The sequence below is a fragment of the Kribbella sp. NPDC055071 genome (assembly GCF_053608045.1).
The window spans coordinates 57,672-115,342 of record NZ_JBSGUS010000013.1; the positions used below are offsets into that span (position 1 = coordinate 57,672).

General features: G+C 67.8%; 43 protein-coding genes (2 of these 43 cut by a window edge). 22 read left to right on the top strand and 21 right to left on the bottom strand.

The annotated features are described in order from the left end of the window. From ACWF4Z_RS21960 to ACWF4Z_RS21975, 4 genes are all read right to left on the bottom strand, one after another. Positions 1-193, bottom strand: partial view of a HelD family protein gene (locus ACWF4Z_RS21960; RefSeq protein WP_452244967.1) — the start only. Its footprint begins 2,093 nt before the window's first position; the window shows 193 of its 2,286 coding nt (coding positions 1-193); the start codon lies at positions 191-193; its stop codon lies beyond the left edge, outside the window. Positions 194-363: 170 nt separating this feature from the next. After that, positions 364-1,260: a carbohydrate ABC transporter permease gene (locus ACWF4Z_RS21965; RefSeq protein ID WP_452244968.1), complete on the bottom strand. Its 897-nt coding sequence runs from the start codon at positions 1,258-1,260 to the stop codon at positions 364-366. A gap of 1 nt (position 1,261) precedes the next feature. Continuing rightward, a complete protein-coding gene (locus tag ACWF4Z_RS21970) occupies positions 1,262-2,200 on the bottom strand; it encodes a carbohydrate ABC transporter permease (protein WP_452244969.1) in 939 nt (312 codons plus the stop codon). A 34-nt stretch (positions 2,201-2,234) separates the two neighbouring features. Further along, positions 2,235-3,593: an extracellular solute-binding protein gene (locus ACWF4Z_RS21975; RefSeq protein ID WP_452244970.1), complete on the bottom strand. Its 1,359-nt coding sequence runs from the start codon at positions 3,591-3,593 to the stop codon at positions 2,235-2,237. 258 nt (positions 3,594-3,851) lie between these two features. Here ACWF4Z_RS21975 and ACWF4Z_RS21980 point away from each other — a divergent pair, with 258 nt between their 5' ends. Together ACWF4Z_RS21980 and ACWF4Z_RS21985 are read left to right on the top strand one after the other, a co-directional pair. After that, positions 3,852-6,206 carry a glycoside hydrolase family 3 N-terminal domain-containing protein gene (locus ACWF4Z_RS21980; RefSeq protein WP_452244971.1) on the top strand — a complete coding sequence of 785 codons (2,355 nt, stop codon included), beginning with the start codon at positions 3,852-3,854 and terminating at the stop codon, positions 6,204-6,206. A gap of 4 nt (positions 6,207-6,210) precedes the next feature. Then, positions 6,211-7,254 (top strand): LacI family DNA-binding transcriptional regulator, encoded by a 1,044-nt coding sequence (locus ACWF4Z_RS21985; protein WP_452244972.1) that lies wholly within the window; start codon positions 6,211-6,213, stop codon positions 7,252-7,254. Positions 7,255-7,667: 413 nt separating this feature from the next. Here ACWF4Z_RS21985 and ACWF4Z_RS21990 read toward each other — a convergent pair whose 3' ends face one another. The 3 genes from ACWF4Z_RS21990 to ACWF4Z_RS22000 all read right to left on the bottom strand — a co-directional run bounded on the left by ACWF4Z_RS21990 (position 7,668) and on the right by ACWF4Z_RS22000 (position 11,681). Next, complete coding sequence (locus ACWF4Z_RS21990) at positions 7,668-8,324, bottom strand: hypothetical protein (protein WP_452244973.1); 657 nt, start codon at positions 8,322-8,324, stop codon at positions 7,668-7,670. Then, positions 8,321-9,139 carry an ATP-binding cassette domain-containing protein gene (locus tag ACWF4Z_RS21995; protein WP_452244974.1) on the bottom strand — a complete coding sequence of 273 codons (819 nt, stop codon included), beginning with the start codon at positions 9,137-9,139 and terminating at the stop codon, positions 8,321-8,323. The genes ACWF4Z_RS21990 and ACWF4Z_RS21995 overlap by 4 nt, the downstream gene beginning before the upstream one ends. Before the next feature lie 133 nt (positions 9,140-9,272). Further along, positions 9,273-11,681: a beta-glucosidase gene (locus tag ACWF4Z_RS22000; RefSeq protein WP_452244975.1), complete on the bottom strand. Its 2,409-nt coding sequence runs from the start codon at positions 11,679-11,681 to the stop codon at positions 9,273-9,275. A 38-nt stretch (positions 11,682-11,719) separates the two neighbouring features. Between ACWF4Z_RS22000 and ACWF4Z_RS22005 the strand changes: the two genes are divergently transcribed. The 4 genes from ACWF4Z_RS22005 to ACWF4Z_RS22020 all read left to right on the top strand — a co-directional run bounded on the left by ACWF4Z_RS22005 (position 11,720) and on the right by ACWF4Z_RS22020 (position 14,255). Beyond that, positions 11,720-12,331 carry a TetR/AcrR family transcriptional regulator gene (locus ACWF4Z_RS22005; RefSeq protein ID WP_452244976.1) on the top strand — a complete coding sequence of 204 codons (612 nt, stop codon included), beginning with the start codon at positions 11,720-11,722 and terminating at the stop codon, positions 12,329-12,331. A gap of 37 nt (positions 12,332-12,368) precedes the next feature. Then, positions 12,369-13,172, top strand: coding sequence for a CPBP family intramembrane glutamic endopeptidase (locus ACWF4Z_RS22010; protein ID WP_452244977.1), 804 nt, complete (start codon positions 12,369-12,371; stop codon positions 13,170-13,172). 67 nt (positions 13,173-13,239) lie between these two features. Further along, complete coding sequence (locus ACWF4Z_RS22015; protein WP_452244978.1) at positions 13,240-13,683, top strand: hypothetical protein; 444 nt, start codon at positions 13,240-13,242, stop codon at positions 13,681-13,683. 41 nt (positions 13,684-13,724) lie between these two features. Next, on the top strand, positions 13,725-14,255 hold the full coding sequence (locus tag ACWF4Z_RS22020) for a GNAT family N-acetyltransferase (protein WP_452244979.1): 531 nt from the start codon (positions 13,725-13,727) through the stop codon (positions 14,253-14,255). Here the strand turns inward: ACWF4Z_RS22020 and ACWF4Z_RS22025 are convergent, their stop codons facing one another. Genes ACWF4Z_RS22025 through ACWF4Z_RS22040 form a run of 4 tightly spaced genes read right to left on the bottom strand, consistent with a single transcriptional unit; the run spans position 14,256 to position 18,194 of the window. Next, entirely contained in the window at positions 14,256-14,993 is a 738-nt protein-coding gene (locus ACWF4Z_RS22025) for an amidohydrolase family protein (RefSeq protein ID WP_452244980.1), read from the bottom strand. Continuing rightward, a complete protein-coding gene (locus ACWF4Z_RS22030; RefSeq protein WP_452244981.1) occupies positions 14,987-15,718 on the bottom strand; it encodes a hypothetical protein in 732 nt (243 codons plus the stop codon). Before ACWF4Z_RS22030 ends, ACWF4Z_RS22025 begins: the two co-directional genes overlap by 7 nt. Continuing rightward, positions 15,715-16,941, bottom strand: coding sequence for a DegT/DnrJ/EryC1/StrS family aminotransferase (locus tag ACWF4Z_RS22035; RefSeq protein ID WP_452244982.1), 1,227 nt, complete (start codon positions 16,939-16,941; stop codon positions 15,715-15,717). Before ACWF4Z_RS22035 ends, ACWF4Z_RS22030 begins: the two co-directional genes overlap by 4 nt. 38 nt (positions 16,942-16,979) lie before the next feature. Beyond that, positions 16,980-18,194 carry a helix-turn-helix domain-containing protein gene (locus ACWF4Z_RS22040; RefSeq protein ID WP_452244983.1) on the bottom strand — a complete coding sequence of 405 codons (1,215 nt, stop codon included), beginning with the start codon at positions 18,192-18,194 and terminating at the stop codon, positions 16,980-16,982. A 95-nt stretch (positions 18,195-18,289) separates the two neighbouring features. Between ACWF4Z_RS22040 and ACWF4Z_RS22045 the strand changes: the two genes are divergently transcribed. Further along, positions 18,290-18,922 (top strand): maleylpyruvate isomerase family mycothiol-dependent enzyme, encoded by a 633-nt coding sequence (locus ACWF4Z_RS22045; RefSeq protein ID WP_452244984.1) that lies wholly within the window; start codon positions 18,290-18,292, stop codon positions 18,920-18,922. Here the strand turns inward: ACWF4Z_RS22045 and ACWF4Z_RS22050 are convergent. After that, on the bottom strand, positions 18,919-20,931 hold the full coding sequence (locus tag ACWF4Z_RS22050; RefSeq protein ID WP_452244985.1) for a potassium transporter Kup: 2,013 nt from the start codon (positions 20,929-20,931) through the stop codon (positions 18,919-18,921). The genes ACWF4Z_RS22045 and ACWF4Z_RS22050 overlap by 4 nt on opposite strands. Before the next feature lie 96 nt (positions 20,932-21,027). Here ACWF4Z_RS22050 and ACWF4Z_RS22055 point away from each other — a divergent pair, with 96 nt between their 5' ends. From ACWF4Z_RS22055 to ACWF4Z_RS22075, 5 genes are read left to right on the top strand one after another with little or no spacing between them, the layout of a single operon-like run. Further along, positions 21,028-22,275: an MFS transporter gene (locus tag ACWF4Z_RS22055; protein ID WP_452244986.1), complete on the top strand. Its 1,248-nt coding sequence runs from the start codon at positions 21,028-21,030 to the stop codon at positions 22,273-22,275. After that, complete coding sequence (locus ACWF4Z_RS22060; protein WP_452244987.1) at positions 22,272-22,415, top strand: hypothetical protein; 144 nt, start codon at positions 22,272-22,274, stop codon at positions 22,413-22,415. The genes ACWF4Z_RS22055 and ACWF4Z_RS22060 overlap by 4 nt, the downstream gene beginning before the upstream one ends. Positions 22,416-22,441: 26 nt before the next feature. Beyond that, positions 22,442-23,452 (top strand): hypothetical protein, encoded by a 1,011-nt coding sequence (locus tag ACWF4Z_RS22065; protein ID WP_452244988.1) that lies wholly within the window; start codon positions 22,442-22,444, stop codon positions 23,450-23,452. Next, positions 23,452-24,363: an MBL fold metallo-hydrolase gene (locus tag ACWF4Z_RS22070; protein ID WP_452244989.1), complete on the top strand. Its 912-nt coding sequence runs from the start codon at positions 23,452-23,454 to the stop codon at positions 24,361-24,363. Before ACWF4Z_RS22065 ends, ACWF4Z_RS22070 begins: the two co-directional genes overlap by 1 nt. Positions 24,364-24,378: 15 nt before the next feature. Beyond that, positions 24,379-26,361 carry a GMC oxidoreductase gene (locus ACWF4Z_RS22075; protein WP_452244990.1) on the top strand — a complete coding sequence of 661 codons (1,983 nt, stop codon included), beginning with the start codon at positions 24,379-24,381 and terminating at the stop codon, positions 26,359-26,361. 4 nt (positions 26,362-26,365) lie between these two features. Here the strand turns inward: ACWF4Z_RS22075 and ACWF4Z_RS22080 are convergent, their stop codons facing one another. Together ACWF4Z_RS22080 and ACWF4Z_RS22085 are read right to left on the bottom strand one after the other, a co-directional pair. After that, positions 26,366-26,917, bottom strand: coding sequence for a VOC family protein (locus ACWF4Z_RS22080; protein WP_452244991.1), 552 nt, complete (start codon positions 26,915-26,917; stop codon positions 26,366-26,368). Between the two features lie 24 nt (positions 26,918-26,941). Next, positions 26,942-27,670, bottom strand: coding sequence for a LysR family substrate-binding domain-containing protein (locus ACWF4Z_RS22085; protein WP_452244992.1), 729 nt, complete (start codon positions 27,668-27,670; stop codon positions 26,942-26,944). Between the two features lie 48 nt (positions 27,671-27,718). Here ACWF4Z_RS22085 and ACWF4Z_RS22090 point away from each other — a divergent pair, with 48 nt between their 5' ends. From ACWF4Z_RS22090 to ACWF4Z_RS22105, 4 genes are all read left to right on the top strand, one after another. Then, the gene (locus ACWF4Z_RS22090; protein ID WP_452244993.1) at positions 27,719-28,090 is read left to right on the top strand and encodes a DUF5997 family protein; all 372 of its coding nucleotides are present in this window, start codon (positions 27,719-27,721) and stop codon (positions 28,088-28,090) included. Between the two features lie 1,727 nt (positions 28,091-29,817). Then, positions 29,818-30,855, top strand: a complete 1,038-nt coding sequence (locus ACWF4Z_RS22095) for a Gfo/Idh/MocA family protein (protein WP_452244994.1) — start codon at positions 29,818-29,820, stop codon at positions 30,853-30,855. Continuing rightward, positions 30,852-31,982: a Gfo/Idh/MocA family protein gene (locus ACWF4Z_RS22100; protein WP_452244995.1), complete on the top strand. Its 1,131-nt coding sequence runs from the start codon at positions 30,852-30,854 to the stop codon at positions 31,980-31,982. The genes ACWF4Z_RS22095 and ACWF4Z_RS22100 overlap by 4 nt, the downstream gene beginning before the upstream one ends. Further along, on the top strand, positions 31,979-32,749 hold the full coding sequence (locus ACWF4Z_RS22105) for a sugar phosphate isomerase/epimerase family protein (RefSeq protein WP_452244996.1): 771 nt from the start codon (positions 31,979-31,981) through the stop codon (positions 32,747-32,749). Before ACWF4Z_RS22100 ends, ACWF4Z_RS22105 begins: the two co-directional genes overlap by 4 nt. On the opposite strand, the gene ACWF4Z_RS22110 is transcribed toward ACWF4Z_RS22105, so the two are convergent. Continuing rightward, complete coding sequence (locus ACWF4Z_RS22110) at positions 32,739-33,899, bottom strand: pyridoxal phosphate-dependent aminotransferase (RefSeq protein ID WP_452244997.1); 1,161 nt, start codon at positions 33,897-33,899, stop codon at positions 32,739-32,741. The two genes, ACWF4Z_RS22105 and ACWF4Z_RS22110, sit on opposite strands and share 11 nt — an antisense overlap. 9 nt (positions 33,900-33,908) lie before the next feature. After that, positions 33,909-35,267, bottom strand: a complete 1,359-nt coding sequence (locus ACWF4Z_RS22115) for an FAD-binding oxidoreductase (RefSeq protein ID WP_452244998.1) — start codon at positions 35,265-35,267, stop codon at positions 33,909-33,911. A gap of 186 nt (positions 35,268-35,453) precedes the next feature. Between ACWF4Z_RS22115 and ACWF4Z_RS22120 the strand changes: the two genes are divergently transcribed. The 4 genes from ACWF4Z_RS22120 to ACWF4Z_RS22135 all read left to right on the top strand — a co-directional run bounded on the left by ACWF4Z_RS22120 (position 35,454) and on the right by ACWF4Z_RS22135 (position 52,755). Beyond that, complete coding sequence (locus ACWF4Z_RS22120) at positions 35,454-41,681, top strand: RHS repeat-associated core domain-containing protein (RefSeq protein WP_452244999.1); 6,228 nt, start codon at positions 35,454-35,456, stop codon at positions 41,679-41,681. 8 nt (positions 41,682-41,689) lie between these two features. Beyond that, entirely contained in the window at positions 41,690-44,959 is a 3,270-nt protein-coding gene (locus ACWF4Z_RS22125; protein ID WP_452245000.1) for an RICIN domain-containing protein, read from the top strand. A gap of 125 nt (positions 44,960-45,084) precedes the next feature. Next, complete coding sequence (locus ACWF4Z_RS22130; RefSeq protein WP_452245001.1) at positions 45,085-50,601, top strand: ATP-binding protein; 5,517 nt, start codon at positions 45,085-45,087, stop codon at positions 50,599-50,601. 9 nt (positions 50,602-50,610) lie between these two features. After that, positions 50,611-52,755: a transglycosylase domain-containing protein gene (locus ACWF4Z_RS22135; protein WP_452245002.1), complete on the top strand. Its 2,145-nt coding sequence runs from the start codon at positions 50,611-50,613 to the stop codon at positions 52,753-52,755. Between the two features lie 111 nt (positions 52,756-52,866). On the opposite strand, the gene ACWF4Z_RS22140 is transcribed toward ACWF4Z_RS22135, so the two are convergent. The 3 genes from ACWF4Z_RS22140 to ACWF4Z_RS22150 form a co-directional block, all read right to left on the bottom strand. Beyond that, a complete protein-coding gene (locus ACWF4Z_RS22140; protein WP_452245003.1) occupies positions 52,867-53,202 on the bottom strand; it encodes a hypothetical protein in 336 nt (111 codons plus the stop codon). A 178-nt stretch (positions 53,203-53,380) separates the two neighbouring features. Further along, positions 53,381-53,605: a translation initiation factor IF-1 gene (gene infA / locus ACWF4Z_RS22145; protein ID WP_452245004.1), complete on the bottom strand. Its 225-nt coding sequence runs from the start codon at positions 53,603-53,605 to the stop codon at positions 53,381-53,383. A 2-nt stretch (positions 53,606-53,607) separates the two neighbouring features. Continuing rightward, a complete protein-coding gene (locus ACWF4Z_RS22150; protein ID WP_452245005.1) occupies positions 53,608-54,393 on the bottom strand; it encodes a GNAT family N-acetyltransferase in 786 nt (261 codons plus the stop codon). Positions 54,394-54,694: 301 nt separating this feature from the next. Between ACWF4Z_RS22150 and ACWF4Z_RS22155 the strand changes: the two genes are divergently transcribed. Further along, on the top strand, positions 54,695-55,636 hold the full coding sequence (locus ACWF4Z_RS22155; RefSeq protein ID WP_452245006.1) for an SDR family oxidoreductase: 942 nt from the start codon (positions 54,695-54,697) through the stop codon (positions 55,634-55,636). Positions 55,637-55,661: 25 nt separating this feature from the next. After that, positions 55,662-56,132: a hemerythrin domain-containing protein gene (locus ACWF4Z_RS22160; protein WP_452245007.1), complete on the top strand. Its 471-nt coding sequence runs from the start codon at positions 55,662-55,664 to the stop codon at positions 56,130-56,132. A 1-nt stretch (position 56,133) separates the two neighbouring features. Here the strand turns inward: ACWF4Z_RS22160 and ACWF4Z_RS22165 are convergent, their stop codons facing one another. Together ACWF4Z_RS22165 and ACWF4Z_RS22170 are read right to left on the bottom strand one after the other, a co-directional pair. Continuing rightward, entirely contained in the window at positions 56,134-57,348 is a 1,215-nt protein-coding gene (locus tag ACWF4Z_RS22165; RefSeq protein ID WP_452245008.1) for a cytochrome P450, read from the bottom strand. Continuing rightward, on the bottom strand, positions 57,345-57,671 hold the 3' portion of the coding sequence (locus tag ACWF4Z_RS22170; protein WP_452245009.1) for a TetR/AcrR family transcriptional regulator. Its footprint extends 216 nt past the window's final position; 327 of the gene's 543 nt are visible here — the last part of the coding sequence; its start codon lies beyond the right edge, outside the window; it ends in the stop codon at positions 57,345-57,347. The genes ACWF4Z_RS22165 and ACWF4Z_RS22170 overlap by 4 nt, the downstream gene beginning before the upstream one ends.

Consider the following 57,671-nt stretch of genomic DNA (forward strand, 5'->3'; position numbering starts at 1 on the left):
AGAATCGCCCGGAGAACAGATCGGTGAACGACTCACGCTCGGTATAACTCTGATTGTTGTCGACGGTCTCCTCGACCTGCACCCGGTCCAACTCGGCGCGTGCCCTTTCGCGCAACACGTCCAGCCGGTCGTACATCCGCGTCACTTCGCCTTGCTCCGCTGCGATCTCGCGTACTACTACCTGATCCGTCACATTGCCCCCGAGTCTCTTGCCAAAGCCCGTTGGGCTCTGATAATCTGTACTTAGATGCCCCAACAGGGCGTCTTTTTTTATGCCCGCACAAACACCCAACGGTAGCAACGAAAAGCGCTCGCCGCAATCTTTTGTGATCGCGGCGAGCGGGTCTTTCGGGGTAAAGGGAGCTACCGGCTGAAGCCGGCGGTGAGCCCACTGAGGAGCTGGCGCCGGCTGACGGCGTACAGGATGACGATCGGCAAGGTCGTGAGCACGACCGAGGCCAAGACCGCAGGGACGTTGACGCTGTACTGGCCTTGGAAGGTCCAGAGCGCCAGGGGGAGTGTGCGCTTGTCGGGGGACTGAGTCAGGATCAGCGGCAGTAGGAAGCCGTTCCACACGCCCAGGCCGTTGTAGATGCTCACGGTGACCAGCGCGGGACGGGTGAGGGGGAGGGCGAGCGTCCGCATCATGCCCCACTCGCTGGCGCCGTCCACGCGCATCGACTCGAAGAGCTCTTTGGGTACGTCGCGGATGAAGTTCGACAGCACCAGCACCGACAGCGGGATCGAGAACGCGATCGACGGCAGGATCAGGGCCAGCAGACTGTCGTACAGGTGCATCTTGATGATCAGCAGGTAGACCGGGATGATCGTTGCCTGCAAGGGGATCGCGAGCCCCATCAGGAACAGACCGTTGACGCCGGCAAGGAACCGGCTGCCCGCGCCACGGATGATCGCGTACGACGCCATGAACGAGATCGCGACCGCGGGAATGATCGTGCCCACGGTGACGATCACGCTGTTGAGGAAGTACCGCGGGAAGTCGGACTCGATCACCAGCTTGTAGTTGTTCGTGGTCGGGGCCGACGGGAGGGCGAACGGGTTCTGGGTGAAGTACGCGCTCTGGTCCTTGAAGCTGGTGACGACGATCCAGTACAGCGGGATCAGGACGATCGCCAGCCAGATCCAGCCGGCCAGGCCGCCGAACCAGTTGAGCTGGAGCAGCTTGCGGGCGCGACCGGGGCGCTTGCTGCTCGACTGCCGGGTCGTTGCCTCGGCGCGGCTGCTGGTCGCAACTGCCATCTCAGGCACCTTCCTGCTGGCTGGCCGTCGTACTCCCGCCGAGCCGGCGCAGCAGCAGGGCGAGCGCGAGGCCGAGCAGCACGATGAGTGCGGCGATCACGCTGGCCGGTCCCATCTGGTTGGACATGAAGCCACGCTTGTACATGTCGAGGGCGAGGACCCGGGTGGCGTCGCCCGGACCGCCCGCGGTCAGGACGAAGATCAGGTCGAAGAAGGTCAGCGAGCCGACGACCATCAGCGTCGACGACGTGATGATCGTGTACTTGAGCTGCGGGACCGTGATGCTGAAGAACTGCCGGACCCGGCCGGCGCCGTCGATCGAGGCCGCCTCGTACATCGTGGTCGGGATCTGCCGGACGCCGCCTTGGTAGATCAGTGAGTGGAACGGGATGAACTGCCAGGACACGATGAAGATCACCACGCCGACGGCCAGATCACTCCGGCCGAGCCAGTCCTGGGTCAGGAAGCCGAGGTGCAGCCCCGGCCCGAGCCCGAAGTTCGGATCGAGGAGTGCCTTGTAGGTGATCGCGATCGCCGCCGAACTGAGCAGCAGCGGGATGAAGTAGAGGACGGCGAGGAACGCGCGGTACCGCTGGCGGCCGGCGAGGAACGTGCCGAGCAGCAGGCTCATCGGCGTCTGCACCGCCCAGGACAGGATCATGATCTCGAAGGTCACCAGGATGCTGTGCGGCAGCTGAGGATCGGAGAGCACGGTCTTCCAGTTGGAGAAACCGGCCGCGCTGATGGCGCCGAGGCCGTCCCACCGGGTGAAGCTCAGGAACAGTACGCCGAGCAACGGCACGACCCCGAAGACGATGAACATCACCAGGGCCGGCAGAACCATCCAGGCGACCGAATCGCTCTTCCCGACGCCGGACGACCCCGCTTGACGCGAGGTCGCCGACGCGACGGGTGTCGTTGGCGGGGCGGCCGCGGTCATGACCGACCACGCCGGAGGCGTGGCATCAGTAGAGTCACTGGCCGATCACCGCGTTCATGTTGTCGGCGAACTGCTGTGGTGAGATCGAGAGCTGGAAGAGCTTGGCGATGTTGTCGAGCAGGGTCTCGGCCTGCGTCGGGCTGAGCGCCTGGTCCCAGGACTGGGCGAAGTTCTTCGCGTTCGCCGCGGTGTCGTAGACGAAGTTCAGCCACGCGGAGTCGTTCGTGTCGGTGATCGAGGAGAGCTTGTCCTTCGCGCTCTTCACCACCGGGATGTTGCCGGACTTCACCCAGGCATCCACGGTGGCGTCGTCGAGCGTGTTGTTCGCGATGAACTTCTTCGCGGTGTCCTTGTCGGCCTGGCTCGCCTTGGAGGAGATCGACATGTACTGCCCCGGGTTGCCGACGGTGTCGGTCGGGTCGCCCTTGCCGCCCTCGTACGGCGGGAAGTTCATGTAGCCCATGTGCCCGCCGGTCACGAAGTCTCCACCAGAAGTCTTCATGTTTCCGTAGGTCCAGGCGCCGTGCAGCATCATCGCGGCCTTGCCGGTGTAGAGCAGGGCCTGGTCGGCGTTGGAGTCGGCGGTGATCGAGGAGAAGCCCTTGATGAAGCCGTTCGCCTTGATCAGGTTCTGCATCTCCTCGAGCGCCTTCAGCGCGGACGGGTCGGACCAGCCGTCCTTCTTGCCGTCGAAGATGTTCTGGAAGACCTCGGCGCCGCCGATCCGGTCGAACAGGAACTCCAGCCACATCATGTTGGTCCAGCGCGACTGGCCGCCGAGCGAGAACGGCGCGATGCCCTTCTCGTTGAACTTGGGCACCAGCGTCATGATGTCCTGCCACGACTTCGGCGGCTCGGCACCGATCTTCTCGAACGACCGCTTGTCGTAGAACAGCACGATCGGCGTCACGGTCTCGCCCGGCACCGCGTAGATCTTGCCGTTGACGGTCGCCGCCGTGAACGCGGACGGGAAGATCGAGTCCTTCAGTTTCGCCTCGTCCGTGCTGAGCCAGTCGGTCAGGTCCTCGACCTGGCCCGCTTCGACGTACGCCTTCAGACCGCCGCCGCCCCAGCCCCAGATCAGCGTCGGGCCCTGGCCGGCGCCGATGGCGGTCTTGATCTTGGCCTTGAACGCGTCGTTCTGGAACTCGGTGGTCTTGATCTGCGTGCCCGAGTTCGCGTCGTTGAACCGCTTGACCTGCGCCTCGCGGATGGCCTGCTGCGGCTGACCGGTGAGGAACCAGTACGTCGTGCCGCTGCCGGCGGCCGCCCCGGCGGTCGAACCGGGCGTGCTCTTCGGGCCGGAGCTGCCGCACGCGGCGAGCCCGGCCGCCAGCGCGCCGCCACCGACCAGCCCGAGGAACGTACGCCGAGATGTGCTGATGGGATCCACTGTGATCTCCGTACTCCATGCTGCCCCGCAGGTCGCGGAAGCACCTGCCGATAAAGACTTGTTTCGAAACATAGATTTCGCAGGTATCGCTGTCAAGACTTGAACTACCGGCACTTCGGAGTCACAGTGAGGTCACGCATTCGCCTGTCTGCACAGGCGATTCACAGGATTCCGGCGACCGTCCCAGACTTCGCAGGATCGTCGAAACTTTTTCGATACTTTGCCACCGAAACATTTGTCTTGTTGAGGGAGAATTTCTTGTCCACGTCGATCGATCAACCGTGGCGTGATCCCACGCTGCCCGCGGAGAAGCGGGTCGACCTGCTGCTGCGGGCGATGACGCTCGAGGAGAAGATCGCGCAGCTGGGCAGTCGCTGGGTCGGCAACGACATGGACGACGCAGAGTTGCCGGCGGACGAGACGATCAACGTTGCGCCGATGGAGGACGTCTTTGCCACGGGCGCTTCGTTGACCCTCGAGGAGGCGAGCCGACACGGTCTGGGTCACTTGACCCGGGTCTGGGGCAGCTACCCACAGACGGTCGAGGAGGGTGTGGCGGAGGTGATCCGCCAGCACGACGTCGTACTGAAGGACTCGCGGCTCGGGATCCCGGCCCTGGTCCACGAGGAGTGCCTGACCGGGTTCACGACGTACGGCGCGACGGTCTATCCCGCGTCGATCGCGTGGGGTGCGACGTTCGATCCTGGGTTGGTCGAGCGGATGGCGGCGGCGATCGGGCGGGACATGGCCGCGGTCGGTGTGCACCAAGGGTTGTCGCCGGTGCTGGATGTCGTGCGTGACTATCGCTGGGGCCGGGTCGAGGAGACGATCGGCGAGGATCCTTATCTGGTGGCGTTGCTGGGTTCGGCGTACGTCCGTGGGCTGCAGAGCGCGGGCGTGCTGGCGACGCTGAAGCACTTCGCCGGCTACTCCGCATCCCGTGCCGGGCGGAACCACGGTCCGGTGTCGATGGGCCGGCGCGAGCTGCTCGACATCATCCTGCCGACGTTCGAGACCGCGATCGCGACGGCGGGCGCCGCGTCGGTGATGAGTTCGTACGCCGACATCGACGGGATGCCCGCGGGTGCGGATCCCTGGTTGTTCACCGATGTGCTCCGCGACGACTGGGATTTCGACGGGACGGTGGTGTCGGACTACTGGGCGATCCCGTTCCTGGCGTCGATGCATCGCGTTGCCGAGGGCAACCATGAAGCGGGCGTACTGGCGTTGACCGCGGGGACCGATGTGGAATTGCCGGACACGATCGGCTTCGCCGGCCTGGCCGAGAAGGTGACGGCCGGGGAAGTGGCCGAGGAGCTGATCGATCGCGCGGCTCGGCGGTTGCTGCTGCAGAAGGTCGAGCTCGGCCTGATCGATCCGGACTGGACCCCTGTGGGCTCCGTCCGGGCTGATGTCGATCTCAATTCGGCCGAGAACCGGTCGCTGGCGAGGGAGATCGCGGCGAAGTCCGTCGTACTGCTCGATGCGGGGTCGGCGCTCCCGCTGTCCGCGGGCAGGATCGCGGTGGTCGGGCCATGCTCCGACGATCCGCGCACGCTGATGGGCTGCTACGCCTTCCCGAATCACGTGCTGCCGCGGTACCCCGACCGTGGCCTGGGTATCGAGGTGACCACACCGATCGATGCACTGCGCAACGAACTGCCCGGCGTGGATCTCGTGCAGGTCAAGGGATGTGAGGTCATCGGTGACGATCGGTCCGGATTTGCTGCCGCGGCCGAAGCGGCAGCAGCGGCGGACCTCTGCATCGCGTACGTCGGTGACCTGTCCGGGCTCTTCGGTCACGGCACGTCGGGCGAAGGATGCGATGCCGAGGATCTCCGGCTGCCTGGTGTGCAGGCCGACCTGTTGGATGAGCTGCTCGCCACCGGTACGCCGGTTGTCGTCGTGGTCGTCTCCGGTCGTCCGTATGCGCTCGGCGGGATCGCGGACCGTGTCGCCGGGCTGGTGCAAGCCTTCATCCCGGGACAAGAGGGCGCGGCCGCGATCGCCGGCGTACTGAGCGGGCGGATCGTGCCGAGCGGCAAGCTGCCCGTGCAGATTCCGCGGCATGGTGGTGGGCAGCCCGGTACGTACCTGCAGCCGGCTCTCGGGAGTGTGGAGAGTGCGGGGATCAGCGGTCTCGAGGTTCGTCCGCTGTTCCCGTTCGGGTACGGAGCGTCGTACACGAGCTTTGTGGTCGACGACTTGCGGCTGAGCGCGGAGGCGATTGGCAACGACGGCGAATTCACCGCGACCGTGCGGGTGCGGAACACGGGTGAGCGGGCCGGCGACGAGGTGGTGCAGCTGTATCTGCGGGATGTGGTGGCCCGGGTCGCGCGGCCGTTGAAGCTGCTGACCGGGTTCGCGCGGGTGTCGCTGGAGCCGGGTGCCGCGGTCGAGGTGACGTTCCGCGTGCATGCCGATCGCACGGCGTACACGGGTCCGGATCTGCGGCGGATCGTCGAGCCCGGGGACTTCGAGGTGATGGTCGGCACGTCATCGCTGGACCTGCCGTGTCGTGCTGTAATCCGGGTGACTGGGGATGTGAGGGTGGTCGGACATCGGCGCGTCCTGACGACGCCGGTGACGATCCAGGATCCCGGAGGAGGGTGACGAGATGTCGCGATTGAAGGGCCGGGTCACCCTGGCGACGGTGGCCGGTACCGCCGGCGTCTCGATCGCCACGGTCTCCAAGGTGCTGAACGGTCGCAGCGACGTTTCGCCGGTGACGCGCGCGCGGGTGCAGGAGATCCTCGAGAAGCACGGGTACGTCGGACGCCGGCCGGATCCGGTCGCGCGGGACACGGTCGAGCTGTTCTACCAAGGTGTCCTGAACAGCTACTCGGTCGAGGTGATCCAAGGGGTGCTCGATGCCGGCGAGGCGGCTGGGGTCGAGATCGTCCTCAGCTCCCGGCCGCCGCATCCGGGTCGGCATTCGGCCGGTCGCGCGGCGCCGTGGATCCGGGAGCTGATCACGTCCGGTCGACGGGCGGCCGTCGGTATCACCAGCGAACTCTCCGACGCCGATCTCGCCGCGCTGTCACGGGCTCGGCTGCCGCTGGTGATCATCGATCCGGCCGATGTCCCGCAGCCCGATGTGACGAGTGTCGGCGCGACGAACTTCGCGGGTGGGATGGCGGCGACGCAGCACCTGCTCTCGCTCGGGCATCGGCGTATCGCGTACATCGGCGGGCCACCGACCTCGGCCTGCAACCAGGCGCGGATGAGCGGCTTCCGCAGCGCGATGGACGCGGCCGGGGCGCCGGTGCCGAAGGACTACATCTGGCTGAGCAACTTCCTGTACGACGACGGTCTGGTCGGCGGGTCGAAGATGCTCGACCTGCCGGAGGCGCCAACCGCGATCTTCGCGGGCTGCGACGAGGTGGCGGTCGGGGTCATGGAGGCCGCGCGCTCGAGAGGCCTACGGATCCCCGACGACCTCAGCGTGGTCGGCTTCGACGACACGCAAGTCGCCCGCCACGCCTCACCCCAACTCACCACGGTCAAACAACCCCTCCGCGAGATCGGCGCCGTGGCCGTCCGCACAGCCCTCCAGCTAGCCGACGGCACCAAGGTCGACTCCCACCACGTAGAACTGGCCACCACCCTCATCGTCCGCAACTCCGCCGCCCCTCACCAATCCAAGGTCCCCGTCCCCTAACACCTCCACGGCGGACATCGAGTCGTGGATCCGGGTCGGGGATCGGCGACGAATCGCGCCGACATCCACGACTCGAGCATCCCGGCCCGAACCAATTACTACGACTCAACGAACTGAGCTCCCGGCAGGCTCGATTTCATGGGTCGGCCAACGAATTTGCTGGGTCTGCCCATGAAATCGGGGGTTGCACACTCGCGTTGAGGGTCCGCAACCCCTTGCTTCGTGGGCAGACCCATCAAATAGGCCAGCTCACCCCTAGCCACGGATCCAACACGGCACAACCCCAACCCCCGGATCGTTGTGCACGGTCGACATTAGGACGTGTCCCACTCCACCGAGCCACTCCAGCCTGGCGCCACCTGCGTTGTCCTCCCAGTGGACGTATACGTCCTGTTGACCCTGCACAGCTGACCTCACTCCCGGCGGTCGGCCAGGGATCTGGTTGTGAGGGTGGCGGCTGTGAGGAGGGCTGCGGATAGGGCGGTTAGGAGGGTGATGGGTAGGGCGACCGCGCCGGGGGAGCGATCGTTGGACAGGACGGTCATGAGTTGGCGGATGGGGGAGATCCAGCTGATCAGGAGGGTGGCGAGGATTGCGGCGGCTGCGGTGAGCATGGCTATGCCTACGCGCGGGATGACCAGTCGAGAGCAGAGCAGGCCGATCGCAATCCCGATCATTGCGGCACCGAGCTGGGCGGCCGCGCCGACCACGAGGTCGCCGATCGTGAAGGCGTGCTTCCCGAGGACGATCGGGTACGCGAGACCGATCACGAGCAGCGGGACACACCAGGTGAGGACGACGGCGACGGTGATCGCGAGGACGCGGAGTGAGCTGCCGATCATGACCAGCGTGATCTTGCGCTGCGTCGGATCTTCGTGATTGACGATGCTCACGGTCAACCACGTCGTACAGACAAGCATCGCGAGGACGCAGAACGAGTACGACGACTGCAGCGGTCCGTTGTCGGCCGTCGTACCAACGGCCATCGCGGCGAGGAAGATCAGCGTCGGTGGCAGGTAGCGCTGGGACAACAACACGCTGGTCAGGAGATAGCGGTAGAAGGCGCTCACTCCGGCTTCACCTGCCGGACCGTCGTGACCGACCAGCCGTGGTTCAACGCGGTCAGCAGCGCCGCATCGTGCCGCCCGGTCGGCAGCATCAACGTGACGCCAGTGTCGTTCCGTCGTACCGCCACGATGTCCGGCTGCCGGGCCCAATCGAGGTCGGCGCCGGCAAGCAATGTGATCTCGGTGAGACTCGCCCCGCCTCCGTCGACGGTGAGTAGCGCGCCGTCGCGGAGTTCGCAGACCCTGGTCGCGGTCGACCGGACGACGACCTCGGAGTGCTCGGTGAAGGCAACCGCAGCGCCCTGCGACGCCGCCTCGGTCAGCAGCTCGCGCAGGGTCGCATGTGCGGTCGCGTCGAGCCCGGCCCACGGTTCGTCAAGCACGAGCAGTTGCGGGGGATCGAGCAGTGCCTGCGCGAGCGCGACCTTCTGCGCGTTCCCCTTGGACAACTTCCGCATCGCCGTGTCCGCACCACCTGACAGCGCCAGCCGCTCCAGCAGCTCGTCCGCACGCGAGCGGGCGGCGCGGTCGCTCAGGCCGCGGATCCGTCCCATATGCCGCAGGTACGACGACGCCGACAGCCGATCGTGTGATGCGAACACGTCAGGCACGTAGCTCACGACCCGAGCGCTCCGCCGCACGGTGCCCGTTGACGGACGGGACAAGCCCACCATCAACTTCAGGACCGTGGACTTGCCCGAACCGTTCGCGCCGACCAGTGCGAGCAACTCACCCGAGCTCACTTGCAGGTCGACGCCCGCCAGAATCTGCCGTCGGCCGTACCGCTTGGAGACCTGCGTCAGCCGCACCACGTCCATCCGCCGACCCTATCGAGTCCACGGGGGCTATCACGCTCTATTGGCAGTCCGGCACCGGCCGTCGCGTTGTACGGCGGCCGGTGTCGGGCGAACGGCGTCCGTCGAACGGACGCCAGGCTCGCCAGCCGGGCAGCTAACGGATCTCCAGTTCGGTCGAAAGCGCGAGATCCGACACAGACGAGCCGGCCTTGAGGGTGAAGGTGCCGGGTTCGGTGGTCCAGCCGTCGTTCCAGTGTTCGAACGTGTGGTTGTGCAGGTGCACGGTGATGTCCCGAGCCTGACCCGCCTCGAGCCGTACGACGGTGAACCCGGCCAGCCAGCGGACCGGACGGTCCACGGTGGTTTCGGGGCGTTCGACGTACACCTGGACGACGTGCTTGCCGGCGCGGCTGCCCGTGTTCCGGACGGTCAGCGCGACGGACGTCGGGTCGTTGGCGCGAAAGTCGGACAGCTCCCACGTGGTGTAGCCGAGGCCGTGGCCGAAGCTGTAGGCGGGCTCGGTGCCCGCCCGGAGCCAGGCGCGGTATCCGATGTGCACACCTTCGTCGTACCGCAGGACGCCGTCGACCGGCGTGACATCGATGACCGGTACGTCGGACTCCGCTCGCGGCCACGTGGTCGGGAGCCGGCCGCCTGGCTCGACGGTGCCGAGGAGGACATCGGCCAGTGCGTTGCCGTACTCCTGCCCGCCGAAGTACGTCACGAGAACGGCCGCGACGTCGTCACGCCAGGGAAGGAGGACCGGTGAGCCAGCGTTGACCACGACGACCGTGTGCGGGTTGGCCGCGGCGACCGCCCGAACCAGATCGTCCTGTCGGCCCGGCAGGGCGAGCGACGTACGGTCGTAGCCCTCGGACTCGACCTTGGAATTGGTGCCGACGACAACGATCGCGACGTCGGCGTCGCGGGCCGCCGCGACGGCCTGGTCGATGAGCGCCTGTGGATCCGAGCGGTCGGGCTCGACGCCGATGGTGATGCTCAGGGCCTCGAGGCCGCCTTCGATGTGGATGACGTCGAGCTCGACGCGCAGATCGACGGCCTGGCCGGCGGTCACCGATAAGGGAGTCGAGATCGACGGCGGTGAGAGCAGCGCGGCGCCGAGATCGTCGCCGACCGGTACGGCGGTCTCCTCGCGCAGGAGGTTGCCATCGGCAAAGATCCGGCCCCGGCCGACGGTCGCGAAACCGAGCAGGATGTCGCCGCTCTCGGCCGGAGTGTAGGTGGTGTGGAACTCGAACACCGCGGTGTCACCGATCGGCGCATTCCCGCCGAGGTACACGAGCGCACTGGAGAAGCGGTTCTCGGCGTACAGCTCAAGGCCGTCCGCGGCCAGGAACCGGACGCGGGCGCCGGGTTGGCCGTTCACGGGATTGGTCATCGTTGCCAGCGGCAACTCGGCGACGCCCTCCTGGACGACCGCGCCGATCGAGTAGGTGACCTGAGCATCGGGGAGGGCTCGCCGGATGCCCTCCAGCGGCGAGACCACCGACGCCGGAATGACGGTCGCGCTGCCGCCGCCCTGGGTGCGTGCGTCGCGCGCGTTGTGACCGATGACGGCGACTCGCTGTGGCGCCTGCCAGGGCAGCTCGTCGTTGTTGCTCAGCAGGACCGAGCCTTCGGCGGCCGCCGTCCGGCTGAAGGCGATACCGTCGACCTGCGGAACCTCAGCCGGCTTCGAGAAGCCCTCGAGCGCGCCGACCCGGGTCGCCAGCTTCAGGATGCGCAGCACCTTCCGGTCGATCGCCTCCTCTTTGACCTCGCCGGATCGGACCGCTTCGAGCAGCGCGTCACCCCAGGCTCCGATCGGCCCGGGCATGGCCAGGTCCTGCGGGTGCTTGGCGCTCTCGACGCTGCGTACGCCGGTCCAGTCGCTGACGGCGACGCCGTCGAAACCCCAGTCGCTGTTGAGCGGCGTCTCGAGGAGCGCGTTCTCGGACGCGGTGGTGCCGTTGATCGAGTTGTACGCGCTCATCACGAGCCAGGACTTGGACTCGGAGACAGCCTTCTCGAAGGCGAGCAGGTAGACCTCGCGGAGGGCGCGCTCGCTGACGACGACGTTCGCGGTGAAGCGCTCGGTCTCGAAGTCGTTCGCGACATAGTGCTTGGGAGTGGCGCCGACGCCGAGCTCCTGGACGCCGGCGACGTACGCGGCGGCGAGCTCGGCGGTCAGGACCGGGTCCTCACTGAACGCCTCGAAGTGCCGTCCACCGCGGGGCGAGCGGTGCAGGTTGATCGTCGGGCCGAGTACGACGTCGACGTTCTTGCGTCGTGCTTCGAGGGCGGAGACGACGCCGTACCGGTGGGCGATGGCGAGATCCCAGGACGACGACAGCGCGGTCGCCGACGGCAGGTTCAGCGACGGGTCGCGCTCGTCCCAGACCGGACCGCGTACGCCGCTCGGTCCGTCGGACAGGATCATCGAGCGCAGGCCGACGCTCGGCAGCGGATAGGTCGACCAGAAGTCCTGACCGGTCAAGACCCGGACCTTCTCCTCGAGCGTGAGCCGGCCGAGCAGATCCTCGAGGTGCGCAGGGGATGACATACGGACGACGCTACATCCGAAAACCGAGTGATTTGAGTATGCCTTCCACCGGTCGACCTCCGCGAGGCCCGTACGCGAAGGGAATCGCCAAGCGGGAGGAGATCCTGCGGGCGGCGCTCGAGGTGATCGCGCGGCACGGCTACCGCAACACCTCGACCCGCGAGCTGGCCGCCGCGGTCGGCCTGAGCGAGGCCGGTCTGCTGCACTATTTCGGCTCGAAGGAACAGCTGTTCGAGGCCGTTCTCCGAGCCCGTGACGACGCCGACGCGCGGCGGATCATCGAGGCGGATGCGGCCGACGAGTCGGATCTGATCGACAAGTTCGGCGCGATCGTGCGGCACAACCGCGATGTCCCGGGGTTGGTGCAGCTGTACTCGACGTTCTCGGCCGAAGCGGGCGACCCGGACCATCCCGGGCACGAGTACTTCGTGGACCGGTACGCCCGGATCCGCGCGGCGCTGGCCGACTCCGTCCGAGCCCGCCAAGCCAACGGCACCCTCAATCCCGCGGCTGACCCGACGGCGATCGCCACCCTGCTGATCGCGCTCTCGGACGGTCTGCAGATCCGGTCCCAGTTCACCCTGAACGCCGAACCCTCCGACCTGTTCGATCACCTGCTCCAGCTCCTGCAGGGCCCGGACGACTCCTGAGCCGCGAGGCGCTGGCGGGCTGCGGGATAGTTGAGGCATGACGAGGCCGGCCGACGAATCCATCAGCCCGACCGAGGCGGCCCCGGTACTGCCCTCCCGCCGGGTGCTGACCCGAGAGATCTGGTTGGTCCTGGCGCTCTCGCTGGGTGCGTCGGGGGTGGCGGCGATCATCTCGTTCACCGGGGTGCTGACGTCGGCGAAGCCGATCAGCGGGCAGACCGCGGTGATCGTCGGGTCCCGAGCGCCCGGTCGGCCGTGGCTGGATCTGGCCTGGCAGATCTTCGCGGTGGTGACCGCGCTCGTCCCGGTGGCGCTCGTCGGTCACTTCCTGCTGCGCGGCGGTGAGTCGCTGCGGACCCTCGGCTTCGACCTGCGGGACCGGCTCCGGGACCTCGGCCGGGGGACCGCGATCGCCGCCTGCATCGGCGGCGCGGGTCTGCTCTTCTACATCGGCGCCCACGCCACCGGCGCCAACCTGACCGTCGACCCTTCTCAGCTGCCCGACTACTGGTGGCGGATCCCGATCCTGATCGCGGTCTCCGCGGAGAACGCCATCCTGGAGGAGGTCATCGTCCTCGGGTACCTGAACCACCGCCTGGATCAGCTCGGCTGGTCCGTTCGCAAGGCGACCGCCACCAGCGCACTCCTGCGCGGCTCGTACCACCTCTACCAGGGGCTCGGCGGGTTCGCCGGGAACGTGATCATGGGCGTGATCTTCACCTGGCTCTACCGCCGCTGGGGCCGGATCATGCCACTGGTCGTGGCGCATACCTTGATCGACACGGTTGCGCTGATCGGGGCGACGTACCTGCTCGGAAAGGTCTCCTGGCTCCCCAGCTGACCGAAATTTGCTGTCAGTGAAACGACTGACACGTAACCGATCGGGTCTCTGGCGGGTTGAGGGTGACGTGACTGTCAACGGGGAAATCGCAAGTCCGCCGGAAATCGACGCAGGCTTGGCCGCCGCCGCGCTGGCGGTGTTCGCACACCGGCACGAGGTCATCCACCTGCTGTACGCCGCCACCGACGAGCCGGACGCCTTGGCCCGGATCGGTGGGCTGCTGCGGGTCCCGGAGGCGACCATCGCCCGGGTGCTGGACCAGCCGTTCCGCTGGATGCTGCCGCAGTTCCGTGCCGAGCTGGAGTCGATCGCCACCGGCACCCCGGCGGCCCAGCCGGCACCGCCAGGCCCGGCCGCGGTCCTGGAAGCCTTGGCCGCACCGGCCATGTCGCCCGCTGCAAGCGCCCTGGACGCAGTGCCGCCACCGGATCGCCGCCACCCCGCCCTCGCTGCGGGCCAGCCCGCTCCCAGCGCCCTCGACACCCCCGCCCCGAGCCCGGTCACCACCTGATGCACCGCGTGCCTCCACCCCAGCTCGCCTAGGTTGGGGCGGTGGAGAGCTATGGGGCAGATGTGCTGGGGATCGCGGACGAGTTGACGGCGGCGTACGTGCAGGTGTTCACGGCGCCGCCGTTCGAGCATCGAGATCCTGAGCAGACGCGCGCAGCGTTCCGGCGCCGGTTGGAGACGGATGCGGTTCGGGACGGTTTCCGGACGTGGATCGAGCGATCCGAGGACGGGCGGATCGCCGGGTTTGTGACCGGGTGGATCACTCCGGCGCCCTTCCGGACGGATCGGTCGTACGGCGAGGTCCTGGAGCGGCTCGGTGTGGATCAGGTCGAGTCGCTGCTCATCGACGCGTTCGAGGTGGACGAGCTCGGAACGCTCGAATCAGCTCGCGGGACCGGGCTCGGGCGACGACTGCTGGCAGCGGTGACCGACGCGCACCCGCGGGCCTGGCTGCTCGCCTGGAACCAGAACCACCGGACGATCGCTTTCTACCGCCACCTCGGCTGGCACGAGCCCGACGCCCGAGGCCCCAGGGGCAGCATCGTGGTGTTCCTGTCGCCCAACCACACGTAGCTAGGCCGGCAGGTTGAAGAGGGTGGCGGCGTTCTGCCAGTTGACGGCTTTCGCCTCGTCCGGGGTCAGGTTGGCGGCTTCCAGGGCGCCGAGGGCCACCGAGGGGTCGATCAGGGTGGCGTCGGTGCCGAACATCAGCCGCGACGGGCCGATCTGGTCGAGGATCCAGCGGATGCGGTCGGCATCCGGAGCCGACCAGCACGGCTCGAACCAGATCCGGTCCGAGCGCGCGGCGGCCTCGGGGACCAGCGGCCAGCCGTGGGCGCCCATGTGGCCGGCGATCACGCGGGCCGCGGGGACGCGCTCGACGACGTCGGCCAGGTCGATGACGCTGTGAGCCCAGGTGTGGACGAGCGTGGGCAGCCCGAACTCGGTGGTCAGCTCGATCGCGGCCTGCATCGCGGGTGAGCCGACCGGTGTGCGGCTGTACTCGGTGTGGATCTTCGCGCCGACCCACCGCGATCGACCGTCTCCGGCGAGCAGTTCCTCGAGGTCGGCCCGCCCCTCCTTGAGCCGGCGGGGATCGATGACCACCATCCCGCGCAGACGCCGGTCCGCGCGGAGTTGTGCCGCGAGTGACCGGTTCCCGGCGGGAGCGTCGTACACGATGGCCTCGATCGCCGACACGAACTGGAGGTCGATGCCGAACCGGTCCATCAGCTCGATGTTGACGTCGATGCTCGCGACCTCCATCGAGAAGAACCACGGACCCCAGTGCGCGTGGACGTCGATCAGCACGTCGCCTCCAGCAGGCCGATCAGGCTCTGGCTGCCGGCCTGGGCGATCTCGGCGGGGGACAGCTTCGAGCTGAGCAACCGCCGTACGACGGAATGCGTTTCGTGAAAGGGGGTCCGGCAGCCGAACACCAACCGCTCGGCACCGACCTCCCCGGCGACGATCTCCAGCGAATCCGGACCGGTCAGCATCCGCGTGGACGTGTGGAACCCGGCCTCCGCGCGGGCCAGGACCACGAAGTCGCCGAGGTGGTAGAAGTGCGTGTCCAGGAAGACGACCCGCGCCCCGCGATCACGGAGCGCGGGACCGACAATCCGTACGTCGCCCTCGGCAAAGATCGTCACACCGGCCTCGACCAGCAGCCCCACGACATGGCCGAACGACGGATACCCGGGCTCGACGCTCTGTGCGGTCGGCGCCAGGCGGATCGCCCGGGGCGGATCCTCGAGGGCCAGCAGGCGCGCCAGCTCCCGCTCGGCACCCAGCGCATCCCGCAGATCCAGCACCGGGCACAGCCACCATCCGTTGCCGTCAGCAACCTCCTGGGCCTCGAGGTTGCCGGCGAGTACGTCGAAATGCACCGCCTGCAAGGAGGACACCATCCCGCCGGAGATACCGGTCGCGTCGAAGACCTCCCGCACCCGGGTCGCCTGACCCCATCGCCCGGTTGTCACGTCGTGCCCGACGAGGATGTCGCAGTCGAGCAGCAGCGGAGCGTCGTCGGTCATCCGGCCGCCAGCGCGCCGTGGACCTTGCGGATCGCGGCGATGATGTCATCGACGTCGGCCTCGGTGTAGTTCTCGTTCCAGGGCAGGACGAGGAGCCGGTGGTCGATCAAGTCCTCGGCGACGGGACACAACCCGACCGGATACGACACCTCCTGCAGCGGGAAGCCTGACTTCCCATAGGTGATCCGCTCGCGTACGGCGGGTGCGGCGTACAACGGCGCGGTCAGGTACCCACCGGTCGCAGGCACGCCTTCGGCGGTCAGGGCCGCGGCCCACTCGTGCGGGTCACCGGCTGACGGCGAGAGGATCAACGGATACTGCCAATAGACGTGGTCCCCGCCGTCCGGGGGAGTGGCGACACCGGCCAGGTCCGCGATCCCGGCCGACGCGCGGGCGGCCGCCGTACGACGATCTGCCACGACTTCGCGGAGTCGGGTCAGCTGAGCCCGGGTCACGGAAGCGACCAGCTCGGTCATGCGGTAGTTCAGGGAGAGAAAGAGATACGTCCGCTCGTCGGTGTCGCGCGGCCAGCCCTTGTCGGCGAAGAGTCGCATTCGCCGGGCCCGTGCCGCGTCGTCCGTGATCACCAGCCCGCCGTCACCCGCGCTGATGTGCTTGGTCTGCTGCAGGCTGAAGCAGCCGATGTGGCCGATCCGCCCGACGTACGTGTCACCGACCGGCGCGAGGTACGCCTGCGCGCAGTCCTCGATCAGCAAGATCCCGTGCTGATCGCAGAGTGCCTTCAACTCCCGGACCGGAGCGGGTTTGCCGAACAGATGAACGACGATGACGGCCTTGGTCCGTGGTGTGATCGCGGCGGCGACCGTGATCGGGGAGAGGTTGCCGGTGAGCGGGTCGACATCGGCGAAGATGGGTACGGCGTTCTGCATCATGATCGGGAAGACCGTGCCCATGTCGCTGATCGGCGTGGTGATGATCTCGTCACCGGGCTCGGGGTCGACTGCGGCGACGGCCAGGTGCAGAGCCGCCGTACCCGAGCTGCACGCGACCGCGTGGCCGGCGCCGTAGAGGTCCGCGAACTCCTGCTCGAGGGCCTGGACCTCGACGCCCCAGGTCGCGGAAAGCATGCCGCTGCGAAGCACTCGCTCGACCGCCTTGACCTCGTCGTCGCCGAACCGCCGGCCGCTGGCATCCAGCACCGAGGGCAGTGGATCCGAGCGCACCGGCGGACCACCGTCGCGAGCGAGCCGAATTACGGTCATGGCTGAAATTAATCCGACCGGCGCCGATGAGTCAACAATCACAGGTGAACGCGATACACGACGAGCGGGCGACCGCTGCCGGTGCCGAGCTGGGTGCCGGTCGCATCCGCGAGCCCCGCGCGCTCCAGCCGGTTGAGGACCCGGCGGGCCGTCCGCGGCTGGATCCCGAGGTGATCGGCGACGGACCGTGTCGTCAGTCCGTCGTCCTGCGTGGCGTGCACGAGCTCCTGCAGCCGCTCGAGGGTTGCCTTGGACAACCCGGCCCGCTGCGCGAGCAGTTGCAGCTTGGAGCGCTGCTGGGCCCGCGGAGCCGCGCCGCCGACCAGGATCAGGTCGATGTCGTTACGCAACGAGACCACGGCCGCGGTCCGGCCGGCAGTCCTCGCCCGGCCGAGCGCTCGACGGGCCAGCACCTCGGTCTCCACCCCGGAGCCGCCGATACCGAATCCGATCCGCACCGGCCCGAACTGCTCCTTGAGCCGGGTCAGCATCCCCAGCTCGGTGAACGCGGCGGTCGCCTGCTCGAGTGGTCCGCGCGTGGTCACGACCAGGAGCCGTTTGTCGTCGTACCTGATGACGCTGCCGCCGAGCGAACTGGCTTCGCGCCGGAGCGCGCTCTCGCCGTCCTCCGCGATCTCGACCAGGCCGAGCGCGATCTGGGCGTCGTCGCTGCGCAGGGCGTCCTGGACGAGGAGCAGGCTGTTCACCGCCGCCCGCACGGAGTGGACCGACGGCGCCAGCCGGAGGGTGGTCTGCCCGGTCCGCAGTTTCTCGTACGCCGATCGCAGGCAGGTGATCGCGATCCCAGCCTTCGCCTCGCGGTGGAAGGCGATCACGTCGTCCGAGCTCAGACCAGGGTGGTACGGGAGCACGTGGATCCCGCGGGTCGGCAGGCCGACCTCGTCGAGGGTCTCGTGGACCTCGGCCTCGTCCAGTACGTCGATGCTCATCGAGGTGATGTCGTGGCCTTCGCGGAGCAACTGCACGAGCGCGCGCATGAGCGTGGCGCCGGTGTACTCGACGTGGGCGGCCGGCCGATCGAGCAGGTCGTTCGCCGCGGCGAGCTGGTACGGGACGACGCCGGTGAACAGCCAGGCGTCGACACTCGGTGGCGCCGCGGCCATCACCTGGGGCGTGTCGGTTTCACGCCGGTAGCGCAGCGGGACGACCTCGACCCCGCGCAGCGCTCGGATGATCCGGCTGCTGGACGTCACCAGATCGGACGGCCCGACCACCCCGATTGTCGTCACCATGCCCGGGTCGCCTCCTTCACCGGCTCAGTTTCGCCAGATCACCACAGTGCTGCAAGAACCCGCGCCGTACGCGGTGACTGCGGAATACTCACCCTATGGTCGAGACGATTGAGCTGACGCGGTCGCACGAGTGGATTACCGATGGTACGACGTTGTCCCGGAGAGCGCTGTCTGACCTGAACGGCCCGTCGCTGCTCCCCGGGTGGAGCCGCAAGCACGTTGCCGCCCACCTGTCCTTGAACGCGGAGGCGATCGGCCGGTTGGTCCACTGGGCCAGGACTGGCGAAGAGCGGGCCATGTACACGTCGGCCGAGCAACGGAACGCGGATATCGAGGCGGGCGCACTACGATCGGCCGACGAGTTGCTCGCGTGGTTCGACGAGTCGGCGCGGGTGCTCGCGGACTCGATGGCTGAGCTGAGTGACGAGCAGTGGCAGCGGCCGGTGCGTTCGGCTCAGGGGCGGGAGATCCCCGCGAGCTATGTCGCGTGGATGCGCAGCCGAGAGGTGATGATCCACGCTGTCGACCTCGGTACCGGTGTCACCTTCGCGGATCTCCCGGCGGGGTTCCTCGAGGCCCTGTGTACGGACATCCGCACGATGCGCGACGACGTACCGGAGCTGGCCGGCGTACTGCCGGAGGTCGCCGCGTTCCTCGCCGGACGCCCGTACGACGGTGTCCGCACCGCAGACGGACGTCCGGCAGAACCCCTGCCGCCCTGGCTCTAGACCTCGATGTGCGATCCGATGATGACTGTCCGGTCGCGGGGGAGGTTGAAGTACTCGGCGGCGTCCGCGGTGATGTGGGAGGTCGCGATGAACAGATGCTTCCGCCAGCCGGCCATCGTGTGCTGCTTGCCGACGCGCAGCTCGATCTTCGACAGGAAGTACGAGGCGTGCTCGAGATCCAGGCGGCCCTCGGTGTCCTCCGGCTTGAGCGTGGCCAGCGCGGCGGGAACGTCGGGCGTCTCCATGTAGCCGAATCTCGCGGTGACATGGGTGATTCCGTCTTCGCCGTGCCCGAGATCGTCGACGACGGCCCGCTGGTCCTCCGGCACGCGCGGAATCGGCTCGGTGTCGATCGACACGATCACGACGTGCTCGTGCCGCACCTGGTTGTGCTCGACGTTGGCGCGCAGCGCCAGGGGTGCGGTGGCGTTGCCGCGGTTGAGGAAGATCGCGGTCCCCGGAACCGTCCGGGCGGGCAGCTCGCCGGAGGCAAGCTCGTCGACGAACTCCTGCAGCGGGCCTTCCGCCTTGGCGCGCTCGGCGCTGACGACCACGCGTCCGCGCTGCCAGGTGGTCATGATCGTGAACGCGGTCAGCGCGATCAGCAGCGGCAGCCAGGCGCCGTGGACGAGCTTGGTCAGGTTCGCGGCGACGAAGAGCAGGTCGACCGCCAGCAGCAACGTCGCGCCGATCCCGATCAGCCACCGCGGGATGTTCCAGCGCTGCCGGGCCACGTAGAAGAACAGCAGCGTCATTATCGTGATCGTGCCGGTGACCGCCATCCCGAAGGCGTAGGCCAGCGCGGCCGAGCTGCGGAACGCGAAGATCAGCGTCAGCACCGAGACCAGCAGCAACCAGTTGATCCACGGTACGTAGATCTGGCCGATGGTGGTCGCCGAGGTGTGCGCGACCCGGAGCCGCGGGAGGTAGCCGAGTTGCGCGGCCTGGGAGGCGACCGAGTACGCCCCGGTGATCACGGCCTGCGACGCGATCACGGTGGCCGCGGTCGCGAGCAGGACGAGCGGCAGCCGGCCCCACTCGGGGACGAGCAGGAAGAACGGGCTGCTGATGTTGGACTCGTCCTTGAGGATCAGCGCGCCCTGGCCGAAGTAGCTCAGCGTGCACGCCGGCAGGACGAGGAACAACCAGCCGCGCGTGATCGCACGGCGGCCGAAGTGGCCCATGTCGGCGTACAGGGCCTCGGCGCCGGTGACCGACAGCACGATCGCGGCCAGCGCGAAGAACGCGATGTGGAAGTGGTGGACCAGGAACCCGATCGCGTACGTCGGGGAGATCGCCTTCAGGATGGCCGCGTCCTCGACGATGCCGCCGATCCCGGCCGCGCCGATGACCAGGAACCACAGGATCATCACCGGCCCGAAGATCCGGCCGACCGCTTCGGTGCCGCGGCGCTGGACCAGGAACAGTACGACGATGATGACCGCGGTGATCGGGACGACCCATTCGGCCAGCGACGGCTGGACGACCTTGAGGCCCTCGACCGCGGACAGGACCGAGATGGCCGGGGTGATCATGCTGTCACCGAAGAACAGCGAGGCGCCGAAGATGCCGACCGCGGCCAGGGTGATCGCGACCTTGTGGCCACGCTGCGCGCCGTAGCGGCGCAATTGCGTGATGAGCGCCATGATGCCGCCCTCGCCGTCGTTGTCGGCGCGCATCGCGAGCAGGATGTACGTCACTGTGACGATGATCATGACGGACCAGAAGATCGTCGAGACAACGCCGTACACGTTGTCGGGACTGACCGGCACCGGGTGCGGATCGCTCGGGCTGAAGACCGTCTGCAGGGTGTAGATCGGGCTCGTGCCGATGTCGCCGAACACGACCCCGAGCGCCCCGACGACGACGGCGAGCTTGACCGTGTTGTGGAGGTTGGCGCTCGGAGGGTGGCCGGAATTGTTCTGTGCAGTGCCGACATCGGGTGAGCTGGCACTGGCTCCGGCGGTACCCGGAGTGTCTTCCGTGCCTGCCTGCTGGGGATCCGTCACGGGCGGGACGATACCCGTCCCAGGTTGCAATCCCGCGGATGTCGAAGGGCCGGCGCCCGCTCCGACGTTCCTGGTGTGACGAGACAGGAGACAGTGATGACACCGGAGCGGGTACTGCGGACCTACCTCACGCTGGTTGTGGTGTCGACGGGCGCGTCGTCGATGATCTGGGGGATCAACACGCTCTTCCTGCTGGACGCGGGGCTGAGTATCGGGCAGGCATTCGCCGCGAACGCGTTCTTCACCGCCGGAATGGTGCTGTTCGAGATCCCGACCGGCGTTGTCGCGGACACGATCGGACGGCGTACGTCGTACCTGCTCGGCACTATCACGCTGTTCGGGTCCACGTTGCTCTACCTGTTGCTGTGGCGGGTCCACGCGCCGTTCGGGGCGTGGGCGGTGGCGTCGGCGCTGCTCGGACTCGGGTTCACCTTCTTCAGCGGTGCGACCGAGGCCTGGCTCGTCGACGGGCTGCACGCGACCGGCTACCGCGGATCGCTCGACGATGCCTTCGCCAAGGGTCAGGTGGCGAACGGGATCGCGATGATGGTCGGCTCGATCGGTGGCGGATTCCTCGCCCAGGTGTCGAACCTCGGCGCGCCGTACGTCGCTCGCGCACTCTTGCTCGCGGTCACGTTCGTGGTGGCCTGGCGGGCGATGCGCGACATCGGGTTCACGCCCAAGCCCCGGGTGTCGGTGCGTGCGGAGATGGGCGGGATCCTGCGCGCTTCGCTCCGCCACGGGCTGGGGAATCCGCCGGTTCGTTGGCTGATGCTGGCCGGTCCGTTCACCGCCGGCGCCAGTGTGTACGGCTTCTACGCCGCGCAGCCGTATCTGCTCCAGCTCTACGGTCACGCGGGCTCCTACTGGATCGCCGGGTTGTCGGCCGGGATCGTGGCTGGTGCCCAGATCGCGGGTGGCGCGTCCGCGTCGTACGTCGCCCGCCTGGTGAAGGACCGCGTGCTGATCCTGGTGATCGCGGTCGCCGCCTCGGGTGTCGTGATCGCGCTGATCGGCCTGGTGACGTCGTTCGCGGCTGCGCTGGTGCTGTTGATGGTGTGGGCCACGATGTTCGCCGCGATGAGCCCGGTCCGGCAGGCGTACTTGAACAGTCACATCCCGTCGGCGCAACGGGCGACCGTACTGTCGTCGGACAACCTGCTCGCGTCGGCGGGTGGGGTCGTGATCCAGCCGGCGCTGGGTCGCTCCGCGGACATCTGGGGCTACGGGCCGGCTTACCTGCTGACTGCTGCGATCCAGGTCTGCGCGCTTCCGGTCCTCGGGTTGGCGCGCCGGAAATCCGTGGAGCCCACGAGCGCACAGCCGTTAGCCTTGCAGCCGTGACGGCTCGGCTGATGATCATCAACGGCGGCTCCAGTTCGGGAAAGACCGGGATCGTCCAGATGCTCCGGGCGGGCTCGCAGACCGAGTCGATCGACTGCGCCCGGTCGATCGCCCGCTACCAGTCGTCATCCCGGTCGTGATCGGTGCGCGGTCTAGGCTGCTTGGCATGCGTCCAGTTGGGGTGAACTACGACACCGGCCTGCGGTTCGACGGTCGCAGCACGCGCGAGCGGTTCGACGCCGGCGCGGTCCGGGCCGAGCTGCGGATGATCGCCGACGAGTTGCACGCCCCGGCCGTCCGCGTCTCGGGCAACACCGCGGACCGGCTGATGATCGCGGGCGAGGCGGCCCTCGACGCCGGCCTGGAGTTGTGGTTCTCGCCGGTCCCGGTGGATCTCGAGCCGGCCGAGTTCATCGCCTTCCTGACCGAGTGCGGGACCCGGGCCGAGGTCCTGCGGCAGTCCGGCCGCGGAGACGTCGTACTGGTGCTGGGGTGTGAGCTTTCCGTGTTCTGCAAGGGTTTTGTGCCGGGCGAGACGTCGGCGGAGCGGATCGCGGTGATGACCGATCCGGCCACCTGGACCGATCAGGCGAAGCTCACGGAGCTGTACGCCGGATTCGCGCGCTGGGGTGAGGTCCAGCAGCAGATGGTCGCGGCGGCGCGCGAGGTCTTCGGCGGCCGGATCACGTACGCCGCGGGTCTGTGGGAGGACGTGAACTGGGAGTTGTTCGACATCGTCAGCGTCGACGCGTATCGCGACGCCGCCAACGCGGCCACGTTCGCCGAGGACCTGAAAGGCCGGTTCACCTGGGGCAAACCGGTGGCGATCACCGAGTTCGGGTGCTGCGCCTATCGCGGTGCCGCCGATCGGGGTGGATCGGGCTGGATGATCGTCGACCGAAGCGTCGACCCGCCGGCCATCAAGGGAACGTACGAGCGCGACGAGGACGAGCAGGTGCAGTACCTGCTCGACCTCGCCCAGGAGTTCGAGCAGGTCGAGCTCGCGGCGGCGTTCTGGTTCAGCTTCGCGGGCTTCGAGCTGCCGTACCGCCCTGGCGATCCACGCCACGATCTCGACCTGTCGTCGTACGGCGTGGTTGCAGTGAGCGAGGCCGGCGCGCTGACGCGCAAACGGATCTTCAGCAAACTCGCCGAACTGAACGACGGCAAGCTCTGATGGGGCCTGCGGACGGGGTACTGAGCGAGGTCGTCGACGGGGTGTATGCGTACATGCAGCCCGACGGGACGTGGTGGGTCAACAACGCCGGGGTGATCGACGGCGAGCTGATAGTGGACACCTGCGCGACAGCGGAGCGGACCAGCCGATTCCTCGGGCTGGCGGCCAAAACCACTGGCGTGGACGCGCCGCGCTGGGCGGTCAACACGCATCAGCACGGTGATCACAGCTACGGCAACAGCTTGTTGCCTGAGTCAACGGTCCTGATCGGGCACGAAGCGATGCGAGCGGCGCTCGCGGCGGATCCGCTGTTCGACCAGTGCCCGCCCGCGTGGGCGCCAGTGCCGGACTGGGGGATCAAGGAGCGGCGCCTGCCGGACGTCGTGATCGAGTCCAAGCTCGTCCTGTTCAGTGGCGAACGACGGATCGAGCTGCACCATCCCGGGTATCCGGCGCACACCGCCGGTGATCTCGTGGTCTGGTTGCCCGCGGAGAAGGTCCTGTTCACCGGCGATCTGGTGTTCAACGGACTGACTCCACTGATGGCGATGGGCTCTTGCGAGGGCGGGATCCGGGCGCTCGAGTGGATGCGGTCGTTCGGCGCGGAGTACGTCGTACCGGGTCATGGACCTGTGCTGCGAGGCGCTGACGTGCCGGAGGTGTTCTCGAAGCTGACGCGGTACTACCAACTCGTGCTGGAGACCGCTGCCGCTGGGAAGCGGGACGGCCTGACTCCGTTGGAGGCGGCTCGACGGTGCGACCTGGGGGAATTCGCCGACTGGGCCGACGCGGAGCGTCTGGTGCTGAATCTGCATCGCGAATATCTGCCTACCGCCGGGGACGTGGACCTGGCGCAGGCGCTGGGTGACGCGATCGCGTACAACGGCGGGCCGCTGCACACCTCCGTCTAATGGAAGGATCTGCTTGTGCGCTTGGCTGATGAGCAGCGGATGACCTTGGAGCGGTTGGCGGAGCTGGCCGTACCGGCGGACGAGTTCCCGTCGGCGGCGGAGGCCGGGGCTGTGGCATTCGTCGAGCGGGTGCTGACGCTCGATCGGCCGGACTGGCAACAGCGGGTAGAGCGCGCTCTCGCCCGCGTGGCGTCTTCGTTGGCGGACGTGCTTGCGGATGAGGATGGCGCGTGGCTTGTCCGGCTGGTGGCGCAGGGGTTCTATGCGCAGCCCGTTGCCTGGGAGATGGTGGGCTGGCAAACGGGTGAGTTCGCGACGGTTCAGACCGAGCTGACGATCACACCGCGGTCGGCGCTGGCCGACCGATATGACTGTGTCGTGATCGGCTCGGGCGCCGGCGGGGGAGCGGCGGCGCAGGTCCTGGCCGAGTCCGGGCGGTCGGTGCTGGTCGTGGAGCTGGGTCGGTATCCGTCCACGAGATCGCTCTCCCAGGACCATCTCCGCAACCCACGGTCGGGAGCGGGTCTGCCGGGTGGGACCGATCCCGATCCGGCCGGGCGTCCACGGGTCAGCGTGGTTGACGGCGTACCGGCTCGGGTTCTGCCGCCGGATGGTGGGTGGGGCAACAATGCGTTCACCGTCGGTGGGGGCACCCGGGTGTACGGCGCGCAGGCGTGGCGGTTCGTGCCGCGGGACTTCACGATGGCCACGACGTACGGCGTACCGGCTGGGAGTGCTCTCGCGGACTGGCCGATCACGTACGACGAGCTCGAGCCTTACTACTCGTTGGCCGAGCAGCGGTTCGGGGTGAGCGGTGGCGGCGTGGATCCGTGGCATGAGCCGCGGTCGATCCCCTTGCCGATGCCGCCGTTGCCGCGGACAGGTCCGGCCGAGCGCCTTGCGGCCGCAGCCGACCGGTTGGGTTGGGGGACGCTCGACGTACCGCTGTTGATCAACTCGGTCGACTACCAAGGCCGGGCCGGTTGCGTCCGCTGCGCGCAGTGCGTCGGCTTTGCCTGTCCGGTCGAGGCGAAGGGTGGGACGCACAACACCGCGTTGCCGGCCGCCTTGGCCACGGGCAACTGCACGCTCGTCACCGAGACGACGGCCGAGCGGCTGGTGACCTCCGCCGGGCGAGTCGTCGGCGTGGCGGTGGTCGCAGACGACGGGTACGGCGGGAGTTGGCGACGGACCGTGGAATGCGCCGAGGTTGTGGTGGCCGCGGGTGCGTCCGAGACACCGCGCTTGTTGCTGAACAGCGCGCACTCGGATGAGCCGAATGGGCTTGGGAACAACCAGGATCAGGTCGGCCGTTATCTCCAGGCCCATGTGTACAGCGGGGCCGTGGGACTCTTCGACGACGAAGTGATGGATCTGGTCGGGCCCGGGGTGTCGATCGCAACGTGCGACTTCCGGCACGGCAACGACGGGATCGTGGGCGGTGGGATGCTCGCCAACGAATTCGTGCCGACGCCGGCTGCGACGTACGACTATCTGACCGGCTCGGGGCTGATTCCGCCGGCCGGCGCGGCCGGGAAGGAGGCCATGCGGCGCGAGACGCGACGGACGCTCCGGGTGGTCGGGCCGATCCAGGAGGTGTCGTCGGCCGAATCACGCGTGCAGGTCGATCCCACGGTCGTCGACCGCTTCGGGAATCCGGTGGTGCGGACCAGCGGATCGATCCATCCCGAGGATGTCCGGGCGCACGACTTCATGAGCGCGAAGGCTCGGCAATGGTTGGAAGAGGCGGGCGCCGTGCGGACGGTTGCCGGTAGCGTTGGGACGTTGGGGCGAGCCAGCAGCGGTCAGCATCAGGCCGGCTCGTGCCGGATGGGCGACGATCCTGCGCGGTCGGTGACGGATCCGTCCGGGCGCGTGTGGGGTCACGACAACGTGTGGATCGCGGATGCCTCGGTCCACGTCACGAACGGTGGGGTGAACCCAGTCCTGACCGTTCTGGCCAACTCGCTGCGGATCGCGTCGGGGCTGGTGTCCTGACTGCTCAGGCGTGAGTGCGGGAGATGCCGACGCCGCTGCGGGCATCGCGACCGTACTTGGCCACCTCGGCTGCGAGGTCCAGGCGGGCGACACCTGACTTCGCGCGGTCCTCTTCGGTGAGAAGGTCGGCCGGGATGATCCAGACGATCTCGAACTCGAGTCCGTTCGGGTCCTTGCCGTACAGGGACTTCGTCGTACCGTGATCCGACGCGCCGACCAGCGCCCCGTGCTCGGTGAGCGTCGCGGCGAGATCCTGGAGATCGCCGAGCGTGTCCACCTCCCACGCCAAGTGGTAGAGCCCGACCGTCGACCGGCCGGCACCCGACGGCCCGGCCTGCGCACCGAGCTCGAAGAGCCCGAGGTCGTGGTCGTTGGTCGACGCCGGTGCCCGCAGGAACGCGGCGCCCGGGATCGCGTCACCGCCGTCGGTGTAGGTGAAGCCCAGAGCATCGCGGTAGAACGCCACGCTCTCCGCCACGTTCCGGACGTACAGCACCGCGTGATTCAACCGGAAGATCGCCATGTTCGCACTCCACTCGCTGGGACTACGATCCATAGTAGTTGAGTACTCAACCGAATGCTAGCGGCGTGGTTTCTTCCGACCAGGAGTGTTCCGAGCGGCTGACCTGTTCGGCCCTGCCTTCTGTGGTGCTGCCTTCTTCGGCGCCGCCTTCTTGGCTGGTGCGGATTTCTTGGCGGCAGGTGGAGTCGCGCCACGGCTGCTGTTGACGGTCCGGCCGCGGACGATGCCGATGAGCTGTTCCATCAGCTCCGACGGGTCACGCTCCGGCCAGGCCAGCGCGACCTGCGACTCCGGCGCGTCGGTCAGCGGCCGGTAGGTGAGATCTTTGCGGTGATGCAGGCGGGCCAACGACTGGGGAACGACGACCAGCCCGGTGCCCATGGCAACCAACGCGATCGCGTCCGCGGTGCTGGGCGGTCGCTCGTCGACAACCCGACCCGATGGGCGGTCCCATCCGAGTACGTCGTCCATCGGATGCAGCACGAGCTCGTCGGCGAGGTCTGCCGTGGTGATCTCGTCGGCCGCCGTGACCAGGTGATCCTTCGGGACCACGACCACCGTCTGTTCGACGTACAACGGAATGGCGTGCAGGCCGTCGCGATCGATCGGCAGCCGGAGCAGAGCGGCGTCGGCCTTGCCGTCGCGGATCAGCGCGGGCGCGTCGGCGGGCGTGACCTGGATCAACTCGAGGGGGATCCGGGGCAGTCGCTCGGTCCAGACCCGCACCCACTTGGTGGGTGTCACGCCGGGGACGTAGCCCAGCCGGAAGGAGGTTGGCCCGGTCACGGGCTCCACGCTACCGGGTGTAGCGGGTTGGCCGACTACTCTGCTGCCATGACGACGCGCAAGACTCCCCAGACGATGAAGCCCGCAACGGCCGCGAAGAAGCTCGATGTGTACCTGCAGGCCACGCCGGCGGAGTTCCAGGAAGGCGTCGTATCCCGGGACGAACTGAACACCTTGCAGACCGACCCACCCGAGTGGCTGCGCGAGCTCCGCAAGAACGGACCGCACCCACGCTCGGTGGTCGCGGCCCGACTCGGCGTCTCGATCAGCGGGCTGGCCCGGGCCGGCATCACCGAGGCCCTCACCACCGACGAAATCGAAGCCATCCGAGATGAGAACCCCGACTGGCTCGACCGCGAACGCGCCACCCAAGCCGAAGTCCGCCGTCAAGAAGCCGAACTCAAAACCAAACCCCGCTAACACGACACCGCTCCTCGGCGGCGTTGTGTTACCGCCTCCGGCGGGTCCCAAATCGAACACCGTTCCGCGGCGGCTGCCCGTTGCCGCCTTCGGCGGGGGCGCGGATCCCGGATCCGCCGCTCATGTGGTGTGCGCCGAGCGGACTGTGGTTCAGGCGGCCTTGCGGAGGGACTGTGGTTAGGTCTGGCCCTGCGGAGGGACTGTGGTTCGCGGTCTCCGCTGCGTGATGGTGCTAGTCACGGCGGCGTGCGTCAAGGGCGCCTTCGGCGTCGCTGCGCGATCTTCGACCCTTGACCCACACCGCCGCGACCAGGGAAGGACGCAGCTACGCGGATCCCGCGGGGGGCTGTGAGCCAGGTGATGTGGATCCGGTTGGTCGGTGTGGTCCCGGGCTGGTCTGGTTCAGTGTGATTCGGTGCGGAATCTGGTGAACGGGCCGGTCCTGGTCTGCTGGTGTGCACGTGTCCGTTGCGCGGGGGCTGTCTCGGGCTTGGGATCTCGCGATCCGGGCAGATTCATCCACTCGCTGGTGCGGTAGCCCGCGTGTCTCGCGGGCTGGGGTGGATCTCTTCCCGTTGCGGGTAGAAGATCCTCCCGGCCCCCTTCCCCGCCAGGCCAATCCCGCCACCCGGACAAACCCGCCCACATCCCGAGACCACCCCGTCCCCCGGCCACCACCTCGAGGGTTCTCCCACGAGATGGCCGGTTCTCCGGTGAAATCCCGGTGGGAGAACGGACAAACTCAGCCGATAACCCATGAGATGAACACCGCCCGGGCGGGGCAACCTCACCACGGCATCGACCGACCGCCCCGAGGGTTTGGCCAGCGGCACCCGGACCGCTGCCCCACAGCGATCCACTTCCCAACCGGCCCACTACGAGGGGATAACCTCGTGGGTTGTGGGTTCACCCTTCTAGTACCAGCAGAGAACCCGCAACTCGCGGGGATCCTCCGCCGTGATCACCCACCCGACACCGACCCCGAGCGGCAGCCTCACCACGGTCCACTGCTCTGATCACACCGTGGCGCCACTAGACCGGCCCGGCAGCCTCACTACATCCACCCCCGGACCGAAGGCCTCACCAGATTCCGCCCCCGTGATCACCTCCGATGTGCGACCACTCGGGTCAGCGGCTCCGGGACAGCTGCGATCCTTCCCTGGTCGCGGTGGTGTGGGTCAAGGGTCGAAGATCGCGCAGCGACGCCGAAGGCGCCCTTGAGGCACGCCAGCCCGACTGGCACGATCACGCAGCCCGGAGACCGCGCCACCACAGTCCCTCCGCAGGGCCCGGCCGCATCACAGTCGTTCTGCGCAGACCGCACGAGCGGCGGATCCGGGATCCGCGCCTCCGCCGAAGGCGGCAACAGGTCAGCCGCCGCGCAGCGGTGTCGGCTCGCGCGTCACGACACCCCTGTCGCGCACACCAGTTGAGGGCGTATCAGCAGTTCGCGCCCCGCCGAAGGCGGCAACAGGTCAGCTGCCGCGCAGCGGTGTCGTTTCGCGCGTCACGACACCCCTGTCGCGCACACCAGTTGAGGGCGTATCAGCAGTTCGCGCGCCCGCCGGAGGCGGCGAGAGGCAGCTGCCGCGGAGCGGTGGCTTTCGCGCGGCAGCAAGTAGCTGGCGCGGGGCGGTGTCTGATGGGTAGTGGAAGCGGTTGCCGTGTGGGGGTTGTGAAGGCAGACTTGTTTTCTCCTGCTCGTGGAAGCATGGGAGAACGCAGCGATGAACGGTCTTCGGGTCGCGTTGGTTGGCTTGGATCATTGGTACACGGCGCTTCCGCTGGCGGCGGGGGTGAGTTCGCGGGAGCGGTTCACTCTCGCCGGAGTGTGGGACTCGGATCCGGCCCGGGCCGCCGAGGTTGCTGGCCGGTACGGCGTTGACCGGGTGGAGAAGGACTGGCACACGCTGGTCGACGATCCGGGTGTCGACGCGGTGCTGAGTTTCGTTAGTCCGGATCTCAACCCGGACGTGTGCGTCGCCGCCGCGACCGCGGGCAAGCATCTCATCGCGACCAAGCCGGTGGCCCTCACGTTGGCGGAGGCGTCGCGGGTGGTCGACGCCGTTCGCGGCTCGGGTGTCACCTTCTTGCCGGCCGAGTCTCGGCAGCGGTTGGGACCCGGACCGCAGCGACTGCGGCAATGGCTGAACGACGGCAGGATCGGTCGGCTCACCAGTGCCGCGATGACGGCGTGGGCCGGGCTGCCACGACAGTGGTCCGACGATCCCACACCAGGATGGTTCGCCGATCCGGTGCGGACGCTGGGCGGTGGTTGGGTGGACCACTCGATCTACCAGATCGACTTGCTGCGGTGGCTCCTCGGTGAGGAGATCGTGGCGATCAGCGGACAGACGGCCAAGCACCTTCGTCCCGAGCTCGGGGTTGAGGACTACGGCGTGGCCACGGCGACCTTCGCCGGGGGAGCGGTCGCGACGATGGAGAGCACCTGGACCGCACCGCAGGGCGGCTTCCAATCCAGCTACACGGTGGTCGGCAGCGACGGCGCGGTCCGGTTGGACGGTGTCCTCGGGCGACTCCTGGTGGTCGGGGACAACGCACCGTTCAGCGGTCCCGTCGAGCTGACGCCGCCAGGGCGGCATGACCAGGGTGCCGATCTCGATCACTGGATCGACGTGATCAACGGCGAGGCCGAGCCCGTGGCAACCGTTGACGATGCGTGGCACAACCTGGCCGCGTGCATTGCCTTCTACGAAGCGGCCGAGGCAGGCCGAACCGCCGTCCCGCAGGAAGGTCCCGCATGAGCCCGTTGAGAGTCGGCGTCCTCGGTGCAGGCATGATCGCCACCGGCAGCCTCGGTGTGCTGCCCAACCTCGCGTCGATCCGGCACAAGGCTGACATCGTCGCGATCGCGGACGTCGTGCCCGGCCAGGCCGAGTCCGTTGCCGCGACGTTCGGCATCCCACAGGCGTTCACGAGTCTGGAGGCGATGCTCGCCGGTGCCGAGCTGGATGCCGTCGTGAACCTCACGCCGATTCCGGTCCACGGCCAGACCTGCATCGAGATCCTCGAAGCGGGCAAGCATCTCGCCACCGAGAAGCCACTCGCGACCACGATGGCCGACGCGGACCGGATCTGCGCGCTGGCCGACGAACGCGGGCTGACCGTCGTCTGCGCGCCGTACAACATCCTTTACCCGGATCGCGCCGAGGCCCGGCGGCTGATCGGGGAAGGTGCCATCGGCAAGGTTGCCTTCGCGCGCGTACGGTCGTCGCACGGTGGGCCGGCGTCGGGGGCGTGGCCCGCGGATCCGACCTGGTTCTATCAAAAGGGTTCCGGGCCGTTGTTCGACATGGGCGTCTACGGGATCCACGAGATCACCGGGATCCTCGGTCCGGCCAAGCGCGTGGTCGCCATGTCCGGCATCACCGAGCCGACCAGGACGGTCCGCGGCGGTCCGTTCAAGGGGAAGACGATCGAGGTCACCGCGGACGACAACGTGCTGATGCTGCTCGACTTCGGCGAGTCCACCTTCGCGATGGTCGACGGGACGTTCAACGTGAATGCTGCCCGCGGCCCGAAGCTGGAGATCTTCGGCCGGGAGGGGACCATCAACCTGAGCGGCCGGCCGTTCGGCGGTGACGGTCCGGCGCTGGAGATCTTCCGGCTGGACGCGGTCGGTGGACTGCGCGGTTGGACCGCACCTGAGCTGCCTGACGGCGACGCGCCGATGCGGCGGATGGTGGACCTGCATCGCGCGGTCCTGGTCGATCACCTCGCCGACTGCATCGCGACCGGCACCCGTCCGATGCTGAATCTCGAGCACGCGCGGCACATCCTCGAGATCATGCTCAAGGCCGACGAGGCAGCCAAGACCGGTCAGGCCCAAGCGCTGACCACGACCTTCGAGCTGCCTGACCCGATCGGGTGAAGCGTCCGATCGCCGTTCAGCTGTGGTCGGTCTTCGCGCTGGCGCAGCAGGACTTTCCGCGGGTCCTCCGAGAGCTCAGCGAGATCGGGTACGTCGGCGTCGAGGCGTACGGCCTCCATGGGCTGAAGCCATCTGCGGTACGGCGAATGCTCGACGAGCTCGGACTCGAGCTGTGCAGCTCGCACGCTCCGTTCCCGGCTGGTCCGGAGGCGGCGCGGATCCTCGACGAGCAGAGCGAACTCGGTGCGCCGGTGCTCGCGTGGAGCCTCGAAGCCGAGGAGTTCGCAACCGAAGACAGCATTGCGCGCGGGGTGGAGCGGGTGAATGAAGGCGCGTCCAATGCGCGGGCTTATGGCCTGCGGGTTGCGTACCACAACCACTGGTCGGAGTTCTCCACGTTGCCCGATGGGCGACGCGCGTACGACGTCCTGCTGAAAAGACTCAGTCCGGACGTCCTCGTGGAGCTCGATGTGTACTGGGCGGCACTGGCCGGGGCGGATCCGGTGACGGTGGTCCGCGAGCTCGGCGATCGGGTCAGATTCCTGCACGTCAAGGACGGACCGGCGGTCACACCCGAGGCTGCCATGGTTGCCGTCGGCCAAGGCAGTTTGGACATCCCACCGATCCTGGCGGCGAACCCGGCGGTCGATTGGCACATCGTCGAGCTCGATCGCTCGGACACCGACATCATGACCGCGCTCCGGGCCAGCTACGACTACTTGGTCGGCAAATCGCTGTCGATCGGCAATCGGCCTGTCACTGGTTGACGAGTGCCGTGAACGCGTCGAGGGCGCGGCGGATGTTGTCGATCGAGTTCGCGTACGAGAAGCGCAGGTGGTCCTCGCCGTACGCACCGAAGGAGGTGCCGGGGAGAACGGCGACGCCGGCTTCGTCGAGGAGTCGGTCCGCGAGCGTCGCCGCGGACACGCCGAGCTCGCTGATGTTGGGGAACGCGTAGAAGGCGCCCTCCGGCTCGACACACGAGACACCTGGTACGGCGTTCAGTCCGGACACCATCACCTCGCGGCGATCGCGGAAGGCGGCGAGCATCCGATCGACGTCGTCCCACGGGCCTTCGAGTGCGGCGATAGCGGCGTACTGGCTGAAGGCCGACGTACACGAGACCGAGTTGATCAGCAGGCGGGTCACCGGCTCGACCAGCGGCTGCGGGAAGACGCCGAAACCCAGCCGCCAGCCCGTCATCGCGAACGTCTTGGACCAGCCGTCGAGGAGGACGGTCCGCTCGACCATCCCGTCGAAGTCGAGCACGCTGTGGTGCTTGCCGTCGTACCGCAGCGCCCAGTAGACCTCGTCGCTCAGCACGACGAGGTCGTGCTCGATGGCGATCTCCGCAATCGCCTGCAACTGTTCAGGTGTTGATGCGCTCCCGCAGGGATTGTGCGGTGAGTTGAGGATCAGGAGCTTGGTCCGGTCGGTGACCAGCGATCGCAGCTCGTCGGGATCGATGACGAACCCGTTCTCCTCCCGCAGCGGAACGGGCACCGGCTTCGCGCCCGCGAACGCCGCGATCGACGCGTACATCGGGAAGCCGGGATCGGGGTAGAGAACCTCGTCGCCTTCCTCGCACAAAGCCATGATCGTGAAGAACATGATCGGCTTCGCGCCCGGCGTGATCAGCACCCGGTCCGGCGTCGTCCGCAGGCGCCCGGTGCGGTCGAGGAACTCGGTGACAGCGGTCCGCAGCTCCGGGATCCCGGGTGCCGGCACGTAATGCGTGAAGCCTCGGTCCAACGCCTGCTGGGCGGCCGCGACCGCATGCGCGGGAGTGTCGAAGTCGGGTTCGCCGATCTCGAGGTGCACGATCTCGCGTCCGCTCGCCTCCAGCGCCTTAGCCTTGGCCAGCACCTCGAACGCCGATTCGGTCCCCAGTCGTTCCATCCGCCCAGCAAGCTTCACAGGCCCAGCCTATGCAGGACCGTACGGGAAGAGTTTGTCCGGGTCGTACGTCGAGCGCACGTCGGCGAGCCGTTCGAAGGTCTCGGCCGGCCAGCTCGCCTGGTACGAACCTGGGATCGAGAACCCGCCGGCCAGGTTGACCATGTGCTCGGGTGAGATCCACGGGTCCAGCTTCGCCAGGACGCCCGAAGTGGTTGCCGGCAGCACCGACTCGAACAGACTCGGATCGGGCGCGCCGATCAGCACCAGACTGTTGGCACCGCCGCGACCGCCGGCCGCGCTTCCTTCGGGCACGTCGCGCGCCACAGCGGCACCGAGATTGCGGATCTCGGCCGCGACGAACGGCACCTGCTGGTCCGGACCCAGGGCCTCGATGAACGCCGTCACGAACTCGCCGTCGAGCTCGGTCAGCAAGACGCTGCGGTCGAACACCGCGGTCGGGTTCTTCGGGTCGTTGTGGATGAGCGCGATGTCGGTCGCCGGCATCTCGCCGACCGCGTCGATCAGCGCCGGCGCGGCGTCGCGGATCGGCTGGAACAACCGCTTGCCCTCGGCAACATCACCGACGAAGGCCCAGCGCACGTTGAGAACCGTCTTGCCGCGCAGCGGTTCGGGGATGAAGTCGAACGGCGGCAGCCGCAGGATCACCAGCGACGAGTTCGCGGTCTCGGGCAGCGTTGTGATCCAGTCGGTCCAGGCAGTCAGCACCGGCTCGATGTGCTCGGTGTCGAAGAAGACGGATCCGCCGTACAGAGTGGTCAGCTCGACCAGGGCGAAGTCCATCGACAGCACGATGCCGAATCCGCCCTTGCCGCCGCGCAAGGCCCAGAACAGCTCCGGATTCTCCGTGGCGCTGGCGGTCACGGCCTCGCCCGACCCGGTGACGACGCGGAAGCCGCGCGCCCAATCGGACGAGACACCGTACGTCCGCGCCAGCGGGCCGATCCCGCCGCCGAGGGTGTAGCCGATGCAGCCGACCACGTCAGAGGCGCCGGTGATCGGCGCAAGCCCGTGCTCACCAGCGGCCGCGACCACCTCGCCCCAGGCGCAGCCGGCGTTGATGTGGGCCAGCTTCGCGTCGGGGTCGACGGTCACGCCCGCCAACCGGGACGTGGTGACCAGGATGCCTTCGGTCACCGGCGATGACGATCCGTGACCGGTCGCCAGCACGCGGATCGGCGTCCCCGTCTCGGCCGCGGCCCGCACGACCGCGACGGCGTCGGCCTCGCTGGTGATCCCGACCGCCACGTCGGGAGTGTGGACGACGTTCGTGTTGAATCCGGCCAGCCCGCCTGCAAACCCTTCGTCCGCAGGCACCAGCACCGGTCCCGCCACCTCGGCCCGGAGCCGCTCGACCAATCCACCCATGACGCCATCCTCCCAAGTTGTGAACATCCCGCCCGCAGTCTTCCGGGTCTGGAGGTCACCGTATCCGGCGGCTCGGACAGTCCCGGATCGATCACATCCGGTCACGACTTCGACGGGCACAGAAACGATTGCGAGGCCAGGTCGGGTCCAGCCACTCTGTGAGCACCGCCCTCCAGAGGAGCTCCGATGACCGCCCAATCGGATCGACGAAAGGTGCGCAGCGGCTGTCCCCTGCTGCGCACGACGCTCACCCTTCTGCTCAGCCTGGCCCTCGTCGCCGGGAACCAGCAGCACGGCTTCAGTGCGGCGGCCGCCGCCCCCAAGCCGGACCCCAAGATCACGCTGCGCAAGGACGAGTCCGTGCCAGGTGTCGAAGCCAAGCCCGTGCCACGATCCGCGGATCCAGCGATGACCGATGCGACCCAGCCGCGGACGCCGCGGCTGACCTGGCCGTCCGCCGGGGTCGCCGAGGTCGCCGTTCCGCCGCCCGGCGACGGCACGAAGCTGAGCCGATGGAATGCCCTGATCTCCGGAACGCCCGCCGAGGCCAAGCAGCGCGCCGGTCAGTTGCCGGTCTGGATCGGTCCGAGTACGGACGCGGCCCAGGCGTGGATGGCGACCGGGGTTGCGAGTGGTCCCGCGAAGGTTCGCGTGTCGATGAGCGCCCGGCAGGGTGACACGTTGACGCTGGACGTCCGTCGTACCGATGGAGTGCAGGGACCCGGCAAGGTCAAGCTCACGCTGGACTACAGCGCCTTCCAGGACACGTACGGCGGAGGCTGGTCCAACCGCCTGCGCCTGTACGACGCCAAGACCGGCAAGTCGATTGCCTCCAGCAACAATGGTGGCGGGACGCTGCAGGCCGAGGTGTCGACCGGCGCCACGTTCACCCTGGCCGCCGCGCCCGGCGGTGGTGGCGGAGACTACAGCAGGGGCGACCTGTCCGGCGGTGCCGCGAAGTGGAGTATCGGCGGCCCGTCCGGAGCCTTCGAGTGGTCGATGCCGATCGAATCGCCGCCCGGTATGGGCGGGCCGCAGCCCGTCGTCGCCCTGCAGTACTCGTCCGCGTCCCTCGACGGCCTGACGTCCGGGACCAACACGCAGGTGTCGGCCGCGGGCCAGGGCTTCGACCTCAGCGGTGGTGGCACGATCGAGCGCCGGTTCAAGAGCTGCTCGAAAGATCCAGGAAACAACGGCTCCCGGCTCACCGGCGACCTGTGCTTCGCCACCGAGAACGCCTCGATCTCGATGGGTGGCAAGTCTGGTGACATGTTCCTGGTCGCCAAATCCAGTACGTCGGAGACGTGGCGACTGCGTGGCGACGACGGCACCGTGGTCGAGAAGCTCTGGGGTGCCACCAACGGCGACGAGGGTGTCGCGGTCAACGAGAAGGGCGAGTACTGGCGGGTCACCAGCAAGGACGGTACGAAGTACTACTTCGGCCTGAACCGCCTGCCCGGCTGGGAGTCTGGCAAGACCGAGACCAAGTCCGCGATGACCATGCCGGTGTTCGGCAACAACGCGGGGGAGCAGTGCAACAAGACTGCGTACGCCGACTCCTGGTGCCAGCAGGCCTACCGGTGGAACCTCGACTACGTCGTCGACCGGCACGGCAACACCATGAGCCTGTTCTACGACCCTGAGACCGGAAACTACGCGCGCAACCTGACGGCCACCGCTGTGAGCAGCTACGTGCGAGGCAGCAACCTGCGGTCGATCGAGTACGGACAGCGCGACGGACAGGTCTACACACAGAATCCGGTCGGCAAGGTCCTGTTCACGCTGGCCGAGCGCTGCGAAGGAGCGAACTGCGGTCCCGCCCAGCCCGCGTCGTACCCGGACACCCCATGGGACCTGAACTGCGCCAGTACGACGGACTGCAACAACCACTTCACTCCGACGTTCTGGACGCAGAAACGCCTCAGCCAGATCACTACGCAGGTCTGGCGTCCCACTGGCTTCAGTGACGTGCAGAAGTGGACACTGCGGCACGAGTACACGAACGGCGCGGGCACCGGCCGCGCACTGTGGTTGGAAGGAGTCTCGAACACCGGAAAGGCCGGTGGAGACCTGCAGCTACCGGAGACGAACTTCGACGGCATCGGCTTGGACAACCGGGTCGACCTGCAGAACCCCAACCTGCCGAACATGGTGTGGTACCGCATCCAGGCCGTCCACTACGGCACCGGCGGCGATCTGGCCGTCGTCTACTCCGACAAGCAATGTACGGCGAACAACCTGCCTGACCCGGCCGAGAACACCAAGCTGTGCCGGCCGCAGCGCTGGACGCCGCAGGACCAGGGCGAACGGCAGGACTGGTTCCACAAGTACGTCGTGACCGAGGCCAACGAGGTCGACCGCAGCGCGGCCACGAGTGTTCCGGCCGCACCGGTCGTGGTCACGAGCCGAGTGGAGTACGTCGGGAACCCGGCCTGGCACTACGACGAGCAGGACGGACTCGCCGACACCACCACCCATACCTGGAACCAGTGGCGTGGCTACGAGAAGGTCCGCGTCTACAAGGGCGCCGAAGGCGAGACCCAGTCCCTGACGCAGTCGCAGTACTTCCGCGGCCTGAACGGTGACCGTAAGGGCGACGGAACCTCCAGGTCGGCGCAGATCACCGACTCGACCGGTACGTCGGTCGACGACCTGGAGGAGTTCACCGGCGAAGTACGTGAGCAGATCACGTACAACGGCGCTGCGGTCGTCAACAAGACCATCAACGACTACTGGCGTTCGGCACCAACGGCTACCGAGGTACGTCCGTGGGGAACGCGGTACGCGTACATGACCGCGCAGAAGGCCGTGACGCAGTACCAGGCCGTCGACGGCGGCGTACTCGACCTTGCGAACCGGCACGAGTACGACACCAAGGGCCGACTGCTCTCGAAGCAGCTCGCGAACGATGTGAGTACGCTGAACGACGACACCTGCACCCGCTACGAGTACCTGGACAATCCGACCGTCGGACTCCAGGAACTCGTGTCCCGCGAGTGGACGGTCTCGACCGCGTGTGACCAGGCCTGGAGCAACGACCAGGTCCTCAGCGACGAGCAGGTGTACTACGACGACCACACGTCGCTCACGGATCCCCCGACCCGAGGTGTGCCGACTCGCGGTGATCGGCTGGCGGGTTTCCAGAGCAACGGCAGACCGAAGTACGAGACCGTCTTCACCGCGTCGTTCGATGCGTACGGCCGTCGCCTGTCCGTCACGAATGCGCTCAACCAAACCTCGCGGATCTCGTACGAGCCCGCGTACGGTCCGACCACCAAGGTGACCGAGACCGCACCGAACGGCATGCAGTCGGTCGAGGAGTACGAACCTGCCTGGGGTGCGCGGACCGCGGTGATCTCGCCGGACGGCAAACGCACCGACCTCACGCTGGACCCGGTCGGCCGGACCGCGAAGGTCTGGAACCCAGGTCATCCGAAGGCGACCAGTCCGGCGGACGTGGAGTACGAGTACCTCCTCCGCGGTGACGCATCGTCCGCAGTGACCACGCGGACCCGGTTGGCCAATGGTGTGTACGACACCGCCTATGAGCTGTACGACGGCCTGCAGCGACTCCGGCAGACCCAGGAGCCGGCGCCGGGCACCGGACGGCTCGTCACTGACTACCGCTACGACTCCCGTGGCCGGCAGAGCATCGTTTCGGGTCCTTACTTCAACGCTGGCGCGGCTGGGACCGAGATCCTCTACGTCAACGACCTGGACGTCCCGAAACAACAGGTGAGCCTCTGGGACGGGGCCGACCGCCCGTCAGCGCAGATCTACTTCTCGGACGGCCAGGAGAAGTACAGGACCTCACACCAGGTCACTGCGACCCGTCAAAGCATCGATCCGCCGCAAGGACAGGCACCAACCACCCGGATCACCGACGCACGTGGCCGACTCACCGAACTGCGCACGTACCGCGGCGACACCTGGACGGGTGCCTACGACAGCACGAAGTACACCTACACCCAGCTAGGGCAGCTGAAGTCGATCACCGATGCCACCGGCAACGTCTGGAGCTACCAGTATGACATCCAAGGCCGTCGCATCGCCGAAACCGATCCCGACCGCGGTACGACGACGTACGCCTTCAACGCCGCCGACCAGATCGAATCGAGCACAGACGCTCGCGGGGTAACGCTCGGCTTCACGTACGACGAACTCGGCCGGCGGACCTCACAGCGCGCCGGCTCACCGTCCGGAACGGTGCAGCTGAGCTGGACGTTCGACACGCTCGCAAAGGGCAGGCCGACCTCCACAACCCGTTATGTAAACGGAAATGCGTACACCACCGCTGTGACCGGGTACGACGACGCCGGACGGCCGACGGGTAACTCTGTGACGCTCCCGGCGTCCGAGGGAGCACTTGCGGGTACGTACGTCACATCGCAGACGTATACCGACGACGGCAAGGTGGCGACCCGTTCGCTGCCGGCCGCGGGCGATCTGGCCGCGGAGACGCTCACGGTCGACTACAGCGCCCAGAGTCTGCCGACCGCGATGCGAAGTGAGCTGGGGACGTACGTCCGCAACAGCACCTACACGCCGTACGAAGAGACGGACGTCCTCACGCTCGGCGCGTCGACCGGGAAATGGGTCCAGCAGCGAAACGAGTACGAGTACGGCACGCGTCGGCTCACCCGAGTGGTCACCGATCGGGAGACAGCACCGAAGCGGATCTCTGACACGGAGTACAACTACGACCCGGCCGGGAACGTCACCAAGATCACCGACACTCCCTCGACGACCACAGGGGAAGTTGCCGACACCCAGTGCTTCGACTACGACTACCTGCGCCGATTGACGCAAGCCTGGACACCAGGATCGGGTGACTGCACGACAGACCCGACCGCGGCCGGTCTCGGCGGGCCGACGCCGTACTGGCAGAGCTGGACCTTCGACACGTCCGGCAACCGGCTTTCTGAGCAGAAGGTCACGCCCACCGGTGCCACCACGACCAGCACCTACACCTACGGCGCGGACTCGCACCCGAACGCACTCAAGAGCGTCACCACGACCAGTCCGACCGGTACCAAGACCACCACCGGCTATGGGTACGACGCGATCGGCAACCTGACGTCGCGCACGCAGGGCACGAGCACCGAGACCCTGAGCTGGACCGACGACGGCAAACTCGCCGGCTCGAGCAAAGGCTCGTCGTTCGTCTACGACGGCGACGGGAACCGGATCCTGCGCAAGGACTCCAGCGGTACGACGCTGTACGTCGGAGAGACCGAGATCCTGCTCGGCGCCAACGGCAAGCTGAGCGGCACCCGGTACTACACGTTCGGGGACGACGTCGTCGCGGTCCGCACCGGCAGCAAGCTGAGCTGGCTGTTGTCGGATCTGCACGGCACTCCGAACATCGCGGTCGACGCTGCCGACCAAACCGTCCAGCGTCGCCGGACCACGCCGTACGGCGACCTCCGGGGGACGGCTCCGACCCAGTGGCCCGGGCAGCGCGGATTCCACACCGGGACGATGGATCCGGACACCGGTTTCGTCCAGCTCGGTGCCCGCGAGTACGACCAGTCGGTCGGCCGGTTCATTTCGGTCGATCCGGAGATCGATCCGGAATCGCCCGAACAGCTGAACGCGTACGCCTACGCCAACAACAACCCGGTCAGCTTCGAGGACTCCGACGGCCGGTTTGCGTTCGTGATCATCCCGATCGTGATCGCCAGCCCGGAGATCGTCGCCGCCGTCGTGATCGCGTTCGTCGCGATCGTGGTGTTCATCAAGGACATCGTCCGGCTGATCGTCTGGGTGGCGGAGAAGGTGTGGAACTTCCTCTGCTGGCTGTGGGACGTGGTCTCGAAACCGGTCGTCCGCTGGATCGAGCACTTCCGCACCGAGACGAAGCTGATCGAGCAATTGGTCCTCAAGGTCGAGATCCGGATCGTCCAGCGGATCAAGTGGATCGTCAAGAAGATCGCCGACAAGGTCGTGAAACCGCTGCGAAAACCGGACGTGGTCAAACCCAAACCGAACCAGCCCACGCCGCGACCGAAACCGGAGACGCCGAAACCACCGCAGGGCCGGCCCGAGGGGCCGACACGTCCGCCCAACAAGCCGGACACACCGACGCGTGGCAACGCGAGCGAGCGGATCAAGCAGCAGCAACAGCAACGCCGCGAGGACCAGGCCGAGCAGAAGCGCCGGATGGACGAGCTGCAGCAACGGCTCAACGAGCAGCTCGACAATCCGCCCCGCGATCAATGGAAGGCCGAGACACAGAAGGAGGTCGATCCGGATCCGGTCCGTTACCCCGACGGCACGCCGAAGTGGAAGAAACCCTATGACAGCAAGGACTTCAGCTCGGCCCGCGGTGCGGGGCTGGCCTGGAGGATCTACCTGGGCGGCGAGCTGATCCGGCGCGCCTTCGAACTCTGTCGCGACTGGGGGATCTGTTGAACCGCCGGGTGCTGAACCGTCGGGTGCTGGCCGGCTGGCTCGCGCTGCTGCTGGCCGTCCCGGCGGTGATGACAGCGGAGTCACAAGCTGCACCGATCGAGCACACGATGGTCGTCCCCGCGGCGTCCATCCCGATCGGCAACCAGCTCTGGACACACGTCAACCAGATGGCAGGCGATCAGTCCTACTGGAACTACGACCGCGACGACGGCGCGAAGGTCGGCTACTCGTGGGACTACGCCGTTCGGTACCGCTCGTTCTTCCAGTTCGACACCACGGCGTTGGCCGGGGCCCGGATCATCGCGGCGTCGTTCGACATCGTCCTCGACCACTCGCCGTCGGGCAGCCCGACTCCGACGGCATTGTGGAAGACCAACGCGATCACTCCGAGCCAGCCGCTGACCTGGAACAACTCGGGGAACTACTGGCTGGACGAGCTGGCCCAGGCGAGCGGCAACGCCTGGACGGGTGGCGGCCAACCCGACATGCCGATGCGGTTCACCAGTGAGAAGGTCCGCGCGATGATCCAGAGCATCGCGGACGCCCGCCTGGGCACGGCGACCTTCGGGCTGCGGGCGCCCGACGAGGGCAACCGATTCCAGTGGAAGAAGTTTCACCCCGGCACGGCGACGTTGACGATCCGGTACAACAACGCCCCTCGGCCGCCGGACAAGGTGAACTTCTCCCGGCCGAAGCCCTGTGGTTCGGCGACCGCGCCGACGGTGATCAGCGGGCTGGTACCGCCGTCGTTCTCGGCGGTGGCCAGCGATCCCGACAACGACAACCTGGTCACCAAGCTGTCGATCCGCCGGGCCGACACCGGCGCGGTGGTCTACGAGACCACTTCGAGTACGACGACCTCCGGCGCGGCCTTCGCCTGGCCGCAACTGCCGGCTGGTGCACTCGCCGCCGGGGTGCCGTACTACTACGTTGCCAGTAGCAACGACAGCGTGGCCGACGACGGGATCGAGTTCGGCGCCGAGAGTCCTCGGTGCTACTTCGTTACGGACGCGAAGCCGCCAGGTCTGCCGCAGCTGGTCTCGACCGACTTCCCGCCGGAGGGCGAGGACGGGGTGCCGGCCAAGACCACCGGCATCGTGAACCTCCGGCCGGCGACCGGCGACACCGATGTCGCCGAGTACCTCTACGGCTTCCAGCAGGACCAGGTCCTGTCCCGTATCAAGGCCGGAGCGGACGGAACGGCCCGGCTTCCGGTGACGGTCTGGCCGGATCCACAGACCGGGATCCCGCTGCGTCGCCTGTACGTCCGCGCCGTCGACCAGGCCGGCAACCCGAGCGGGGTCACCCGCGCCTACGATCTGGTTGCCAGTAGCAACGACGCGGTGATCCCCAAGGTTCGCGGCGACATCAACGGCGACGGCCGCGCGGACATCAGTGCGGTGCTCGACCACGGCTGGGGCCGGACCGGAGTCTGGACCGTGCTCTCCAAGCCCGGCGGGCTGCAGACCGGCACGCTCAGCTGGGATTCCGGCGAGAACGGCGGATACGCACTCTACCGGACCCGGCCGGTCCAGGGCGACTTCGACGGCGACCAGAAGACCGACACCGTCCTGTTCCGGGAGGAGGCCGGCCGGCGGATCGCGGCGTACCTGCTGAAATCCGACGGCAGCCGGTACGACGCTCCGTCCACGCCGGTCTGGTACTCCGCAACGGCGGCGTGGCCGTTGAGTGGCGCGCGGATCATCTCCGGCAACGTCAACGGCGACGGCAAGGACGACATCGCGGTCCAACTCGACAACGGCAACGGCACCTGGAAGATCATGCTCTACCCGGGCGGGAATCTCGGCGCACCGGTGCAATGGGTGACCACGACCGGCGACTGGTCGCGCAGCGCGCCGCTGCTCGCGGACGTCGACGGGGACGGCCTCGACGACCTCGTCGACCTGGTGAACCTCGGCAACTGCCACACCCAGGTGACCGTCCGCAGATCCACCGGCTCGACGTTCGCAGCGAATCCGGTGGTGTTGTCGGACGCAACGGCGTACTGCTGGGAGAAGAGCAAGCCGGTCGTTGCCGATGTCAACGGTGACGGCAAGGACGACGTCGTCGCGATGTACGAGTACGGCCAGAACGACCTTGCGCTGCGGGTCTTCGTCTCGTCCGGTACGGCGATGACCGAGTCGCAGTGGTATCGCGGTGCCCTCGATCCGGCCAAGGCCGCGCTGAGTGCGGGCGACTACACGGCCGACGGGAAGGACGACGCCGCGATCGTGTACGCGCTCGACAACGGCGGCCGGGAGGTGTCCACGCTGGTATCAAGTGGTACGTCGTTCGCCGCACCTGTCTCGGGGTGGCGCGAGACCGCGGTGGGTGCGACGACCGGGCCGAAGTTCGATATCGACAACCGTGCCTATGAACTGGTCGCACGGCACAGCAGCAAGTGCCTCGACGTACCGGGTGCGAACCAGGCCGACGCGGCTCCGATCCATCAGTACCAGTGCAACGGGAACATCCAGCAGCGGTTCCGGCTGGTGCAGGTCGCCGGAACGGACCAGTTCGAGGTCCACACCGTGCACAACGACGGCTCGCACGACGACGGGAAGGCGCGCTGCCTCGACGTCGCCGACATGTCGCAGGGCGACGACGTACCACTGCTGCAATGGCCGTGCTCCGGGACCGGCAATCAGCAGCTGACCGTCGAGTACCTGGAAGGCAGCAGCTATGACACCGTCGTCCGGCTGCGCTTCGCCCACAGCGGGAAGTGCGCCGGCGTTCGCGGCAGCTCGCTGGGCGATGCGGTGCCGGTCGTGCAACAGACCTGTACGGCGGAAGCCAATCAGCAATGGATCCTCCGGCCGGTGTACACCGAGCGGGTGCTCAGCGGCCGGTTCAAGGTGTCCGCGGTCCGCGGTGGCAAGGTCCTCGACATCCAGGACTGCGGAACTATCCCGACCAGCACCGAGATCCGGATGTGGGACTGGGTTCCGGGCAGCCCGTGCCAGCGCTGGCAGCTCATCTCCAAGGGCGACGGCGTCTACCAGATCTACGACCCGAACTCGCAGAAGAACGTCGACATCCAGGGCTGCCCGGGTGGATCCGGGTCACCTGTGGTGCCAATCACCCCGAGTGACAACGCGCCATGTCAGCTCTGGCGGATCGAACCCGCGATCGGCGAATCCTGGAGCATTCTGCAGAACAACCCCACCGGCCGGTCCCTGGACGTCAACCAGTGCAGTGACCAGAGCGGTGCGGACGTCATCACCTGGCCGTACTGGAACGGGCCTTGTCAGCGCTGGAATCTGACCCCCATGAACTGACGAGATGAACTGACCGACACTCCTGAAAGGCACCCCGACTCGACGGTAACGCCTCCGGGCTGAAAACCTGTGGCGGCGGCTGGCAATCCCAACCGTACAAGCAGGGTGAGACACGGAGGCGGTCGATGTTCAAGCGTATCGCAGTGGTGAACCGCGGTGAGGCGGCCATGCGCCTGATCAATGCGGTGCGAGAGGTCAACGCCGAAGGCGGTGAGCCGATCGAAACGGTCGCGCTCTTCACCGAGGGCGAGCGGACCGCCACGTTCGTACGCGAGGCCGATCTCACGTACCCACTCGGCCCGGCGTCCGCGCGGCCGTACCTGGATCTCGCGCTGCTGGAGCGGGCCCTGCTGGAGACGAAGGCCGACGCCGCCTGGGTCGGCTGGGGATTCGTTGCCGAGGACCCGGCGTTCGCGGAGCTGTGCGAGCGGATCGGGGTCACGTTCATCGGTCCGTCGCCGGAGGCGATGCGCAAGCTCGGCGACAAGATCGGGTCCAAGCTGATCGCCGAGGAGGTCGGCGTACCGGTCGCTCCGTGGAGCCGGGGGCCGGTCGAGTCGCTGGCGGCGGCGTTGGCGTCGGCCGAGACGATCGGCTACCCATTGATGCTCAAGGCAACGGCCGGTGGTGGTGGCCGCGGCATCCGGGTGGTCCGGTCAGCAGACGAGTTGACCGACGCGTACGCGCGGACCAGTGACGAGGCTGCCCGTGCCTTCGGTAGTGGTGTCGTGTTTCTCGAGCGTCTCGTCACCGGCGCGCGGCATGTCGAGGTGCAGGTGATCGCGGACGGTCAAGGTGCCGCGTGGGCCCTCGGCGTACGGGATTGTTCAGTGCAGCGCCGGAACCAGAAGGTCATCGAAGAGTCTGCCTCCCCACTGCTGTCCGCATCGCAGGTCGACGACCTCAAGGCCTCGGCCGAGCGGCTGGCGCTCGCGGTCGGCTACCAGGGCGCGGCGACGGTCGAGTTCCTGTACCACCCGGGGGAGAAGAGCTTCGCCTTCCTCGAGGTCAACACCCGCCTCCAGGTCGAGCACCCGATCACCGAGCTGACCACCGGGGTCGACCTGGTCAAGGCTCAGCTGCACATCGCCTCCGGCGGACGGCTCGAAGGCCCGAAGCCGACCGAGAGCGGTCACGCCGTCGAGGCCCGGCTGAACGCCGAGGACCCGGATCGCGACTTCGCGCCGTCGCCCGGGCGGATCGCCGTGCTGGATCTGCCTGCTGGTCCCGGCGTGCGGGTGGACACCGGGGTGAGCGCGGGGGACACCATCCCGGCCGACTTCGACTCGATGATCGCGAAGATCATCGGGTACGGCCGCACGCGGGACGAGGCGCTCGCGCGACTCCGCCGGGCGGTCGGCGCGACCACTGTGCTGATCGAGGGTGGCGCGACGAACAAGAGCTTCATCCTCGAGCTGCTCGACCAGCCTGAGGTGATCGACGGTACGGCGGACACCGGCTGGATCGACCGGGTCCGCGGCGAGGGCCGGCTGGTGTCGCACCGGCACTCCGGCATCGCCCTGGTCGCGGCCGCGATCGAGGGGTACGAGGACTCCGAGCAGGTCGAGCGGACGCGGTTGCTGGAGACCGCACACGGCGGCCGTCCGCAGGTGCAGCACGAGGTGGGGCGCGCGATCGACCTCAAGCTCCGCGGCGCGGGCTACCGGGTGACGGTGGCGCGGATCGGGCCGGATCGGTTCCGGGTCGGCGTCGGCACCGGCAACGGCCACCTCAAGGTGGTGGATGCCGAGCTGGAGCGGCTGGACGAGTACACGAGCCGGCTGGTCGTCGGCGGGCAGCGGTTCCGGCTGGTGACCGCGACCCATGGGCCGGTCCACCTGGTCGAGGTGGACGGCGTGACCCACCGCGTGAGTCGTGACGAGGGCGGCGTACTGCGCTCGCCCGCTCCTGCGCTCGTGGTTGCGACGCCGGTGCCGAGTGGCGCCGAGGTGGAGGCCGGTGCGCCGGTGCTCGTGCTGGAGAGCATGAAGATGGAGACGGTGCTGTATGCGCCGTTCAAGGCCACGGTGAAGGAGTTGGTGGTCTCAACCGGCAGCCAGGTGGAGACCGGGGCGCCGCTGCTCCGGTTGGAGCCGGTGGCCGAGGAGGGCGATGTCGAAGCGGCCGCCCCGGTGGAGAACGGCGTACAACTCGACCTGCCGAACGGGACGGGCGAGAAGTCCGCGGCGGAGCGGGCAGAGCGTGGTCTGGACGATCTGCGCAGCATGCTGCTCGGGTTCGACATCGACCCGCAGGACGAGGGCGGCATGCTCGCCGACTACCTCTCCGCACGCTCGGAGCTGTCAGAACCACCTGTTGTGGCCGAGATCGACCTGCTGCAGGTGTTCGCGGACTTCGCCGAGCTGAGCCGCAACCGGCCCGCCGGCGCGGACACCAGCATCGAGAACCGGGTGCACAGCCCACGGGAGCACTTCCACACCTACCTACAGAGCCTCGACCCGGAGCGCGGTGACCTGCCGGCCGAGTTCCGGGCCCGGCTGGCTCGGGTGCTCAGCCACTACGGCGTGACCGACCCCGAGCGCAGTACTGAGCTCGAAGAGGCCGTGTTCCGAATCTTCCTCGCGCAGCAGCGGTCGACTCCCGACGTAGTGCTCGTGACGTCCGTGCTGCAGCGCTGGATCGCCGAGCCGCGTCCCGGTGCGCCGCTGGACGAGTCCGCGCACGACCTGCTGGACCGGCTGGTGCTGGCGACGCAGCTGCGCTTCCCAGTGATCGGCGACCTGGCCAGGAGCGTCCGGTTCCGCTGGTTCGACCAGCCGCTCGTGGACGCGGAGCGCGCATCCGTGATCGCCGGAGTCGGCGACGAGGTCGCGGACCTGGCGGCCCACCCGGAGGCCGAGGACCGGCAGAAGCGGATCGACGCGCTGGCCGCGATCCCGGAGCCGATCGTCCGGTTCCTGGCGCAGCGGTTGGAGAACGGCTGGGGTGAGCGCGAGCCGATGCTCGAGGTGCTCATCCGCCGGCACTACCGCGAGTACGAGCTGCATGACCTCCGCGAGTTCGCGGTCGACGGCCGGCCGTTCGCGACCGCCGACTACAGCGTCGACGACCGGCCGACGCACCTGATCACGACCGTCGGGACGGTGGACGAGCTCGCCGATCCGGACAGCGCGCTCTCGCGGGCGCTCACCGAGCGGGTCGACGCTCGTACGGCTGGGAACGAGGCGGTCGTCGAGCTCTACCTGTCCGGCCCGGAATTGCCGGAGTCGCAGCAAGAAGCGTCCGACCGGTTCCGCCGGATGGTCGCCGCGCTGCCGATCGCCCAGCGGGTACGACGGATTTCGGTGGCGATCGCGCCGGGCCACGACCGGCAGGTCTCGTACTTCACGTATCGCCCGGCCGGAGGATCGGTGGCCGAGGACGACAACGTCCGCGGCGTACACCCGATGGTCGGCCGTCGCCTGAACCTGTGGCGGCTGCGCGACTTCCGGATCACCCGGCTCGAGGGTCCTGAGGACGTCCTGCTCTACTACTGCGTCGCCCGGGAGAACGCGGCCGACCAGCGGCTGGTCGCGCTGGCCCAGGTCCGTCAGTTCGCCGTGGTCCGCGACGAGGACGGGCAGGTGACCTCGCTGCCGCACGCGGAGCGGGCGATCGCGAACTGCCTGGAGGCGATCCGCCGGGCCCGGACCGAGCGCGGCGCGGCCGGTGCCAAGCTCGACATGAACCACGTCTGGGTCCAGATCTGGCCGGTCGTCGAGGCGCAGGTCGACGAGGTGACCGCGCTGCAGCGCAACATCGCGCCGCTCACCGCCGGAGCCGGGATCGAGGAGGTCCTGGTCCAGGGCGACGTCGCGGCACCGGACGGCACGATCAACCCGGTCGCGGCCCGGTTCTACTACCAACACGGCGCCGGGGTCGTGGTGTCGGTGGAGCAGCCGCCGACCGGACGGCTGATGCCGCTGGACGACTATGCCCAGAAGGTGCAGCGGTCGCGCCGCCGCAACACGATCTACCCGTACGAGGTCAGCGGCATGGTGGCCGGCGCGGGCGGCTCGTTCGTCGAGCACGACCTGGACGACAGCGGCAACCTGGTCCCGGTGGAGCGGCCGCGCGGCCTGAACAAGGCGGGCATCATCCTCGGCGTCGTGAGTACGCCGACCGAGCGGTACCCCGACGGTGTCACCCGGGTGGCGCTCAGTGGCGACCCGACGATGGCCCTCGGGGCCGTGGCGGAGCCGGAGTGCGCGCGGATCATCGCGGCACTCGACCTGGCCGAGCGGATGGGAGTGCCGGTCGAGTGGTACTCACTGTCGGCCGGTGCCCGGATCTCGATGGACTCCGGTACCGAGAACATGGACTGGGTCGCGAAGGCGCTCAAGCGGATCGTCGAGTTCACCCAGGCCGGCGGCGAGATCAACATCGTGGTCGCCGGGATCAACGTCGGCGCCCAGCCGTACTGGAACGCCGAGGCCACGATGCTCATGCACACCAAGGGCATCCTGGTGATGACGCCGGACAGCGCGATGGTGCTGACCGGCAAGCAGACCCTCGACTTCTCCGGCAGCGTCTCCGCCGAGGACAACTTCGGCATCGGTGGCTACGACCGGGTGATGGGCCCGAACGGGCAGGCGCAGTACTGGGCGCCCGACCTGAAGGGCGCGCGAGACGTCCTGATGCTGCATTACGACCACACGTACGTCGTACCGGGGGAGCCGGGTCCGCGGCGGGCCGAGACGTCGGACCCGATGGATCGCGATGTCTCGTCGTACCCGCACAACGTCCCTGGCAGCGACTTCACCACGGTCGGCGAGATCTTCTCGGCGGCCACGAACCCGGATCGCAAGAAGGCGTTCGACATCCGCACGCTGATGCGGGCCGTCACCGACCTCGACCACCCGGTGCTGGAGCGCTGGGCCGGGATGGCCGACGCCGACACCGCCGTCGTCCAGGACGCACGGCTCGGCGGCTACCCGGTCTGTCTGGTCGGGATCGAATCCAAGTCCGTGCCGCGCCGGGGCTTCCCGCCCGCTGACGGGCCGGACGTGTACACGGCCGGCACGCTGTTCCCGCGGTCGTCGAAGAAGGTGGCCCGCGCGATCAACGCGGCCAGCGGGAACCGGCCGCTCGTCGTCCTGGCGAACCTGTCCGGCTTCGACGGCTCACCGGACTCGATGCGCAACCTGCAGCTCGAGTACGGCGCGGAGATCGGTCGCGCGATCGTGAACTTCCGCGGCCCGATCGTGTTCTGTGTCGTGTCGCGGTACCACGGTGGCGCGTTCGTGGTCTTCTCCAAGTCGCTGAACCCGTCGATGACGGTGCTGGCGATCGAGGGCTCGTTCGCCTCGGTGCTCGGTGGCGCGCCGGCGGCGGCGGTCGTGTTCGCGGGTGAGGTGGACGCGCGGACGGCGGCCGATCCGCGGGTGGCGGCGCTGGCCGAGCGGGTTCGTTCGGCGACCGGTGCGGAGCGGGCCGCCTTGGCTACGGAGCTTTCCGAGGTGCGAACCGTCGTACGGGCCGAGAAGCTCACCGAGGTCGCGGTCGAGTTCGACCGGGTGCACAGCATCCAGCGCGCGGCCGAGGTCGGATCGGTCGACGCGGTCATCACCGCCAGGGAGTTGCGGCCACAGTTGATCAAGGCAATCAATTCAGGTCTGTCGGGTGACACGCCACTGCTCTAGCCTGGAGGTATGCGAACCGGCAGGGGCGGTCGCAAGGCCCGAGCATTGATCACGTTCCTTGGCGTGAGTGTGCTGTCGGGCGCGCTGGCGGCGGGACTCGCCGTTCCGTTCGCCGGTTTCGCCGGGCGTGGCGCGGCCGAGCTGGCCGATACCGTGCAGGATCTGCCGCAGCAGCTCGAGGTCGATCCGCTCGCGATCCGGAGCCGGATCCTGGCCTCGGACGGCACGGTGATCGCGACGCTGTACGAGCAGAACCGCGTGCCGGTGCCGCTGCGCAGGATGAGCCCGATCATGCGGAAGGCGATCGTCGCGATCGAGGACTCGCGGTTCTACGACCACGGCGCGCTCGACCTGAAAGGCACGCTGCGGGCGATGGTCCGCAACTCCAGCGAGGGCGAGGTGCAGCAGGGCGGATCGAGCATCACCCAGCAGTACGTGAAGCTGAGCCTGGTCGAGAAGGCGAGGACCGCTGAGGAACGCCGGCAGGCCACCGAGGTCTCGTACCAGCGCAAGCTGACCGAGCTGCGGTACGCGATCGCGATCGAGAGCGACCTGTCCAAGGACGAGATCCTCGAGCGCTATCTGAACCTGGTGAACTTCGGCGACGGCGCGTACGGGCTGCAGGCCGCTGCGCAGCACTACTTCCGGACCACGTCCGACAAACTCACGCTGCCGCAGGCTGCCCTGCTGGCTGGCCTGGTCAAGAACCCGACCGGCTACGACCCGACCAACAACCTGGCCCGCGCGAAGGCCCGGCGGGACGTGGTGATCCGGCGGATGGACGAGCTCGGCGTGATCTCGCCGCACCAGGCTCGGGTGGCCCAGCACACGCCGGTGATCGACCTGAGCAAGGTCGAGCCGGTGCCGAACGGCTGCGCCAGCTCGCGGTACCCGTTCTTCTGTGAGTACGTCGTCTCCAAGCTCCTGCAGAACCCGTCTCTCGGGGCGACTGTGAAGGATCGTGACCACTACCTGAAGACCGGCGGCCTGACCGTCCGGACCTCGATCAATCCGCGGATGCAGGCGTCCGCGCAGGCGTCGATCGCCAAACACAGCAAGCCGACGGACACGGCGATCGCGGCGATCACGATGGTCGAGCCCGGTACGGGCCTGGTCAAGGCGATGGTGCAGAGCAAGCCGTACGGCAACGGCAGCAACCACACCAACTACAACTACAACGTCGAGAAGTCCTACGCCGGTGGGTACGGCGGATTCCAGAACGGGTCGACGATGAAGGCGTTCACGATCGCCGCGGCCCTGCAGAAGGGTCTCGCGATCGACTACCGGATCAACTCGCCGGAGCAGATCGATCTCAGCCGGAAAAAGTTCAGGACGTGCTCGGGAACGACGTACGACCCGGACTACACCCCGAAGAACTCGACCCGCAGCGGTGATCTCACCATGGTCGAGGCAGCCCGGTACTCGACCAACACCTACTTCCTGCAACTGTCGCAGCGCACCGGGTTGTGCCCGATCGCGCGGATCGCCTCCAAGCTCGGGATGTACAACGCGCAGAACGGCCAGCCGCTCGGCCAGGTCGTGTCGATGACGCTGGGCGTCGACTACGTGACGCCGTTGATGCTGGCGAACGCGTACGCGACGTTCGCGGCCCGCGGCAAGTACTGCACGCCGCTGGTCGTCACGTCGGTGCGGGACAAGGCGGGCAAGTACCTCCCGACCCCGCAGTTCGACTGCAAGCAGGCCATCTCCCCGCAGGTCGCCGACGGGGTGAACCGGGTGCTCAGCGCGGTGATGGACCCGGGCGGGACCGGCGGGCGGCTGCGGTTCGGCAACCGGGACATGGCCGGCAAGACCGGCACCATCCAGCAGAACCTGGCCGTCTGGTTCGCCGGCTACACACCGAACCTCGCCGCCGCCGCGGTGGTCGCCGACGCGACCCTCCCGTACCGGAACCTGATGTACGGCCACACCCTGAACGGCGAGGACATCTCCGACCCGACCGGCTCCGGGACGGCCGGACCGCTCTGGCAGACCGCCATGCAGGGCGGCCTCCGCGGCCTCCCGGACCGCAACTTCGTCGCGCCACCCGAGAAGATGCTCAACGGACCGGACTCCGACCGACCCAAACCCGGTGACAAGCCTGGTGACAAGCCCGGCGACCGGCCCCAGCCGCCGGAGATTCGGCCGCGCTGACCTCCCGGTGTCGGCCTTTCCGGAGACTTTCGCGCGGATAGCGCGGTTTTTGCTCCGGAAAGGAGCAGGTGTCCAGCGGTGCCGGGGTCCAGCGGTGCCGGGGTCCAGGGGTCAGAGGGGTCTGAGGTCGGAGCCCGGGATCCAGACGATGCGACCGTCCTCGTACCGGACCCGGCCGAGCCACTCGCCGTTGTCGCGGATCCAGTAGTCGAGCTCTCCGGTCGACCACTCGGCCCGCTGCACCCGCTGCGCCGGCTCCACCCTCCGAACGGCGTCGGCCGGTCGCGGCCCGTGCGCGTCGTACTGTACGTCGAGATCGGACGCTACCCGGTGTGCCTCCTTCTCCGTCTCGATACCGAACGCACGCCACCCGTTGACCGCACCGTCCCAGACGCCGAACCCATCAGATCCGTCGTCGGCCGCGCGAACCGTGAACCGACCAAGCATGTTTTCAGATTAACCCCTGATCGAACACATGTTCTAGTCTTGAGCCAACACCCCCATGAGGGATATGGCACACACAACGGACCCACTCCGCGGCGGCTGCCCAGCGCCTCCGCCGAAGGCGGCAGCAATAGCGGTGTCCGGTCTGCCTCCCGCCACTCATCGCACCACCCGGGTGGTGTCAGTTTCGGTAGCGGAAGGTGATTCGGCCTCGGGTCAGGTCGTAGGGGCTCAGTTCTACGAGGACCCGGTCTTCGGGGAGGATCTTGATGTAGTTCTTCCGGATTTTGCCGCTGATGTGGGCGAGGACCTTGTGGCCGTTGGTGAGTTCGACCCGGAAGTTGGCGTTGCGGAGGCACTCGATGACAGTGCCTTCGACCTCGATACCGCCTGCTGTCTTGGGCATGGTCAGACCTCCTGGGTCCGGCTGACCAGCTCGACACTGCGACCCGTACGACGGGCGCCGAGCTGCTCGAACATCGCCATCGCGGCCGTGTTCGTCTCGTCGACCTCCGCCGTGGCCAGCTCGAAGCCGGAGCGGTGCAGCTCACTCAGCGCGTGAGTCAGCAACGCCCGACCGATCCCGTGCCGCCGCTCAGCAGCGAGCACCGCGACCAGACCGATCCGCGGCCGCCGGGTCATCGTCGCGACCCGGACCAATCCGACGTACTGACCATCCCGCGCCGCGACCGTGTACTTCGTCGGGTCCATCGGCCGCGTTCCACCCTGCCAAGGCAGCACCTCCGCGGGCATCCGTTCCCAGCCGACGCTGGACTCGACCTCGGCGCGAACAGCCTGGTCCAACTCACGCAGCGGAGCTTCGTCAGCGGCTGCGATGACCACTCCGGTCGGCATCACCGCGGGCTCGGATCGCGTCGGTACGACGAACTCCGACTCACTGCGCCAGGGGACGAATCCCGCGCGTACCCAACTGGCCGTGAGGTCGCGATCCGCAACATCCACCACCGTGTATCGCGGCGCCGCTTGGTCGACCACCATCGCGGCCGCGAGCCGGTCGAAGACGGCATCGCGCCAGGTGTCGATGCTGAGGAAGGTCCGGCCGTCGAGCCGGCGGGAGGCGTGACCACGGCCGACGACCAGGTCGTTCTCGATCGCGTGCCATTGGTTGTCCGCGACGCGCGAGATCGTCACCGCGTGGGCACCGACGCCCGGACTGAAAGGCAAAGAGTTCATAGGTGTTTCCTTTCGGGAGCTTTGACGGCGCTCCCGATGACACCTACGTCAATCGCCCGCCCGTGACCACGAGAGGGGGAGCACCCACCGCATTTCAGCGTTCATCGGGGCCTCACCTCCAACTGTGATGTCACGGACCCCGGCACGGTACCAACTCACCCGCCGTACCGGCCAATCCTTTTAGCCACGGCTTGCTGAGCCGTGGTTAGGCCAGCACTGAATACGGCTTCGCGAACAGCCGACGATGGCGTTACAGCGCCGGTCATGCGGACGCGGCACGCTCAGCAGAGGAGTTTTCTCCATGCCACGCAGCTCTCTCGACATCAGTGTTCCGGATCTGACCGGGACCCTCGCGCTCGTCACGGGTGCGAGTGACGGGATCGGGTTCAACATCGCGGCGCGTCTCGCCCGGGCCGGCGCCGAGGTGATGATGCCGGTCCGCAACGAGACCAAGGGCGGCGCGGCCGCGCAGCGGATCCGGGAGCAGACGCCGGGGGCGAAGGTGTCCGTTCGGGCATTGGACCTGTCGTCGCTGAGTTCGGTGACCACTCTCGCCGATGAACTGCGGCAGGAAGGTCGGCCGATCAACGTCCTGATCAACAATGCCGGGGTGATGACCCCGCCGACCCGCCAGGTCACCAAGGACGGTTTCGAGTTGCAGTTCGCGACGAACCACCTCGGTCACTTCGCGCTCACGGCGCAGTTGCTGCCGCTGCTGCGCGGGGGCAAGGCGCACGTGACCAGCCAGGTCAGCCTGTCGGCGAACCAGAACGGCATCAACTGGGACGACCCGAACTGGGAGAAGGGCTACCACGGATTCAGGTCGTACAGTCACTCCAAGATCGCTCTTGGTTTGTTCGCGATGGAGCTCCATCGCCGCAGCGTTGCGCAGGAGTGGGGGATCCGGAGCAACCTCTCGCACCCGGGGATCTCTCCGACGAATCTGCTGGCTGCCCAGCCCGAGATGGGCCGTCCGAAGGACACCATCGCGGTGCGGGGCATCCGCGCGATGTCGCGCCTCGGATTGCTGTTCGGTACGGCGGAGTCCGCAGCGCTGCCGGCCGTCTACGCGGCGACGAGCCCCGACGCGAAGGGCGGTCGGTTGTACGGTCCAAAGGGATTCCGGCACCTCGGCGGACTGCCGGCAGAGGAGCCGATGTACAGCCGACTGGCCGACCCGACGGACGGCCGCAAGCTCTGGGAGCTGTCAGAACGCTTGGTCGGCGCAACATTCCCGGCCTGAGCCGCGGACCGCTTAGGATTCTCGGGTGATCGAGGGGGAGACGGACAGGATTGTTGCCTGGGGCACTGAGCTTCGGCGGGTGCACAGTCGCATTCGGGAAGCTCTGCAGGTCACCCGGGACGCCGTACGTGCCGGGGCGCCGAGTGAGGAGGCGAGCCGGGACTTGCTGCTCTACTGCCATGGGTTCTGCGCTGCGCTCGACGGACATCATCGGGGCGAGGATCGCGCGCTTTTCCCCGCCATCGAAGCCGCGCACCCACAGCTCGCACCTGTCCTGCGCGCGCTCACCCAGGACCACTCGATGATCGAGCACCTGCTCCAAGGGCTGCGTGATGCGGTCGATCGCTCGGCAACCCCGACGGAACTGGAACGTCACCTCGAAGGCGTGGCCGCAATCATGGAGAACCACTTCCGCTACGAAGAGAAGCAGTTGCTCACCGTCCTGGACGACCTCGAGCTCCGCGCCGCCGTACCGGACGTACTAGGACCACTCTGAATCAACTGACCAGGAGCGGCAGCTTGGCGTATCCGCGGATGACTCTCGACGCCCGCATACTCGGCTTGTCGTCGCTGGTGGGTTCGGGTCGGCGCAGCTTCGGGATTCTGGTCGCGAGTTCGGCGAACGCGATCTGGGCCTCCAGCCTGGCCAGTGGGGCTCCCAGGCAGTAGTGGATGCCGCTCGAGAAGGCCAGATGCTCAGCCTGCCGGGGACGCGTGATGTCGAAGACGGCAGGATCGCTGAAGACCTGGGGATCCCGGTTGGCCGCGGCGAGGAGCAGCAGCACCCAGCTGTCCGGCGGCAGATCGACGCCCGCGACGGACACCGGCTCGTGCGCGATGCGGCTCGTACTCTGCACCGGCGGCGCATACCGCAGGACCTCTTCCACGACAGCGGCCGCACGCCCCGGCTCGGCACGGAGCAGCTCCCATTGAGCCGGGTGATCGAGCAGGGCGGCAATTCCGTTGCCGATCAGGTTGACGGTCGTCTCGAACCCAGCGATCAGCAGAAGCCGCGCAGTCGTGTGCAGTTCGTACGGCGTGATCCCGTCCGGTGACGCAGCGACGAGATAGCTGATCACGTCGTCGCCCGGGTGCGCCTTCTTCAGCGGAATGAGCTCGCTGAAGAGTTCGTAGAGTTCGGCGTTCGCCGCGGCCAGCGCGGCCGCTTCGGCCGGTGTGTAGATGCCCGACAATGCTGATCCGACCACCGTGCCGTGGCGGGACAGTCGGTCGACGTCGGCGTCCGGAATGCCCATCAGTGTTGTGATGACGCCGATCGGGAGCGGTGCGGCGAAGTCGGCGATCAAGTCGAACGGGCGGTCCGGCTCGGCCGCGGCACGGCGCTCGATGCCGGTGATCAGGTCACGGGTGAAGTCCGCGATCCGCTCGGCGTACCCGGCCATCATCTTCGGCCGGAACGCCGGCGCGGCAAGCCGCCGCAACCGGGTGTGATCCGGTGGTTCGCGCTCGAGGAAACCGAGGTCCAGGGTATTGCCCGAGGTGTCCTCCGACGTCGGTCCGGGGTCACCCGCCGGCCGGACCCCGAAGCGCCGGTCGCGCAGGATCGTGTTGCAGGTGGCGTAATCGGTCGTCGCCCACTCCAGACCGGAACCGACCATCGGCCCACCCGCGCGGAGTTGTTCATAGATCGGGAACGGGTCTTCCGGCCCTTTCCGGGCCCAGAACGCTTCGAGCACAGAACTTTCGGTCATCGCGTCAGCACTCCTCCGGTGAACGTCGACAGGACCAGCTCAGGTGCGTCACGAGGCGCGAGCCAGCCGGCTTGAACCAGATCCCAGGCGGTGAACAGCAGCGCATGCAGCGACCGGACGAGCCACCAATCGGGTACGCCGGGGGTCCCGGCGCCGGCCACGATCGCCGCGATCGGCGCGGTCAGCGCATCGGTCCGCGACGTGATGGTGTCGTCGGCGAAGACCTCGGGTTGTGCCGTCAGCAAGGTCAGATAGGCACCGAACGGCAGCAGGTCGACGACCATCCGACGCAGCGGATCGGGGTCGGCCGGCGCAGCAGAAAT

Bases quoted from the DNA above. Each gene is read 5' to 3' on its own strand.
- ACWF4Z_RS21965 (WP_452244968.1), bottom strand. From the start codon at position 1,260: ATGGCAGTTGCGACCAGCAGCCGCGCCGAGGCAACGACCCGGCAGTCG.
- ACWF4Z_RS21970 (WP_452244969.1), bottom strand. From the start codon at position 2,200: ATGACCGCGGCCGCCCCGCCAACGACACCCGTCGCGTCGGCGACCTCG.
- ACWF4Z_RS21985 (WP_452244972.1), top strand. From the start codon at position 6,211: ATGTCGCGATTGAAGGGCCGGGTCACCCTGGCGACGGTGGCCGGTACC.
- ACWF4Z_RS21995 (WP_452244974.1), bottom strand. From the start codon at position 9,139: ATGGACGTGGTGCGGCTGACGCAGGTCTCCAAGCGGTACGGCCGACGG.
- ACWF4Z_RS22000 (WP_452244975.1), bottom strand. From the start codon at position 11,681: ATGTCATCCCCTGCGCACCTCGAGGATCTGCTCGGCCGGCTCACGCTC.
- ACWF4Z_RS22005 (WP_452244976.1), top strand. From the start codon at position 11,720: ATGCCTTCCACCGGTCGACCTCCGCGAGGCCCGTACGCGAAGGGAATC.
- ACWF4Z_RS22010 (WP_452244977.1), top strand. From the start codon at position 12,369: ATGACGAGGCCGGCCGACGAATCCATCAGCCCGACCGAGGCGGCCCCG.
- ACWF4Z_RS22030 (WP_452244981.1), bottom strand. From the start codon at position 15,718: ATGACCGACGACGCTCCGCTGCTGCTCGACTGCGACATCCTCGTCGGG.
- ACWF4Z_RS22035 (WP_452244982.1), bottom strand. From the start codon at position 16,941: ATGACCGTAATTCGGCTCGCTCGCGACGGTGGTCCGCCGGTGCGCTCG.
- ACWF4Z_RS22040 (WP_452244983.1), bottom strand. From the start codon at position 18,194: ATGGTGACGACAATCGGGGTGGTCGGGCCGTCCGATCTGGTGACGTCC.
- ACWF4Z_RS22045 (WP_452244984.1), top strand. From the start codon at position 18,290: ATGGTCGAGACGATTGAGCTGACGCGGTCGCACGAGTGGATTACCGAT.
- ACWF4Z_RS22055 (WP_452244986.1), top strand. From the start codon at position 21,028: ATGACACCGGAGCGGGTACTGCGGACCTACCTCACGCTGGTTGTGGTG.
- ACWF4Z_RS22065 (WP_452244988.1), top strand. From the start codon at position 22,442: ATGCGTCCAGTTGGGGTGAACTACGACACCGGCCTGCGGTTCGACGGT.
- ACWF4Z_RS22070 (WP_452244989.1), top strand. From the start codon at position 23,452: ATGGGGCCTGCGGACGGGGTACTGAGCGAGGTCGTCGACGGGGTGTAT.
- ACWF4Z_RS22080 (WP_452244991.1), bottom strand. From the start codon at position 26,917: ATGGATCGTAGTCCCAGCGAGTGGAGTGCGAACATGGCGATCTTCCGG.
- ACWF4Z_RS22090 (WP_452244993.1), top strand. From the start codon at position 27,719: ATGACGACGCGCAAGACTCCCCAGACGATGAAGCCCGCAACGGCCGCG.
- ACWF4Z_RS22095 (WP_452244994.1), top strand. From the start codon at position 29,818: ATGAACGGTCTTCGGGTCGCGTTGGTTGGCTTGGATCATTGGTACACG.
- ACWF4Z_RS22100 (WP_452244995.1), top strand. From the start codon at position 30,852: ATGAGCCCGTTGAGAGTCGGCGTCCTCGGTGCAGGCATGATCGCCACC.
- ACWF4Z_RS22115 (WP_452244998.1), bottom strand. From the start codon at position 35,267: ATGGGTGGATTGGTCGAGCGGCTCCGGGCCGAGGTGGCGGGACCGGTG.
- ACWF4Z_RS22120 (WP_452244999.1), top strand. From the start codon at position 35,454: ATGACCGCCCAATCGGATCGACGAAAGGTGCGCAGCGGCTGTCCCCTG.
- ACWF4Z_RS22130 (WP_452245001.1), top strand. From the start codon at position 45,085: ATGTTCAAGCGTATCGCAGTGGTGAACCGCGGTGAGGCGGCCATGCGC.
- ACWF4Z_RS22135 (WP_452245002.1), top strand. From the start codon at position 50,611: ATGCGAACCGGCAGGGGCGGTCGCAAGGCCCGAGCATTGATCACGTTC.
- ACWF4Z_RS22140 (WP_452245003.1), bottom strand. From the start codon at position 53,202: ATGCTTGGTCGGTTCACGGTTCGCGCGGCCGACGACGGATCTGATGGG.
- infA (WP_452245004.1), bottom strand. From the start codon at position 53,605: ATGCCCAAGACAGCAGGCGGTATCGAGGTCGAAGGCACTGTCATCGAG.
- ACWF4Z_RS22150 (WP_452245005.1), bottom strand. From the start codon at position 54,393: ATGAACTCTTTGCCTTTCAGTCCGGGCGTCGGTGCCCACGCGGTGACG.
- ACWF4Z_RS22155 (WP_452245006.1), top strand. From the start codon at position 54,695: ATGCCACGCAGCTCTCTCGACATCAGTGTTCCGGATCTGACCGGGACC.
- ACWF4Z_RS22165 (WP_452245008.1), bottom strand. From the start codon at position 57,348: ATGACCGAAAGTTCTGTGCTCGAAGCGTTCTGGGCCCGGAAAGGGCCG.